The sequence below is a fragment of the Ramlibacter sp. P4_H7 genome (genome assembly GCF_056400765.1).
On record NZ_JBFUKP010000005.1, the window covers coordinates 273,224 to 326,515 of the forward strand.

Sequence of the window (53,292 nt, forward strand, 5' to 3'; positions counted from 1 at the left end):
TCGCTGCGCCGCGGGTTGGCATCGAAGCGCGGATCGGTCGCCAGTTCCGGCTGGCGCAGCACCTTGTCGCAGAAGGCCTTCCACTCGCGCTCGTTCTGCAGGCCCAGCATCACGGTCTTGCCGTCACCCGCCTGGAACGGGCCGTACGGGTAGATGGTGGCGTGCGAGGCGCCGTTGCGCCGCGGCGGCGTCTGCCCCCCGTAGGCGTAGTACATGGGAAACCCCATCCACTCGCCCAGCGCCTCCAGCATGGACACGTCGATGCGCGATCCCTTGCCCGTGCGATCGCGCTGCAGCAGCGCGGCCAGCACGCTGCTGTACGCGTACATGCCCGCGGCGATGTCGGCGATCGAATTTCCGGCCTTGCACGGTTGCTCCGGCGTGCCGGTGACCGAGAGGAAGCCGGCCTCGCTCTGGATCAGCAGGTCGTAGGCCTTCTTGTCGCGGTAGGGGCCGTCGTCGCCGTAGCCCGAGATGTCGCAGACGATCAGACGCGGGTTGCGCGCGCTCAGCGCATCGAAACCCAGGCCCATGCGCGCGGCCGCCCCCGGCGCGAGGTTCTGCACCAGCACGTCGGCCTTGGCGACCAGGTCCTTCAGCGCGGCCAGGGCCTGCGGCTGCTTCAGGTCCAGCGCCAGGCTCTCCTTGGAACGGTTGGTCCAGACGAAGTGCGACGCCAGCCCCTGCGTACGCGTGTCGTAGCCGCGCGCGAAGTCTCCGCTGCCCGGCCGCTCGACCTTGATCACGCGGGCGCCAAGGTCCGCCAGTTGCCGCGTGCAGAACGGGGCGGCGATCGCGTGCTCCAGCGACACCACCGTGATGCCATCCAGCGGGCGGCCCATCAGAAGCTCCTCGGCAGGCCCAGCAGGTGCTCGGCCACGTAGGAGTAGATCAGGTTGGTGGAGATCGGCGCCACCTGGTACAGGCGCGTCTCGCGGAACTTGCGCTCCACGTCGTATTCGTGCGCGAAGCCGAAGCCGCCGTGCGTCTGCAGGCAGGTGTTCGCGGCTTCCCACGACGCCTTGGCCGCGAGGTACTTGGCCATGTTGGCTTCGCCGCCGCAGGGCTTGCCGGCATCGAACAGCCCGCAGGCCTTGAAGCGCATCAGGTTCGCCGCCTCGGTCTCGATGTAGGCGTCGGCGATCGGGAACTGCACGCCCTGGTTCTGCCCGATCGGCCGGTTGAACACGACGCGCTCGCTGGCGTACTTTCGCGCCTTGTCGACGAACCAGTAGGCGTCGCCCAGGCACTCCGCCGCGATCAGCGTGCGTTCGGCGTTCAGGCCGTCCAGGATGTACTTGAAGCCCTGGCCCTCGGTGCCGATCAGGTTCTCGGCCGGGATCTCCAGGTTGTCGAAGAACACCTCGTTGGTCTCGTGGTTCACCATGTTCATGATGGGCCGCACGGTCATGCCGTGGCCGATGGCCTGGTGCAGGTCGACGATGAAGATGCTCATGCCCTCGCTCTTCTTCTTCACCTCGGCCAGCGGCGTGGTGCGCGCCAGCAGGATCATCAGGTCCGAGTGCTGGATGCGCGAGATCCAGACCTTCTGGCCGTTGACCACGTAGCGGTCGCCCTTGCGCACCGCCGTCGTCTTCAGCTGCGTCGTGTCGGTCCCGGTAGTGGGCTCGGTCACCGCCATCGTCTGCAGGCGCAGCTTGCCGCTGGCGATGCGCGGAAGGTACAGCTGCTTCTGCTCGGCCGAGCCGTGGCGCAGCAGCGTGCCCATGTTGTACATCTGGCCGTGCACGGCGCCCGAGTTGCCGCCGGAGAAGTTGATCTCCTCCATCACGACCGAGGCCTCCGCCAGGCCGAGGCCGGAGCCGCCGTACTCGGCCGGGATCATGGCCGCGAGCCAGCCGGCTTCCGTCAGCGCGTTCACGAAGGCCTCCGGATAGCCGCGCGCTTCGTCCACTTGCTGCCAGTAGGCGGAGTCGTAGCGGCCGCACAGGTCGCGCATCGCCTCGCGGATTTCCTGGAAGGCGTCGGGGGTGGGGATCTGTGTCTTCATCGCGGGTCTCTCAGTGGGCGGCGGCGGGGTGCTGCATGGGCAGCGATCGTGCAGCAGCCGGTCCGTGCGCACAATGCGCTTGTTCGAAAGCGAGCCTTCGGAAAATCCGAAGGGTGGTGTAATCACGCTCATGGACTTCGACCTGCTGGACCTGCGCCTGTTCCACGCGGTCGCGCAGCACGCCAACATCACCCGCGCCGCGCAGTCCCAGCACCTGTCGCTGCCGGCGGCCAGCGCGCGCGTGAAGGCACTGGAGACCCATGCGGGCGTACCGCTGCTGTACCGCGAGGCGCGCGGGGTGCGGCTCACGCCGGCCGGCGAGGCTTTCCTGCACCACGCCCGCGCGCTGCTGCGCCAGACCGAGCAGCTGCGCGGCGACCTGCAGGAGTACACCCGGGGCCTGCGCGGCCACGTCCGCATCCACGCGAACACCACGGCCGTGTCGGACATCCTGCCGGAGGTTCTGCCCGGCTTCCTCAAGGCCAACCCCAAGGTGAACGTGGAGTTGCAGGAAATGCAGAACCCGGAGATCGCACTGGGCGTGCTGGATGGCCATGCCGACCTGGGCATCGTCTCCGCGCGCGTCGACACGCCGGGCCTGCGCGCCATCCACTTCAGCACGGACCGGCTGGTGCTGGTGGTCCCGCGCCAGCACCGGCTGGCGCGCCGCAAGACGATCGCCTTCGCCGACACGCTGGACGAGCCGCACGTGGGCACCCATCCCGGCAGCACGCTGCGCGACCATCTCGCCAAGGTGACGGCCGGCCTGGGCCGGCCCTTGCGGCTGCGCGTGGAGTTGTCCAGCTTCGATGCGGTGTGCCGCATGGTGGCCGCCGGGGTCGGCATCGGCGTGGTGCCGGAGATGAGCGCGCGGCGCAACCTGGCGGGGTCGCAGATGGTGCAGGTGGAACTGACCGACGCCTGGCGCGTGCGCGAACGCTACGTGCTCGTGCGCGAGGGCGAGGCGCTGCCCGCCTACGCCCAGGCGCTGATCGACGCGCTGCTGGCGTTCTACGCGAACGAACGCAAGCCGGCGGGCCGTCCCGCGCGCTTGCCCAAGGGAAGCCTCACTTCTTCGGCGACATGATCCCCATCATGAGGTCGGTGTTGAGCTTGGCGATCTGCTGAACCAGCGCCCACTGGCTCGTCATGAGCTGGCTGAACTGGGGATTGGTCGGATTGGCCTGCCCAGACAGTGCCAGTTGCGCGGTCGCCTGGGCGATCTTCTGCTGCTCGGCGACGATCTGCTTGATCGCTTCGTTGTACTGTTCCAGGGTCATGGTGGATGCTCCGGTGGCGCGGAAGGCCCGCCCCGCATCTTAGGCACTTGCCCGGCGCCCGCGAAGCGACCTTCGTCAGCCCGGCAGCGGCTTTGGGGCCCCGCGCAGCTTGGACCGCGACGCCGCCGGCTGGCGGCAGGACGGCCGCGATGCGACCAAGGTCCAATGCCCGCCGCAACCAGGTGCCGCTATCGTCGCTGCGTCGCGTCGTATCCGGCGAAGAAAAGGCGTAGTGAGAGCCCACCATGCCAGGCCCGCAACCTGCTCCCGTCATCGCTCCGTTGCAGTACGTCGGCCGCCAGCCAACCCCGGCGACCGACGGCAGTCGCGCACCGTGGAAGACGCTGTGCTCCACCTGCCATCTCAGGGACTTCTGCCTGCCCAGCGGCCTTAAGGGCGAGGACGTGGAGCGGCTGGATGACCTGCATTTCGCGCGCCGGAGCATCCGGATGGGACAGGTGCTGTACCGACAGGGCGAGCATTTCCAGTTCATCTATGCCGTGCGCGGCGGCACCTTCAAGTCGAACATGACGCTCAAGGACGGGCGCGAGCAGGTCACCGGCTTCCAGATGGCGGGAGAACTGCTGGGGCTCGACGGCCTGGCCTCCGGCCAGCACGCCAGCAGCGCCATCGCCCTGGAAGACGCGGAGATCTGCGCCATCCCCTACGACCACCTGAGCGAACTGGCGCAGCAAAGCCACGACCTGCAGCAGGCCATCTCCCGCATCATGAGCCGCGAGATCGTGCGCGAACACAGCCTGATGATGCTGCTGGGCAGCATGAACGCCGAGGAGCGCCTGGCCGCCTTCCTCTTGAACATCTCCCAGCGCATGAAGGCCCGCGGCTACTCGGCCAGCGAATTCCACCTGCGCATGTCGCGTGCCGAGATCGGCAGCTATCTCGGGATGAAGGTCGAGACCGTCAGCCGCACCTTCTCCGCCTTCGTCCACCAGCACATGCTGGACGTGGACAAGCGACACGTGCGCATCACCGATCTCGCCGCGTTGCAGCAGGCCTTCGACAAGCGCGTCCAGTAGCGAAAGCGGGTCCGCCGCGCATCAGGGACGGCGCGGGCCCAGGGGCTCCATGCCGCCGTTGCGGATCGCCGCCGCCGCGCGCTCCGAGGCCAGGAAAGCGATCAGTCGCTGCGCCGCGTCGCGCTGCGTCGTCGTGGCGGTCACGGCCGCGGCGAACACCTGGTTCAGCTGGATCTCCTGCGCCAGCACGCCCACCAGTTCGATGCCAGGGGCGTGGACGATCTCGCTCACGGGCATCACGGCGATGTCCGCCTCGCCCGAAGCGACCATGGCGGCGGCGCCGGTGCCGCGCGGCGTGGCCTTCACGTTCACCTTGTCCGCGATGCCGAGCCGGGGAAACACGTCCTTGGCCAGGAAGATGCCGCTGGTGCTGCTGGGCACGGCGATGGCGCGGGCGCCCAGGGCGACCAGCTTGAACGCTTCAACCGTGCTGACGTCCGGCTTGGCAGCGCCTGTCCGCACCGCCACGCCCAGGGGCGTGCGCGCGAGGTCGACGTCCGTCCCGGCGGCGATGCGGTTGGCGGCGATGAGCTCCGCGAGGCCTTCCCGGGACAGGATGACCACGTCCGCCGGTACGCCACGCGCCAGCTGGGCCGCGATGGTCTGCGGGCCCGTCCCCTGCGACGAGCCGGAGCCGGTCGTGACCTGAAGGCCCGTGGTGCGCTGGAACTCCGGCAGCAACTGCTCGTAGGGGCCGGAGAAGCCGCCGGAGATCAGCACCTGGACCTGGCCCGATGCGGCCAGCGGCCCCAACAGCAAAGCGGCCAGGAGGGCGCAGGCGCGCACCGCGCTCCACTTGCGAACCGATACCATGTGCATGGATGCCTCCTTGCCGCCAATGGCAGGCGGCCTGCGGACCCGGGGCGGCCAGAGCCCCGATCCAGCGCGAAACTTACCGCAAAACCCGCGACAAAGGCCGGCGCTTGCGGACTGCCGCCGGGCACGCAAGGCGGATCAGGTTCATAATGGGCCTGCGCGCGCGAGTGCGCGCGCGCATCTGCGGTGATCTGTCAGTCTCGCCTTTTCGAATGAGTGCCATGAGTTTGTGATTGCATTCGGGCTCCATCGCGTTTTCCTGTTTTTTCAATGGAGTCCCTCATGGGCAACAAACTTTACGTGGGCAACCTGCCCTACTCGTTCGGCGACAGCGACATGCAACAGGCCTTCGGCCAGTACGGCACCGTCAGCAGCGCCAAGGTCATGATGGACCGTGACAGCGGCCGTTCCAAGGGTTTCGGTTTCGTCGAAATGAGCTCGGAATCCGAGGCCAAGGCCGCGATCGAGGGCATGAACGGCCATCAGTTCGACGGCCGTGCCCTGGTGGTGAACGAAGCGCGCCCGATGGAGCCGCGCTCCGGCGGCGGACCCCGCCGCTCCTATTGAGCCCCCATCGTCCGGACACCGGCGCGGCATCCGCTGCGCCGGCACCGCATGCCCGTTTGAACTCTGAAGGGAGAGCCCCATGGCCAAGGAAGAACTGATCGAGATGCGCGGCCGCGTCGAGGAAATCCTGCCGGATTCGCGCTGCCGCGTCGTGCTGCAGAACGGGCATGAACTGGTGGCCTACACCGGCGGCAAGATGAAGAAGCACCGCATCCGCATCATCGCCGGCGACGACGTGACCCTGGAGCTGTCCCCTTACGACCTGACCAAGGGCCGCATCATGTTCCGGCACCTGCCCGAGCGCAGGCCGCCCACCGGCCGCCCGCCGCAGCGTCGCTGAATCCCAGGCGGCCCGGCGTCCGCCTGGGCCGCCGCCGGGGGCGGACAATCCGGTTTCGACTTTCCACGAGGCACTCCGTTTTGGCACGATCCCCCGACTGGCCCGACAAGGTCGTCGCGCTGCTGCGCGCCGGCAACCCGGCCGCCGCCATCGCCCAGATCAAGGTAGCGCCCAGCGCCCGCGAGCTGCAGGCCCTGCAGAAGGCGCTCGTCACGCAGAAGCTGGCGGGCCGCTGGAGCGACGTCGACCTGGCGATCCGCGACAGCATCGAGGCGCTTTCCGCGCCGCGCCTGCACCGCTCGCCATGACCGCACCGGATTTCGCATCGCTGGGCCTCTCGGCCTCGCTGGCGCAGGCTTGCACGCAGGCCGGCTTCGGCACGCCCACGCGGATCCAGCTGGACGCCATTCCCGCCGTGCTGCGCGGGACAGACCTGCTGGCCCTGGCACCGACCGGCTCGGGCAAGACCGCCGCTTTCGCGCTGCCCCTGCTGCAGCGGCTGGCCGCGGCGAGACAGGGCTATCGCCGCAGCGTTCGCGTGCTCGTGCTGGTGCCGACGCGCGAACTGGCGGCGCAGGTGGGCGGGGTGTTCAGCGACCTGTCGCGGTTCGCGCCCGCGCCGCCGCGGGTTGCGGTGCTGTTCGGCGGTGTCTCGGTCAATCCGCAGATGATGGCCCTGCGCGGCGGCGCCGACGTGGTCGTCGCGACCCCGGGCCGCCTGCTGGACCTGCTGCAACGCAATGCGCTCGACATCGCGCGCGTCGAGACGCTGGTGCTCGACGAAGCCGACCGCCTGCTGGACCTCGGCTTCGCGGCCGAACTCGAACAGGTGCTGGCGGCGCTGCCTGCGCGCCGGCAGACCCTGCTGTTCTCCGCCACCTTTGCCGAGGGCGTGCAGGCGCTGGCCGCCGGCTTGCTGCGCGACGCCGTGCGCATCGAGGCGGCAGTGCCTGCGTCTGAGGCGCCCGCCATCGTCCAGCGGGTGATCGAAGTCGATGCCGGCCGGCGCACCGAGTTGCTGCGCCACCTGGTCAGGCAGGGCGGGTGGCGGCGCGTCCTCGTGTTCGTGGCCACGCGCTACGCGACCGAGCACCTGGCGCGCAAGCTGTCCGACGCGGGCATTCCGGCGGCGCCGTTGCACGGCGAGATGAGCCAGGGGCTGCGCACCGAGACGCTGGAAGCCTTCAAGGCGGGACGCACCGATGTCCTCGTGACCACCGACCTCGCCTCACGCGGGATCGACATTCCGGCGCTGGACGTCGTGGTCAACTACGACCTTCCGCGCTCGGCGACCCATTATGTGCACCGCATCGGCCGCACCGGCCGTGCCGGCGAGAGCGGCCTGGCGGTGAGCTTCGTGAGCGGCGCCACCGCAGCGCACTTTCGCCTGATCGAATCGCGCCAGCATCTCGAAGTGGCGCGCGAACAGGTGCCGGGCTTCGTTCCGGTGGAGGCCGCGCCGCCCCCGGTGGCTGCCCCCGGAACCGGCGGCATCAAGGGCAAGCGTCCCAGCAAGAAGGACAAGCTGCGCGCGGCCGCGGCGGCCGCCGCGCGGGGCCGCCAGGGCCGCTGAGACCCGGAACGCGGCGCGGGCACTCAGCGCCGTCGAGCGCGCAGCCGCATCCATCGCTCGACACCCCGGACCATCGCCCATGCGAGCAGCAGGCCCGCGGCATCGGCCAGGACGTCCTCGGCATCGGCGGTTCGCGTGGCGGTGAAGGATTGCAGCAACTCGATGGTCCAGCCGTAGGCCAGCAAGGCGGGCAGCGACGTTCGCACGTGGGCGGGCCAGGCCAGCGCGGCGAGCAGCGCCAGGGTGGCGAACGCGACGACGTGGTGGACCTTGTCCAGGCCGTCCGGCGCCACCGGTTCACGCTGGGGAACGAGCGCGAGGACCAGAACGGCCAGGGCACAGCACCAGAAACCGGCGCGCCACAGTTGCGCACTGCGAGCGTTCACCACGAGCGAACAGCTGGCGATCAGCCGTTCGACACCACTTGCACCATCACTTCGCCGTCCTTGGCCCACAGGTAGTAGGACTTGCGGGCCGGGATGGTCCAGGTGTGCCCCCGCGTCATCGGCATCGTGGTCTTCTCGTTGAAGCTGTCTCCAAAACCGATGTGCAGGGTGCCCGACACCACCGTGACGATGCGGTGGCTGGCGTCCTGGGCCGGCGGTTGCCGGAACCCTGCGGGGAGTCTGGTGCGTTGGATGTACATGGCAGAGAACCCACTCTGCCTCAAGTGCATGACGCTTGTGTGTAAATGTAGAGCCACGCGAATGTGAACGCGGCTCCGTCCTACAAGGCGCATTGGAACGCGCGAAGGAAGCGTCAGGTTCCAGCCACACGCCGGACCCAGCCGAGAAATTCGCTGGTGCGCACCTTGTTGAACACCACGTCGGCGCCGAGCTTCAGGCAGTGCTTCTCGACCGCATCGCTCACGAAACTGCTGAGCACCGCCACGCAGCCGTCCGCGTGCGTCTCCCTGGCGCGGCTGACGACGTCAAAGCCAGAGCCGCCCGACAGCACGAGGTCGACGACCGCGACGTCCCAGTGCGCGGGGTGCGCATCCAGCCACGCCTTGGCCTCGCCTTCGCTTGCCGCAGTGCCGACGACGCGGAAGCTCCCCGCCGATTCGAACACATCGATGAGCAGGGTTCGCATGTCGTGCAGATCGTCGACGACGAACACCCTGAGGTTCACGAATGGCTCCTGCAACGTGGGAAGGGCGGAGCGCGTGCGGTCTTCGCGCACGGCCTCGCTGCCCATGGGGGCCATTGTGGGGATGCGGAATTCCTGCCGCCACAGGTGGATTGCCCAATCCGGTGTCAGCAAGAGCCCGCCGACGCAGACGAATGGGCTTACTCGCGCATCACTCCGAAGCCGGCTTGTGCTCCTTGGGGTCGGACTCCAGTTCCTTGCGCCCCTCGCGCGCCAGCCGCACGGTCTCTTCCAAAACCTGGTCTTCCGATGCCGCGGGAATGGGCTCGTCTTCGCGGGCGGTCTCGTCGTTGTCCGCCTGGCCCGGCTTGATGTCGTTCGGCATGGAGTCTCCTTTTGCTTGAGCAACGATTGTTGGGCGGAGCCGGCCGAGCCAAGTGGGAGTTGGCCCCCGGCGCGCGTAGGCTGCGGACTACGCCGCATCACGCGCTTCATTCCGCTGCGCTGCGACGTCCCTTCACGACCGAGACCATGCCGAATCCGTTGGCCGTCGTGATCTCCAGCTCGTTGCCGCTGAACCGGATCAGCGAGTGGACCCACGCAGCCTCCTCGGGCCAGCGCTGCTCCACCAGCAGCGTGTTCGGATCGCGCCAGGTCGCGCGGGTGAATAGCGGCCGTCCTTCGTCGTTTCCTTCGGCGAAGCGTCCCTCCAGGCCCACGGGCGCCACCAGTTCGCGCGCACCGGTGAGCGTGCGGTAGCGCGGTGGATGGGCCGTGAAGTCGAAGCTGAACTCGCGCACGCCGGCGATGTTGTCGTCCAGCCGGAAGCTGCCTTGCATCAGGGACGGCTTCACGGGATCGCCCGGCAGCACGGCGAAGCCGTCGGCAGCCGCCTCGGTGCGGGCGCGCAGACGCGCCTGCATGTCGGCGTTCTCCGGAAGCGGCACGCTGGAGCTGGCCGCCCGCTGCACCAGCTGGATGAATTCCTCCAGCGCATAGTTGCCACGGCCGGTGGTGGCCACCACCAGGTCCAGGTCGGGCATCACCATCACGAGCTGCCGGTTGAAGCCCGACATCATGTAGGTGCGGCGCGCGGGCAGGCTCCACCAGAAGTCCGCATAGCGGAAGCCCGGCAGGTTCATGTCCGTCTTGGGATCGAACACCCGGTCCACCCAGTCCCGCGGCACCAGCTGCCGGCCATTCCAGGCGCCGTGCTGCAGGTACAGCTGGCCGATGCGCGCCATGTCGCGCGTGTGCATGTACAGGCCGAAGCCGCCGATGGCCACGCCCTGCGGGTCCTTGAGCCAGCGGGTGTCGCGGATGCCGAGCGGTTCGAACAGGACCTTGCGCGCATAGGCGTCCGTGGACATCCCGGTGCGGCGGGCGAGCACCATCGACAGCAGGTGGGCGTTGCCGCTGTTGTAGTCGAAGGCCGATCCCGGTGGGCGCACGACCTGGCGGGCGAGGATGAACTCCTGCCAGTTCGGGCTGCGCTGCAGCGCCAGCAGCGTTTGCGGAACCCCGGTGAGCGGCTCGTTCCAGTCGAGGCCGGAGGTCATGTCGAGCAGGTGCTGCACCGTCACGGCATTCCAGCGCGGATCGCCGATGGCGGCGACGGCGGGCAGCAGCCTGGCCAGCGGCATGCTGGTCGCCGGCAGCTCGCGCCGCGCGATCGCGATGCCCGTGACGGTCCCCAGCACCGCCTTGGTGGCCGAATTGATGCGGTGCTTCATGGACGCCCGGTAAGGGCCGTAGTACACCTCCGCGACGATGCGGCCGTTGCGCACGACCAGCAGGCTGTCCATCATCTTTTCGGCGCCGTATTCCACGATCGCCGCCAGCACCACGGACTCCATGCCCTGCGACTCGGGCGTCGCGGTCGGCCAGTCCTGCGCCCGCGCGCCCGCGCAGCAGGCAAGGGTCCACAGCAGGATGGCAGCGAGGCGCTTCACGATCATCTCCTTGGGAGCAGCCCCATCGTAGCCGCGGACGTGGCCGCGTGCAGCAGGCGGCGGGGACTCCTTCGCCGCGCTCGGCACTGGCGAGCGGGCGCGGCATCGTGTCCAATGCCCTCCATCGTCGTTGCCGGACTGCCCCGATGAAACTCAGGAAGATCGCGCTCGGCTTGCTCGCTGTCGTGGTGGTGGGCGGCGGCGTCGGCTGGTTCAGCCTGGACAAGGAAACGCGCGGCCTGCTGGCGACACTGCCGACGAACCGCGACCTCCTGTTCTGGAGCCAGCCGCAGCGGGATGCCGCCTTCCGCGCGCTCGATCGCCTGCCCGTGCTGGCAAAGTCACGCCTCGTGCAGGCGGGCGGCACGCCGCGGCCCTTGCCGGCCGGCGCGCCGCTGAAGCTGCCGCTGGACCTGGACGCGTACCTGGCGGGGCAGCGCAGCGCGGGCCTGGTGGTGGTGCACGACGGCAAGCTGCGCGTCGAGCGCTACGGCCTGGACTTCGACGCCGGCGGGCGCTGGACCAGCTTCTCGGTGGCCAAGTCGATGACGTCCACCCTGGTCGGAGCGGCCATCCGGGACGGCCACATCCGCAGCATGGACGACAAGGTCAGCGACTACATCCCGCAGATGAAAGGCTCGGCATACGACGCGGTGAGCATCCGCCAGCTGCTGACGATGACCTCGGGCGTGCGCTGGAACGAGGATTACGCCGATCCGAACTCGGACGTGGCGCGCTTCAACAACCACAAGCCGGAGGATGGCGTCGATGCGCTGGTGAGCTACCTGCGCCGCCTGCCGCGCGACGTTCCGCCCGGCACGCGCTGGCACTACAGCACCGGCGAGACCAACCTGGTGGGCATCCTCCTCGGCCAAGCGGTGAAGAAGCCCTTGTCGGCCTACCTGTCCGAGAAGATCTGGGCGCCCGCCGGGATGGAGCAGCCGGCCACCTGGCTCCTGAGCAAGACCGGACAGGAAATCAGCGGCTGCTGCATCCAGGCCGCCACGCGCGACTTCGCCCGGTTCGGCGTCTTCATCCTCGAGGGTGCGCGCATCCAGGGCCAGGGCATCGTGCCCGAGGGCTGGCTGGCGGAAGCGACGAGCACGCGCACGGACATCGGCCAGCCCGGGCGCGGCTATGGCTACCAGTGGTGGACCTATGCCGACGGCAGCTTCGCCGCCCGCGGCATCTTCGGGCAAGGCCTGTTCATCGACCCGAAGCGCAGGATCGTGATCGCATCGAACGCGAACTGGGCCGGCGGCGCGCGGGACCGCACGGCCAGCGATGCACGCGAGGCCTTCTACCGCGCGGTGCAGAAGGCGATCGATGACGAAGGGGCCGCGCCGCCGGCGAGCGACGCGCCGCGCTGACGCGGCGGCACCCCGGCTGCGCGCGCTCAGTAGGAGATCGGCGTGCTGAATTGCGGCAGCCGGTGCCAGTCCCAGTAGGTTTGCGCGAACTGCTGCGTCACCGCACCCGGCCTGCCGTCGCCGATCGCCTGGCCGTTCACGCGCGCCACGGGCAGCACGCCGCCGCCCGATGTCGTGAGGAAGGCTTCCTCGGCCGCGAGCAGTTCGGTGAGCGGCAACGCGCGTTCCTCCACAGGCTGGCGCAGCGAAGCCGCGATCTCCAGGACCGTGCGCCGCGTGATGCCGTGCAGCACGCCTTCCGACGGCGTGACGAGCACGCCTTGCACGCGGGCGAAGACGTTGAAGCCCGGTCCTTCGACGACGTTGTCGCGGGCATCCCGCAGCAGCACCGTGTCGGCGCCGGCGTCCAGCGCACCCAGCAGCCCCATGGTGAGGTCGTTCCAGTGGTAGTTCTTGGCGGTGGGGTCGACGCTGGCCGGTGGAATGCGCTGCACCTCGCTGACGACCACGTGCAGGCCGCGCCGGCGCTGCTCCTCGTTGGCCAGCCAGACATAGGGCACGGCGAAGGCATGGAACTGGTTGACGGCCTGGCGCGGATCGCGCGATCCCCAGGGCGGCTGCCCGCGCGTGACGATCATCTCCACGTACGCATTGCGCAGCCCGGAGCGGCGCACGCATTCCGACAGGATCCGGGCGACTTCCTCGCGGCTGCGGCCGGGGTCGAGGCGAAAGCGCCCGCAGCTGGCGAAGAAGCGCTCCAGGTGCGCATCGAGCCGGAAGAACGCGCCCTCCCAGGCCGTGACGACGTCGTAGGTGGCGTCCGAGCGCAGGAAACCCCAGTCGCTCAGCGGGATGCCCGCCTGTGCGATGGGAACGTAGTCGCCGCGCTGGTAGGCGCAGCCCTGGGAGAAGTCCTGGGTCATGGTCCTGCCTGAGAGGGCGCCCCAGCCCGGGCGATCGCCGACTGGCCGGAGCTAGGGTGTTGCAACCGCGGAGACGCCCAGTGTAGGCACGGCAGGTGGCTTGGCGTCCGCGAGTCCGAGCGATCGCGCCAGTTCGTCCAGCAGCCCGGCCACTTCGCCGGCGTTGGCCGCCACGCCATACACGTAATTGTCGGGCCGCACCAATGCCGCGCTGCATTCATGACGTTCGAACCAGGCCGCCGCGAGTCCATCGGCTTCGGCGAGCTCGCCCAGTTGCACGACGCACAGCCCCGACACGTCCTGCTGGTCGCTGGCCGCCGGCGTTCCGGCCGCCAGGACCAGCCGCCAGCCATTGCCGGTGACGCCATCCAGCCGCTTTCGCAGTCCGTCCACCTGCACCCAAGGCTGCGGGAACAGCGTGCCGCGCGCATCGTGCGGCGTCGCCGATAGCAGGCCGTCCTGCAGGCGCGGCAGGATGTCCTGGCGCGGAGTGTCCTTCACGACGCCGCCGCAGGCGGCCAGCAGCTGTGCATCGCGCGCGCGTGCCTTGTCCGGATCGCGCTCGCAGATGACGGCGCCGACGCCCTTGATGCGGCTTGTGAGCTCCGTCACATGCAATCTGCGCTCGGTGCCGTAGCTGTCGAGAAGGGCTTCGCCCGCCGCGCCGCCGACCTCGCCGCGCAACACGGCGCCGAGCTTCCAGACGAGATTGGCCACATCCCGGATGCCCTGGCACATGCCCTGTCCGAGGAAGGGCGGCTGCATGTGCGCGGCGTCCCCGGCGAGGAACACACGCCCCTTGCGCCACTGGCTCGCGACCAGCGCATGGAAGCGGTAGCTGGCCTGCCGCCACAGCTCGCCGTCCGCCGGCGTCAGCCAGCGCGAGAGCAGCTTCCAGGTGGCGTCGGCCTGCGCGACCTGCTTCGGGTCTTCCCCGGCCTTCAGCGAGATTTCCCAGCGCCGGTGGTTCTTCGGTCCGATCACCAGCGTGCAAGGGCGCTCCGGCTCGCAATACTGCACGCTCACCCGCGGCAGCTTGGCCAGCCCCTGCTCGTTCACCAGCACATCCACAACCAGCCACGGCTCGTCGAAGCCCAGGTCTTCCAGCGGCATCTCCAGCTGTGTGCGGACCGTGCTGGAGCCGCCGTCGCAGGCCAGCGCGTACTTCGCGCGGACCTGCCTGTCGCTGCCGTCGGCCCGTTGGACCTGCAGCGTGACGCCCTCGGCGTCCTGCGCAATGCGCCGCATCTCAACGCCCAGCTCGACCACCACGTGACCCATCCGGGCCACGCGCTCGCGCAGTGCCTGCTCCACGGGCGGCTGCGTGAACACCATCGACGGCGTGTGGCCCTGCGGGTAAGGCGGATCGACCATGGTCATGCGGCGGATCAGCTGGCCGTCGACTCCAAAGTATTCGGAGGGTGTGAACGGCTCGCAGAACGGCTGGATCGCATCGGCCACGCCCAGCTGCTGGAACACCCGCATGATCTCGTGGTCCAGCGCGATCGCCCGCGGGATCTGGAAGACCTCCGGCAGGCGGTCGCACACGTAGACGCTCAGGCCCTGCTGCCCGAGCAGTCCCGCCGCCACGGCGCCGGCCGGCCCGTAGCCGACGATCGCGACGTCGTAGGTCGGCTCGCTCATCGCGCTTCGTCGACGATGGGGTTGGCCAGCGTGCCGATCCGTTCGATGTCGATCTCGATCGTGTCGCCGGCCTTCATCCAGACGGGCGGATTGCGCGCCTGGCCCACGCCGGCCGGCGTGCCCATCACGAGGACGTCGCCGGGCTCCAGCGTCAGCACGTCCGCCAGCAGCGCGATCGTTTCGGCCACGCTGAAGATCATGTCGCTGGTGTTCGCGTCCTGCATCACCTGCCCGTTCAGGCGTGCCTGGATGCGCAGGCCGGCGGCGCCGGGCGGCAGTTCGTCCGCCGTCACCAGCACGGGGCCGAAGCCGCCGGTGGCGTCGAAGTTCTTGCCGATGGTCCATTGCGGCGTGCGCTTCTGGTAGTCGCGCACGCTCATGTCGTTGAAGCAGCCGTAGCCGAACACGTACTGCAATGCGTCCTGCTGCTTCGTGTGGCGCGGCACCTTGCGGCCGATCACGACGGCCAGTTCGGCCTCGTAGTCGAACTTCGTCGAAACGCTGGGCGCCAGGCCGGGCTGGCCGTGCGCCACCAGCGAGGAGGCCGCGCGGAAGAAGAACCAGGGGTAGTCCGGCTTCTCGCGGCCGCCCTCCTTGGCATGGTCGTAGTAGTTGAGTCCCAGGCAGACGATCTTGCCGGGCTCCGGCACCAGTGGCGCGAGCGTGGCGTGCGCCAGCGGCTGCCGCGTCGCCTGGTCGCCGACTGCGCTGCGCGCGGCGGCCGACACATCGATGCCCGCCTTGAGTGCGGCGCGCAGGTCGCTGGGCACCCGCGGCTGCGCATCGTTCAGGTCGATCAGGTCGTTGCCGTCGACGACGGCGAGGCGGGGCGCGCCGTTGCGCAGGTAGGTGGTGAATTGCATGGGTTTCTTTCGGAAATCGGGAGGGTCAGGAAGGAACGAACAGCACGCGCCGCTGCGCCTCCTTCAGTTGCGGTCCGGGCGGCGGCGAGATGCCCCACTGGTCGACGCGGCCGGGCGGCCACTTCCAGTCCTGCGGGCCGCGCGGCTGGTAGCGCTCGTCCACCTGCTGCACTTCGGCCGTGTACTCGATGACGACGCCGAAGGGATCGATGAAGTAGTTGAAGAGGTTGTTGCCCGGCCCGTGGCGGCCGGGGCCCCACTGGATCGGGAAGCCCGCATCCTTCATGCGGCCGCCGCCGCGCATGACGGATTCGAAGTCTGGCATCAGGAAGGCGATGTGGTTCAGCGCATCGTTGTCGGCGATGCCCACCGCCAGCGTGTGGTGGTCGCTGTTGCAGTTCATGAATGCGATCGCGACGGTGCGGTCCGCCAGCGTGAAGCCCAGCGCCTCGCCGAGGAAGCGCTGCGTGGCATCGACGTCGTGGCTGTTCAGCACGACGTGCGTGAGGCGCTCCGGACGATCCTTCTCGGGCAGCGTTCCCCCGTGGCGGACGTCGCCGTGCACGACCTCGAAGATGCGGCCGTGCGGGTCGCGGAACTTCAGGCCGATGCCGCCGGCGGGCCCGGCCATGGGCCCCACGGGCGCGAGGATGCTGCCGCCGGCGCGCGGCACCGCCTCGGCGACGGACTGCAAGGCTTGCGTGCTGCGTGCGCGCAGCGTGACCTGCCGGATCTGCGGCACCTCGCCGCCCGGGTGCAGCGCCAGCAGGTGATGGTCGCTGCCGCTGCCACGCAGGTAGACGGCGTCGCCCTCGCGCTGCGCGACCTGCAGGTTCCAGACCTGCGTGTAGAACGATTCGGCGCGCGCGAGGTCGGGCACGTTCAGTGCCACGCTGCGCAGCGCTGCGATGGTGGGGGAACTCATGAGGGGGCTGGGCTTCGCAAGCCGAGGAAGCGCTCCGCATTGCCCTGGAGCAGCTGCCCCACGGTGGCCGCGTCGAAGCCGGCCGCCTCGATGCGTTCCACCGGCGTGCGGTCGTGGAAGTTGAAGGGATGGTCGGTTCCGATCAGCAGCTGCGAGCTGCCGAAGGTCTCGACCAGGTGGCGCAGCATGGGGCGGTCGAACACCAGCGTGTCGTAGTAAAGGCGGCGCGCCTGCGCCACCGGCGCCTCCTGCACGGCCTCCTGCAGCGCGGGGAAGACCTTCCAGCCCTCCTGCAAGCGCGGCAGCAGCGACGCGAGCGTGCCGCCCCCGTGGCTGAAGGCGATGCGCAGGTTCGGGCGGCGCGGCAGCAGGTTGCTGGTGATCACCGACGCCGCGGCGAGCCCCACGTCACCCGGATAGGCCAGCACCTGCTGCAGCGGCGCGGGCCCCACGAGGCGATCCATGCCGGCCGGGCGCAGCGCATGCACGAACACTGCGGCCCCGAGCGCCTCGCAGGCTTCAAAGAACGGGTCGAACCGTGGCGCACCGACCGGCACGCCGTTGATGTTGCTGCCGATCTCGACGCCGGGAAAGCCCAGGGTCTTCACCACATACTCGAGCTCGCGCAGGGCCAGGTCGAGATCCTGCAGGGGAACGGCACCCAGGCCTGCGATGCGTCCCTGGCCCTCCCCGACCATGACAGCGATCTGGTCGTTGGTATAGCGCAGCAGCTGCTGCGCGGCGCCGGGCTCCATCCAGTAGGACAGCAGCTCCGGCATGGGCGAAACCACCTGCAGGGCGAGGCCCATGGCGTCGAAGTCGGCGATGCGCCTGGTCGCATCCCAGCAGCGGTCGGACACGGTGCGATAGACCTTGCCCGCGATCATCACGTTGCGGTGGCAGGCGTGCGCCGGCGCCATCGATGGCCACTCGGCCGGCACCGCCGAGCCCAGGTAACGCGGAAAGTTCTCGGGCACCACGTGCGCATGCACGTCGGTGCCGCAGCCACAACTCGCCATGCCTATTCCGGCTGGATGCCGACGGTCTTGACCACCTTGCCCCAGCGCTCGCGCTCGCCGCGCAGGAAGGTGTCGAATTCCGCCACGCTCATTCGCGGCTCGGCCAGCGAGCCCAGCACCAGCAGGCGCTGCGCGACCTCGGGCTGCGCCAGCACCGCCTCCAGGTCGCGGTTCACGCGCGCGACGATGTCCGGCGGAGTGCCCGCAGGCGCGAACAGGCCGTTCCAGCCGGTGAACTCGAAGCCCGGGAAGCTCTCGGCGATGGTGGGAACGCCCGCGAGCTGCGGCTGGCGCTGCGCGGTACTGACCGCCAGCGCGCGGACCTGGCCGCCCTGCAGGTAGGCACTCAGCGCCGCATCCGGCAGGCAGACCAGCTGCACGCGACCGCCGATCACGTCCTGCAGCGCATCCGGCGCCTTGGTGTAGGGCACGTGGTTGAACTTGACGCCCGCCATCACCGCGACGCTGTCGGCGAGCATGCCGGAGAAGGTCTTGGGCCCTTCGGTGGCGATGGCGATGGTGCCGGGCTGCGCCTTCGCCTTCGCGAACACCTCCGCCAGGTCCTTCGCGGGGAAGTTCGCCGCCGCGGCGATCACGAAGGGGCTGCGACCCACCAGGCGCACTGCCGTGAAGTCCTTCGCCGGGTCGTAGGGCAGCGCCTTGAACGTGTAGACGTTGGTGACCATGGCCGCCGTGGTGGCGTAGTAGAACGTGTAGCCGTCCGCCGCCGAACGGGCCGCCGCCTGGGCGCCGATCACGTTCTGGCCGCCCGGCTTGTTGTCGATCACCACCGGCTGGTTCCAGGTCCTGGACAGCTGGTCCGCAAGGTAGCGGGCGAGGATGTCGGGGCCCGAGCCGGCCGGCTGCGACAGGATCCATTTCACCGGCCGCTGGGGCCAGCTGCCGCCTTGCGCGAAGGCGCTGCCGGCCAGCGGCAGCCATGCGGCTGCCCTGACGAAATCTCTGCGTTTCATGGTTTGTCTCCGGTTCTGTACCAGGCTTTGCCCTGCGTCAATGCACGCGTCCGCATCGGATGCTAGGGACCGGCAGGCTATCTGGCGAGGCAATTCGGTGGATACATAAAATCCACCACATGGATATTCGATCGGTCGACCTCAATCTCCTGGTGATCTTCGACGCCATGGCCCGGCTGCGCAGCGTGAGCCGCACGGCGGAGGCGGTCGGGCTCAGCCAGCCCGCGACCAGTGCCGCGCTCGCTCGGCTGCGCACGCTGTTCGGCGACCCGCTATTCGTGCGCACCAGCGCCCAGATGGAACCCACCCCGCGGGCGCTGGAGCTCGCACCGGCGGTGCGGCGCGTGGTGCAGGCGATCGAGTCGGAGATCCTGCTGGAGGCGGGCTTCGATCCCGCCCGGGCGGACCGCAGCTTCACCATCCTCACGCCGGACATCGGCGAAGTGGCCTTCCTGCCCGGCGTGCTGACCCGCCTGCGGCAGGAGGCCCCGCACGTGCGCCTGCAGACGCTGGCCCGCCCGCGCAAGGCGGCGGCGGAGGCGCTGGAGACCGGCGAGGCGGACCTCGCCGTCGGCTTCTTCCCGGACCTGCAGAAGACCGGCTACTTCCAGCAGGCGCTGTTCAAAACCTCGTACGCGTGCATCGCCTGCGCCCGCAATGGCGCGGTGGGGGCTCGCATGACACTCAAGCAGTACCTCGCGGCCCGCCACATCCTGGTCCGGCCGGACGGCCGCGAGCACACGCTGGACCGCTTCCTGCAGGACAAGGGGTGGCAGCGCCACGTGACGCTGGAGCTGTCGCATTTCATGAGCCTGCTGGCCCTGTTGCCGGGCAGCGACCTCGTTGCCACGGTGCCGAGCGACATCGCCACCGTCGTCGGGCGGCACGTTCCGCTCAAGCGCATCGAGCTTCCGTTCCGCATGCCGCAGGTGCAGGTGCAGCAGTTCTGGCATCGCCGCCTGCAGAACGATCCGGCCAACCGGTGGCTGCGCGGCGTGTTCTACGAGGTGAACAGGCGCGACGCCCACGCTGGCATGCCCGGCTGACGGCGTCCGCCGGCGTCAGGCGCTGGCCAGGCCGGCCGCCGCGATGCCGGCGATGCAGATCGCCTCGTCCTCGTCCCCCGTGCCGCCGCTCGCACCGACCGCGCCCAGCACGCTGCCGCCGGCGTCCTGGATCAGGACGGCGCCCGTCTGCGGCAGCAGCTTGCCTTCGGCAGTCGCCGCCAGCGTGATGAGAAAGTTCGGGTTGTCCTTGGCGCGTTCGGCGAGCTTGCGGCTGGACACGCCCATGCCGACGGCACCCCAGGCCTTGGCGCGGGCGATGTCGAAGCGGAACATGCTGGCGCCGTCCTCGCTGATGAAGGCCTTGAGGTGGCCGGCCGCGTCGAGCACGGCGATCGCCATGGGCTTGTAGCCCGACTTCCGGGAGTGCGCCAGGGCGCCGGCGATCACGGCCTGGGCCTGGTCGAGGCGAAGGGCGGTCATGTCCTGCTCTTTCTCGGGTGGGTGAGGGGTCGAACGTATTGTGCGGGGCGAAAGGGCCGAACGGCCTGGGCGGCCGCGGCAGGTCAGGCTCCGGTCAGGCGCCCTCCCCCATCGTGGAACGGTTTGCGGACCCGCGCCCACCGGCGTAACCTGTCTCATCCCATCAGGAGGCGTTCCATGACCCCCAACACCTTGCCCGTCCTGCCGCGAATCGGCGCAGTTCGCCTGTGCCAACCCGCCCAGGGCCAGCCGAGCGTGTCGCTGGATTCGTCCGCGCTCCTCGTGATGACCGACCTCAAGCGCGTCGCCGCCGCGGTGACCTCGCCGCAGGACACGATGGAGCAGGCACATGCCTTCATGATCCAGCGCGGCGTGCGCATGCTGCTGGTGATCGGCGATCAGGAGACCATGGCGGGCATCCTGACGACCAACGACGTGCTGGGCGAAAAGCCCGTCGCCGTCGCGCAGGAGCGGCGCATCCGCCACGGCGACATCCTCGTGGCCGACGTGATGACGCCCGCCGACCGCCTGGAAGCCTTCGACATGCACGTCGTGCAGTCAGCGCGCGTGGGCCAGGTGGTGGCGAGCCTGCAGCAGGCGGGCCGCCACCATGCGCTGGTCGTGCAGACCGCCAACGACGGCATGCGCGAAGTGCGCGGCATCTTCTCGCTGTCGCAGATCGCGCGGCAGCTGGGCGTGCCGCTGCAGCTGCCCACCGAGGCGAGGTCGTTCGCGGAGATCGAAGCGGCGTTGTCGTAGCGGCCGCGCGGCGCAACTCCTCTCACCTGCGGCGCCTGCGCGCAGGCGACACCGGATCGGGACCAAGCCATTGTCCTTTGCCGGCCCCTGCCCTAGAGTGCGGCGATGACCACCACGACGCTGCAAGTGCGCAAGGACCGCCTCACCGAGGCCAGGCTCGTCGAAAGCGAGGCCGCCGCCCTGGCACCCGGCCAGGTGCGGGTGCGCGTCGACGCATTCGCCCTCACCGCCAACAACGTCACCTACGGCGCCTTCGGTGCGGCCATGCACTACTGGGAGTTCTATCCGACGCACGAGGAAGGCTGGGGCATCGTCCCGGTCTGGGGCTTCGGCACGGTGGTGCAGTCGCTGCATCCCGGCGTGGCCGTGGGCGAACGCCTGTATGGCTACTGGCCGATGGCGAGCAGCGCGATCCTGCAGCCGGACAGGCTCGGCGAACGCAGCTTCGTCGATGCGGCGCCGCACCGGGGCGCGCTGCACGGCGTCTACAACCGCTACCTGCGCGCCAGTCGCGACCCGTTCTACACGCCGGACACCGAGGACCTGCAGGCGCTGCTGCGCCCGCTGTACCAGACGTCCTGGCTGATCGATGACTTCCTGGCCGACAACGACTTCTTCGGTGCGCGCACGGTGCTGCTGTCCAGCGCTTCGAGCAAGACCGCGTGGGCCACGGCGCTGCTGCTGCAGCAACGCGCAGGCATCACGACGATCGGCTTCACGGCCCCGGCCAACCTGGCCTTCTGCGAAAGCCTGGGCTGCTACGGCCGGGTCCTTCCTTACGCGGACGTGGCCACGCTAGCCGCGACGACGCCCTGTGTCTACGTGGACTTCGCCGGCGACGCGCGCTTTCGCGCGCAGGTGCACGAGCACTTCAAGGAGTTGCGCTACAGCTGCTCGGTGGGCGGCACGCACGTCGGCGAGCTCGGGGGCGCAAACGGCCTGCCGGGACCGCGCCCGATCCTTTTCTTCGCACCGGCGCAGGCGCAGAAGCGGCAGGCCGACTGGGGAACCGCCGCGTTCGGGGAGAAAGTGCTCGCCGGCTGGCGGGACTGCCTGGCGCGGCTGCAGGAGGCCAAGCGCCCCTGGCTGCGCGTGCAACGCCACGATGGCGCACCGGCGGCCCTACGGGCCTGGCAGCGCATGGCGGCCGGCGACGTCGATCCCTCGGCCGGGCACATCGTGACGCTGCGCTGAGGCGCTGCGCCCGGGCGGGCTGCTAGATGCGCACGCCCAGCAGGCCGGCGATGGCCGTCAGGTGCGATTCCTTCAATTCCTGCGGCTTCACCTCGTCCTCGGCGGCGGTGGCGTTTTCGTGGTTCTGCAAGGCGGCGCGCATGTCCTCCTGGCTGGACCAGACCATCACTTCCTGCTTGGGGCACATGTGCCGCATCGTGTGGTACCAGTAGTAGCCATCCGCGCCACCGAACAGCTTGTCGATGCCGGCGAGGTCGTTGGATTTGATGCGGTGCTTCTGCAGGACCTCGTCGAGCACTTGGTGGGACAGGATGAAGGTCATGGCGGTGCAGTGCGGCGGAGCGCGCAGAGGGGGCTGGGGCAGGGCCGCGATTGTACGACCGGCGCGCATCCGGGCCGAGGCAGGGCCGCGCCCTGCCCGCGGGGACGCGCGGCGCTTCCGGGCGTCAGTTCGCAGCGGCCGCGCTGCCGGTGCCTGCCGCGCCGAGCTGCGCCAGCGCGGTGCGGCTGCCCAGGCTGGCGGCGCGCTGCAGCCAGCGCTGCGCCAGGCTGGTGTCCTGGGGCACCGTCGCACCCTGCAGGTAGGCAACCCCCAGGAAGTAGTTCATCTCCATGCGGCCGAAGCGGATCCCCTCTTCGGTCGACTTGCCGGAGCGCTTGATGATCGCGGGGATGTCGCCCTTGTCATTGGCGAAGGCCTGCATCTCCTGGATGGTCCGGGCCAGGAAGCGGTCGCGCGACTGGGTCGCCTTTGCCTTGTTCGGCAGGATGGCCACCAGTTCGTCGGCCAGGATCGGCAGCACCTCGAAGGGCGTCATGCCACCACGGGCGCGCGGCGAGTACCAGGCGCGCAGGATCGCCTTGTCCAGGGGCGTCAGGCCCTCGACCTGGGTGGCGAAGTAGCTCAGCACGGTCAGGCCTTCCGGATGGCCGCGCACGCCCATCACGTGCATGACTTCGTGGTAGGCGCAGCGCCACTCTTCGCTGTCGCGCATCTGCATGGTGACCGACTCGAGCTTGTCCTCGGTACGAAAGTTCAGGCGCGTTTCGCAGGGCTGGCGGTCGGCCAGCGCATCGTTGGCCGTGATCTCGATGCTGACGTTGGCCTGCTGGGCCGCGTCGGGCTGGTCGCTCACGTCGACCACCTTCACCCCGGCCTCGGCAGCGGCGGAGCGCAGCGCGGCCAGCGTGTGGTCCCTGTGGGCGGCGAGGTTCACGCCGAACACGCGCACCTTGAGGTCCTGCTCCCAACGGACGAGGCGCGTGGGGGTCCCGGTCTGGTGCCAGAGCACTTCCCACATCGTGCCCATGCCCTGGTCGAAGGCATCGGCACGGGCAACGCAGGGACTGAACACTGCGGCCGCCATGAGCGCGGTGACAAGGGACTTCCACATCTGAGCCAGCTCTCCTTCAGGGGGTGAAACGGGTAGGACCCCTCCTACTCGAACGGGGTAGGAGCCCTCCTACCGCCGTGAGTTCATCGTCCGACAAACTCCGTGGCCGGATCCACGAATATTCCTCAACTCGGAAGCGCCACGGTCGAGCTTTACCTGGCGGTCCGGTGCCTCGCGCCTCCGACCCGGCGGCGCACAATGGCCGCGCCGTCATGGCCCGAACCGGAGGAACACATGCCCTCGCCCCAAGACACGCCCGCCCGCCGGCAGGCCTTCCGCCAACTGCACGCGGAGGGCTGTTTCGTCATCCCCAATCCCTGGGACCCGGGCAGCGCCTGCTACCTGGCCAAGCTCGGCTTCAAGGCCCTGGCCACGACCAGTTCGGGAGCGGCCTGGCGCCACGCCATGGCCGACGGCCAGATGTCCCTGGACGAAGTCCTGGTCCACCTGCGCGAGATGGTGGCCGCCACGGACCTGCCGGTGAATGCGGACTTCGAGGGCGGCTATGCGGCCGACGCCGCAGGCGTCGCCCGCCACGTGCGCCTGGCCGTCGATACCGGCGTCGCGGGTCTTTCCATCGAGGACTCCACCGGCGACCCGGACCAGCCCCTGCGCGACATCGCGCCGGCCGTCGAACGGATGCGGGCCGCCCGCGCCGCCATCGATGCGGCCGGTGGCGACACCTTGCTGGTGGGCCGCGCCGAGAACTTCATCGTCGGCCGGCCGGACCTGGAGGATGCGATCCGCCGGCTGCAGGCCTACGCCGAGGCCGGGGCCGACTGCCTCTATGCGCCGGGCATCAAGACCCGCGCGCAGATCGCCGCCGTGGTCGCGGCGGTGGCACCCAAGCCCGTGAACCTGCTGGTGGGCGCCACCACGGAGCTGACCCTGGCCGACATCGCGGCGCTGGGCGTGCGGCGCGTCAGCGTGGGCGGCGCGCTGGCGCGCACGGCCTGGGGCGGCTTCATGCGGGCGGCGCAGGCGATTGCAACCGAAGGCAAGTTCGATGGCTTTGCCGGCGCCGCCAGTGGCGCGGAACTGAACGCCCTGTTCCGCGGGGATTGAGACGCCTCACCGGCCTGGCCTGCGACTCCGGATGGTGGGGCGGCGTGTGCCGGGTTTTCCCGGCCCGCGGCGGCCTGGAGGCCCTGCGCGCATACACCCGGATGCAGACGTTGCGGGCGCGTGCATCACGGATGCAAAGTGGAGCCACGGAACGGGCACGTCTCCCCCTACCATCAAGGCGTGCTGCAATCTCTCCAGACTTCCCTGGCCCGCCTGGTGGCGGGCTGTACCGCGCTGCTGTCGGACTCACCCCGTACCACCGAACAGAGCTCCTTGCCGGCGGACGCCGGAGACTCGGTCTCTGCGCGGATCTCCCTGCTCAGCGTGGTCAAGCAACGCGGCGGGCGCCAGTACATGGCGGTGGAAGAAATCTCCGGAGATCAAGCGCTTTGCGCCTGGATCGAAGGCGGCCTGCGCCGGACCGCGTCGTTCCCGGTGCGCTCCCTGGAGGTCGTCCCCGTGCTCGGACGGGACGACCACCTCTGGCGGGAGGCGTTCCGGGCGGCCTCGCACCGCAAGGTCGGCTAGGCACCGGCCCGCGGCGAGTTCGGCCCGCCGGGCGCCGGCCTGGCCGCGCCGGCGCCCTCACGCTGCTAGCAGCCCGCCGTGCACTTGGCCGCGGCGTCGAACTCCATGGTCTTGCCGGACAGCGGAATGTGCACCGGCACCTTGACCGCCTTCATGAAGGTCTCGGTCTTGCTGCCCGGGCGCACCTTGCCCCCGACCGTGCCGACCTCGTTGGCGTGCGAGGCGATCACGGCCGCCGGCTTCACCAGGTCGTTGATCACGAAGGCGGCCTCGGCGGGTCCGGTCGTGAAGCCGTCGCCGATGTTCATCACCGCCAGCTTCGCGTGGTAGAGGTCGCGCACCACCCGCTCCTGGTCGGCCGTGATGCCGGTGTCGCCGGACAGGTACACGACCAGGCCGTTGCTGAAGCGCACGACGTAGCCGGTCGCCAGGCCGACGTCGCCCCAGATGCCGGCGTCCTTCATGGCCTTGCCCAGGTCGCCGCCGATGTAGTCCGGATCGAGTCCGTTGCTGTGCATCGCGGTCACGGTGGCGATGCGGATGCCGTTCAGGGTGACGCTGCCGCCGAAGCGGGCCAGGATGGAATCCGCCGGGTTGCCGCCGTTGGCACGCAGCTTGGCCGCGAAGAAGGACGGCATGTCGCTGCCGGTCACGATCTTCGCCTTCTTGGCCAGGGCGATGTTGACGGCGCTGGAGTTCGGCATGGCGGACACGGACATGTCCGGCGCCTCGCAGCTGCCCGAGTTCGGCGCCTTGTTGTGCGCATTGCCGACGTGGTCGCCGTGCATGTGCGTCACCAGGATGATGTCGATCTTGCCCAGGCGCGGGTCGCCGGCGCCCGCGACGGTGCGGCCCGGGTCGAACAGGACGCGCATCCCGTTCGGGTCCTCGAAGACCAGCGCGCGGTCCTGCGGACAGAACTCGCCCTCGATGCCGCCCAGCGGCGTCACCTTCACGGTCTGCCCGAACGCGGGCCAGGCCATCGCCGCGCAAAGGGTCCCCAGGGCCATCATCGACTTCAAGCGTTTCATGGAATTCCTCTTCTTCGTCGTTGGGAAACTGTTGCGGGCGTCGCACCGCAGGGCGGTCACTCCACCTTCACGTTGGCGCTCTTGACCAGGCGCACCCAGAACTTGCCGTCCTCGACCAGGAAGCCGGCGAACTGCTCGGGCGAGGAGGACAGCGACACTTCGGTGCCTTCGCGCGCCAGCGAGGCCTTCACGCCCGGCTGCTGCATCGCGGCGGCGGTCGCTTCGTAGAGCCGGTTGACGATCGCGGGAGGCGTTCCCGCGGGCACGAACACGCCGTACCAGAACTCGAGGTGGTAATCCGGCAGCCCCGCCTCCTTCATGCCGGGGAGCTCGGGCACCAGCGGCGAGCGCTCCCGCGTGCTGACCGCGAGCGCGCGCAGGCGGCCCCCGTTGGCCTGCGGCAGCACCGAGGGCGAGGTGCCGAAGGTGAGCTGCGCGTCACCCGCCATGACCGACTGCACCGCCAGCGCGCCGCCGCGGTAGGGCACGTGCGTCATCTGCGTGCCGGTGATCAGGGTGAACAAGGCGGCGCCCAGGTGCGGCGCAGAGCCGTTGCCCGAGGTGGAGTAGTTCAGCTTGCCCGGGTCCTTCTTCGCCGCGGCGACCAGGTCGGGGACCGAGCGGATGCCGGTGTCGGGGTTCACCGCCAGCACCAGCGGCGAGGTGGTGATCTTGGTGATGGGCTGCAAATCGGCCGGCTTGTAGCCCAGCTTGGGATTCAGGGCCGGATTCACCGAAATGCTGCTGGGACTCGCGATCAGCACGGTGTAGCCGTCCGGCGCGGATTTCGCCACCAGTTCCGCCGCGATGCTGGAGCCATTGCCCGGCTTGTTGTCGATCACCACGGGCTGGCCGAGCGCCTTGCTGTAGGCATCGTTCATGGCGCGCGCCACCTGGTCCGCCGCGCCGCCCGGGGCGAAGCCGATGACCAGGCGGATCGGCTTGCTGGGATACGCGGCCTGCGCCTGCACGTTGGACACGGCCGCCACGGCGAACAGGGCCAGCGCCAGCCTCTCCGACCACTTCTTCATGCGGTTGTCTCCTTGTTCTGGTCCGGCTCAGGCCGGTTCCGGCATGCGCAGCACGATCTTGCCCACGTGCCCGCCCGTTTCCATCAGCGTTTTCGCTTCCACCAGTTGCGCGAAGGCGCAGACGCGATCGATCTGCGGGCGGATGCGCCCCGCGGCCAGGTGCGGCATCACTTCGGCCATAAAGCGCGGCACCGCCGCGGCGCGCTGGGCCTTGGTGCGCAGCTTGTTGGAGACGCCGAACAGCGTCAGCCGCTTGGCATGCAGCGCGCCGAGATCGAGGTCGGCGTTCAGCACGCCGTCCACGTAGCCGACGGTGGCCAGGCGGCCTTCGAAGGCCATCACCCGGATGTCCTCCGCGAAGACCGAGCCGCCGACCGTGTTCACCACCAGGTCGGCGCCATGGTCGCGGGTCGCCCGCATCACCGCGGGGCCGAAGTCGGCCGCGCGCGTGCACACGGGCACGTCGAGGCCCAGCGACTTGAGCCGGGCGAGCTTGTCCTGCGAGCCCGAGGTGCCGATCACCCGCGCGCCCAGCACCTTGCCCAGTTGCAGGCAGGCCACGCCAACGCCGGAAGACACCCCGTTGACCAAGAGCCATTCACCCGCCTGCAGCCTTCCCTGCAGCACGAGCATGTCGAACGTGACCAGGAAGGTGAGCGGGATCGCGGCACCCTCTTCCCACGCCAGCGAAGCCGGCATGGGGATGGCCTCGGCGACCTCCATCACGGCGAATTCGGAGAAGCCACCGGTGCAGCGACCCATGACCCGGTCGCCCGGGCGGAACCCCTCCACACCGGCGCCCAGCGCCGCCACCTCGCCGGCGCACTCGCCGCCGATGGCCTTCCAACTGCCGGCCTTGCCATGCAGGCCGTGGCCCAGCACGAACTCCCCGCGGTTCAGCGAGGCCGCGCGCATGCGCACGAGCAACTGGCCGGGGCCCGGTTCGGGCACCGCGGCGTCGCGCAGTTCGAGCGCGGTGCCCGTGTCCGTCATCTGCATCCACCAGGACTTCATGGTTCGGTCCTTTCCTTCACTTCTGGAGTTGGCGCAGCACGGCCTGCACGAAGCTGGCCGTGCTGCCGGTGCCGCGGATGTCGCCGGTGCGGGCGGCGGGATCGGCCAGTGCCGCCGTGACCGCACGCGACATCGAGGCCGCCATGCGCACGGCGCCCTCGTTGGCGCGGCTGTGGCCCAGCCACTCGAACAGCATGCGCGTGGACTCCACCATCGCGTAGGGATTGGCGATGCCGCGGCCGGCGATGTCGGGAGCCGAACCGTGCGTGGCCTGCGCCATCGCGACGTCGCCCTCGCCGATGCACAGGCCCGGCGCCATCCCCAGGCCGCCCACCAGCCCGGCGGCCTCGTCCGACAGGATGTCGCCGAACATGTTGGTGGTGACCACCACGTCGAAGTTCTGCGGATCGCGCACCAGGCGCATCGCGAAGGTGTCGACGATCACGTCGTCGACCCGCACGTCCGGGTACTCCGCGGCCAGCTTGCGGCACTCCTCCACGAACATGCCGCATCCCAGCTTGAACACCGTGTCCTTGTGCACGTAGGTCAGGTGCTTGCGGCGCTGGCGCGCCAGCTCGAAGGCGGCCCTGGCCACGCGCCGGCTGCCGGTGCGGGTGATGACGCGCACGGACAGCGTCACTTCATCGGTGGGCCGGAATTCGCCCGAGCCCGCGACCATGTTGCGGTCCGGCTGGAAGCCTTCGTTGTTCTCCCGCACGATCACCAGGTCCACGCCCTCGTGCAGGCAGCCGATGTCCGGGTAGGAGCGCGTGGGCCGCACGTTGGCGAACAGGTTGAACTGTTTGCGCAGGATGGGGTGCGGATTGATCGCGTTGGGCCCCTTGGGATAGGCACGGTGGCCGATCGGTCCCAGGATCCAGCCGTCCAGGGTCTTGAGGGTTTCCAGCGTTTCGGGCGGCAGTGTGTGGCCGTGCGTCTGCAATGCGCGGGCGCCGATGGGAAGCGGCATCCAGTCGATCGCCACGCCGTGCAGTTCGGCGGCGGCGCGGCTGATCTGCACGGATGCGGGAACGATCTCGAGGCCGATGTCGTCGCCGTCGAGGATGCCGATGCGAAGGGAGGTGGGAGTCATGGACGCGGACTACTCGTCGAGGTGGATGTTGCGGGCCTTGGCCAGGGCGGTCCAGCGGGCGACCTCGCTGCGGATGTACTGGCCGAACTGCTCCGGCGTCATGGGCCAGGGCTCGACCGCTTCGCTGGCCAGCTTTTCGGCGAGGTCAGGCGCCCTGAGCACCGCGACCTGTGTTTCATTGAGGCGGCGGACGACGTCGGCCGGCAGTCCCGCCGGGCCCACCGAGCCATACCACTGCATGGCATCGAAGCCCTTGAAACCGACCTCCTCCATGGTGGGCACGTCCTTCAGCTGCGGGCTGCGCTCCTTGCCGGTGACGGCCAGCGCGCGCATGCGGCCCGAACGCAGGTGCGGCAGCGCCGCGGCGAGCCCGGGGAACATGGCCTGGGTCTGCCCGCCGAGCAGGTCGTTGATGGCGGGGGCGATGCCGCGGTAGGGGATGTGCAGCATGAAGGCGCCCGTCTCCTGCTTGAACAGCTCCATCGTCAGGTGCGTGAGCGATCCGGCGCCGGCCGAACCGTAGTTCACCTTCCCCGGATTTCGCTTCACGTAGTCGACGAACTCCTTCACGTTGCGCGCAGGCACGTTGGCGTTCACCGCCAGCACGTTGGGCGTGGCGCCGATCATGCCGATGGGCGTGAAGTCCTTGAGCGCGTCGTAGCCCACCTTGCGCGTCGCGGGCGTGGTGCCGTGGGTTGCAACGTAGCCCTGCATCAGGGTGTAGCCGTCCGGCACGGCGCGTGCGGTCGTCATGCTGGCCACGACGCCGCCACCGCCGCTCTGGTTGTCGACGACGAAGGCCTGGCCCAGCAGCTTGCCCCAGCGTTCCGTCACCACGCGGGCAATCATGTCGTTGCCGCCGCCGGCGGCCACCGGGACGATGTAGCGGATGGGTTTCGCGGGATAGGCCTGCGCGATCGCGATGCGGGGCAGCACGAGAGCGGCCGATGCGGCCTGCAAGAGGTGCCGGCGTTTCATGGATGTCTCCTTGGCGTCGATCTTGACGAAGAGCGTCCCTGCTGTAAATTGCATCTTTCGGAAGCTTTGTTGCAGTCCTTGCATGAATCGAGACGCCGCTCCGTGAGCCCCCAGAAGCCTTCGCTGGCCGACCTGCGCGCCTTCGTGACCGTGGGCGAGCTGCAGAGCTTCGCCGCGGCCGCCAGGGTGCTGCACCTGTCGCAGCCGGCGCTCTCCCGCCGCATCTCGCACCTGGAAGAGCTGCTGGGCGTGCGCCTGTTCGACCGCACCACCCGCAGCGTGGAATTGACGCTGCTCGGGCGGCGCTTCCTCGGGCAGGTGCGCAGCGTGGTCGACAACCTGGACCGCTCGGTGTCGAGCCTGCACGACCTGGCGCACCTGGAAGCCGGCGACGTCACCGTCGGCTGCGTGTTTTCCGCCGTGCACCACTTCCTGCCCGGCGTGATCCGCGCGTTTCGCGAGCAGCATCCGCACGTGCTCGTGCGGCTGATCGAGGAAGGCGCGCAGGAGGTGCTGGCCAGCGTGAAGTCCGGCGAGGCGGATTTCGCCCTCAACTACACCGGCATGCAGGACCCCGAGGTGGAGTTCACCAACCTGCTGAAGGAACCTTTCGTGCTCGCCTGCCCGGCGGACCATCCGCTGGCCAGGCGACGCTCCGTGCGCTGGGCCGAACTGGCCGAGCATCCCTACGCCCTGGTCACGCAGGCCAACCGCAACCGGATGCTGATCGACCAGGCGCTGGCCGACCAGGGCCTGCAGCTGCGTCCCGTGTGCGAGGTGCGGCACGTCTCCACGCTGGTGGGCCTGGTGGAGAACGGGCTGGCCCTCGCGGTGGTGCCGCAACTGGCCTTGCCCCGGCAGACGGCGGCCGTGGTGGGGATCCCGCTCACGCACCCTGCCATCACCCGCACCATCGGGATGATCCGGCGCGTCGGCCGCAGCCTGTCGCCGGCGGCGACGGCGTTCGCGCGCATGCTGACGCAGGCGAGCCGGGACACCGCGCGACCCGGCCGGCGCAGCTAGCGCACCGCCGACGCGCGCCGATCGCGCCCGGCACGCCGGTAGGACCTTGGTCCAATTCGCCGGAGCCGCCGGTCTCGCGAGACTCCTCGTGGACACCCGTGCCTTCCACGGGCGGAGGAATCCATGCGCAAGAAGGTGCTGGCGGCGGCAACTGCACTCGCCCTGTGCGGCGGCGTCCAGGCGGAGACCACCGAGGAACTGAAGGGCCTGCTGGACCAGGCGATGCGCACGATCCAGGACCTGCAATCGCGCGTGCGCGCGCTGGAGGCGCAGAACGCGCAGAAGGCGCAGGCACCGGCGCCCGCGGCCACCGCGCCCGCCGCGGCAGCCGCTCCCGCACCTGCTCCCGCAACCGAGTCCGCCGGGGCGCCCGTGGTCGCACCGAATGTCGCCGCCGAAGCCGGCACGCCCGCGGCGGACAAGGCACAGGTCGCGTTGTACGGCCAGGTGATGGTGGACGCGATCTACGACGCCAAGCGCATGCACCCGAGCTGGCAGGCGACGCTGCGTCCCTCCCAGATTCCGGTCACCTGTCCCGGCGACCCCGGGTGCGGCAAGGACGGCTCGTATGCGATGAGCGTTCGCCAGTCCAGCCTCGGGATGCGCGCGACGATCCCGACCTCGCTCGGACTGGTCAAGACCGACCTGGCCTTCGACCTGTTCGGCACCGACGGCAGCACCAGCATCCACTGGCTGCGCGCCTGGGCCGAACTGGGCAAGTGGGGCGTCGGCCAGACCGACTCCAACTTCATGAACCTCGACGCCTTTCCCAACACCATCGATTACTGGGGGCCGCCCGGGATGGTGTTCCTGCGCAATCCGCAGCTGCGGTACACGCAGGAGGCCGGCCCCGGCGCCTCCTGGGCCGTGTCGCTGGAGGCGCCCAATTCCGTGATCGACACCGGCAAGCTGTCGCAGGTCGATCCGGCGCTTGGCGCTGGCGTGACGGCGCGCAACCGGCTGCCGGACCTGGTGGGTTCTTATCGCGTCGAGCGCGACTGGGGGCACGTGAAGGCGGCCGCCATCGTGCGCGAAGTGGGGTTCCAGACCTCGACCACCGCCAGCGGCAATCCGTCGAACACGAAGACCGGCTACGGACTCAACCTGAGCGGCGTGCTGAAGATCGCCGGACGCGGTTCAGTGAGCTGGGGCGTCGCCGGCGGCAAGGCCATCGCCAGCTACATGAACGACGGCGGCACCGACCTCGCGCCGGATGCGCGCGCCCGCGCCCAGGCCGTGGACTCGCTCGGCTACTTCGTCTATTACGGGCATGCCTGGGACGCCAAACTGAACAGCTCCGTCGGCTACAGCCAGCACCGGCAGGACAACACCGGCGGCCAGGCGGGGAACGCGCTGCACGCGGGCAGCTACGCCTCCGCCAATCTGCTGTATTCGCTGACGACGAACGTGCTGCTCGGGGGCGAGTACGTCTGGGGCCGGCGCGAAAACAAGGACGGAACGGCGTCCAGCGACAGCCGCATCCAGTTCTCGACCAAGGTCAGTTTCTAGCGCGCGGCGGCGCGCTGCAACGCTAGGGTTTCGGGCCGTTCACCACCGCCTTGAGCGCGGCGCCGGGCACGAACTTGACGGTCGTGCTCGCCGCGATGGTGATGGCGGCGCCGGTCTGCGGATTGCGGCCGGAACGCTCCGCGCGCTCGGACTTCTTGAAGCTGCCGAAGCCGGGGATGGTCACCTCGCCGCCTTTCGCGAGCTCATCGGAGACCAGCTTGATGAAGGCCTCCAGCGTCCTCGCCGCAGCGGCCTGGGAAGTGTCGGTGGCGACCGCGAGTGCCTGCACGAGCTCGGACTTGTTCATCTGGATTTCCTTGTGACCCGAAGGGCGCCGAGTTTAGTGCAGCTCCTGCCCGACATTGGGCCGAACCCGCAGGTTTCACCGCCGCTTCGCGGATTTGTCGAATTTGCGCCAGTAGCCGAACTCGGTTTCCTGCACCTCGATGTCGAGCTCATCGACACGGTTGCGGAGCCGATCCTGCACGTCCCTGACCGCCTGGTTGTAGACCACGGGGCCGATCTCTTCCAGGAAAAATCCCAGGAGCCCGCCCGCCGCGACGTTGCCGATCGGCTCTTCCATGTGTTCGCTGAAGTAGCGCTGGATGGAAGCGATGGCCTGTTGGCGCGCGTCTTTCGGCATCTCGATCATGCCGTCATTCTGCATGCGCGGGGTGGGGGCGACAGCGCGAAGCCGCCGGACGCGCGAGCGCTTCTACTCAAGCTGGGGGTTGCGGCCGCCTGGACGGGCGACCTTGCCGCAGCGCGGCCTTGCGGATCAGTTGTCCGAAGTCGACAGGGCGTCGGCGGTGCGGTACGGCTCGCGCAGCACGCCGTTGGCGCCCGGCTCGGCACGGATGCTCAGCACCTGGGGCCCAGGCACCACGTCCCCGAAGATCGAGGCGTAGGCGGAGTCCGCGGCATCGCGCCCGGACGTCAGCCGCACGAACCCCATCGGGATCGCTGTTCCGGAAGGGTCGAAGAGGTACCAGCGGCCGCTGAGGTAGGTCTCGACGTAGGCGTGGAAGTCGGTGGGACCCAGCGCCGGGTCGGCACCGTAGTCGATGCCGGTAGTGAAGCGCGCGGGAATGTTCACGGCGCGGCACAACGCGATCATCAGGTGCGCGCAGTCGCGGCAGACGCCGCGGCGCTGGGCCAGCGTGTCCACGGCACCGGTCGTTCCCGTGGAACTGCCGGATTCGAAAGTCACGTGGCGCTGCACCCAGTCGCAGATCGCCTGCACGCGGGAGTAACCCTGCCACAGCGTGCCGAACTGCGCCATCGCGAAGGCGTTGAGCTTGTCCGATTCGCAATAGCGGCTGGGATAGAGGTACGGAAGCACCGGCCCCGGCAGGTTGGGGATCCAGATTTCTTCCAGGCCCTGGGGATGCTGGCGGTGATGCTGCACGTCGACGAGCGCCGCATAGCGCACCACCAGCTCGCCGGCATTCGCCCGCAAGCGCAGGAAGCGGCCGGACGACAGCGGATCGCAGTATTCGTTGACGGCCACGTTCTGCGTGATCGCGAGCGATTCCCACAGCACCTGCTGGCGCGGCGTGCGCGCCGCCTGCACGTTCAGGATGAAGTCGGCGCCGGCCGTGCGGACCTGGTAGGCCAGTTCCACTTCGTAGCGGAGTCGCACGGGAGCGTCCATGGTCTTACACGGCCAGGGCGGAGCGTGGCGCCCCGATCCACTGCAGGCCCTCGCCGCGCGCGTAGTCGGCGGCGGCCTGGGGATCCAGGAACAGTCGGGTGATGCGCAGCAGGCGCTCGGTGCGGCTGGCGCCTGCGCCCGAGCGGATGGACACCGAGCAGGCGAACCAGCCGTTCTGCAGCGCCTGCGTCAGCGGGGAAATGAGGTACTTGCCCACTTGCAGCGGGAGATGTCCGGCGTGCGGCATCGGGCCCTTGGTGCTGGTCATGGTGTCAGTCCTCGTCCCTGCGGGCATTCAAGCCAGCGTGACGATATTGGAAGCCTGGGGGCCCTTGGGGCCCTGGGTCACGCTGAACTCCACGCGGGCGTTTTCGGCCAGCGTCTTGAAGCCGCCCGTGCCCTGGATTTCGCGGAAATGCGCGAACAGGTCCTTGCCGCCGTCGTCCGGAGCGATGAAGCCGTAGCCCTTGCTCTCGTTGAACCATTTCACGATGCCGGTTTGCGTCGTTTGCATGTCGATCTCTTTTCTGTCTGGAAATTGCCGCGCAGCAACGTGCCGCGTGGTGCACGACGCCAGAGAGAGCATCAATGGGGGAATTCGACAACGACGCGCCGGAGGCCGGCGGCAGGAGAGGAAGAGACCTCGGGATGAGCGGTCTGTAGAACGTCTAGCGAGGCCATGATAGCAGCTTTGCCACTTTCGCGCTCCTGAACGGCGCCCTTGGCCGCATCGGCGGCAGCGACGGGGCAGCATTTCACGGCGCGGCGTTCGCAGGGGGGATACCCCGTCTGCTCTTGACGACGGAAGTTGTACATTGCCCCGGGGGAAAGCGCGCGCGCCACGCGGCGCGCGCAGAACAAGACGGATGCACCACGTGCACCGGACAACGCAGGGACGTCGCAATGGGATCCATCATCGGTTGGGTACGTGCCACACGGGGTTGGGTGCGATCGCCTTTTGGCGACCTGCCCCGCTTGCGCGCCGACGACGCGATGGCCCACCAGACCTGGCTGATCCTCGCCGGCGGCATGGCCCTCCTGCTCTCGCGCGCCTCCAGCGCCGAACTCAAGGAACGCTTTGCGGCGACGCGCCAGGTGTATGCGATCGCCCGGGCCCGGCTGGAGAAGCGCCGGCTGCCCAAGCCCGATGCCGAGCTGCTGCGCGATGCGCTGCGCGAGATCGCCAACCTGGCCGATCCGATGACCAAGGAAGCCGGCCGCGAATGCCTGGCTCGGGTGGTCGAGCGCGGAGCGCGCAAGGGGGGCGCCCCATCGACGGTGTCCAGCAACCCGCCAGCATCCATGCAGTCGGCCGCCGCGTCGCTCACGACCGGCCAGGCACCGCTCGCGCCGGCCGCGGGCGCCGCGGGAGAGCCGGCGGAACCGGAGCACGCCGAAACGCGACTCGACCTGGACCTGCTGTTCGAGCGATCGAACAAGCTGCGCGGCACGGTGGCCACCGCACGTTCGACGACCTTCGGAAACGACAATTGAGGCCGGCGCCGCGCGCGCCGCTTCTTCGCCTCGATCAGGCCCGCGTGGGCAGCAGCACCCGGGACAGCGCCGGGATCAGCACCACGGCACCCACCATGTTCCACACGAACATGAACGCGAGCAGGATCCCCATGTCGGCCTGGAACTTGATGGGCGAGAACGCCCAGGTCCCCACGCCCACCGCCAGCGTCACGCCGACCAGCACGACGACCTTGCCGGTGAACTGCAGCGCGCGGCGGTAGGCCAGCGCGAGCGGAACGCCCTGGCGCTGCTGCGCGAGTTGCACCGACAGCAGGTACAGCGCGTAGTCGATGCCGATGCCCACGCCCAGCGCGATCACCGGCAGCGTCGCCACCTTCACGCCGATGCCCAGCGCGACCATCAGGGCCTCGCACAGCACCGAGGTGATCACCAGGGGCACCACCGCGACGACCACGGCACGCCAGCTGCGGAACGTGATGAAGGACAGCAGGATGACCGCGGCGTAGACCAGCACCAGCATCTGCATCCAGGCCTTGCGCACCACGATGTTGGTGGCGGCTTCGATGCCGGCGCTGCCGGCGGCCAGCAGGAACTGCCGGTCCTTGGCGTCGTGCGCCTGGGCGAACTGCGACGCCGTGGCGACCACGCGGTCGAGGGTTTCGGCGCGGTGGTCCGACAGGTAGGCGATCACCGGCATCACCGAGCAGTCGGTGTTGAACAGGTCCGGGTTGTTGACGCTGGCCTGCTGCGCGCCATAGTTCAGCACGTCCTGGTTGCGGGCGATGGTCAGCCACTTGGGGCTGCCTTCGTTGCTGCCGGCGGTGATCTGGCGGACCGCGTTGGTGAGCGCCGTGGTGGTCTGGACGCCGGGCACCTGCTGCAGCGACCAGGCGAGGCGGTCGGCTTCCACCAGGGTCTCGTACTTCAGGCAGCCCTCGCGCGGCGTCTTCACGATCACGGCGAAGGTGTCGCTCGACAGGCTGTAGTGCGCCGTGGTGTAGGCGTTGTCGCGGTTGTAGCGCGAATCCGCGCGCAGTTCCGGCGCGCCCGGATCCAGGTCACCGATCTTCAGGTGGGTGCTGGCGACGTAGCCGAGCACCGTCAGCACTGCCGCCGCGGACAGCGCGATGGTGGACCAGCGCGGTTCGACGAAGCGCTCCAGCAGCGCGAACACGCGGCCGAAGCCGGCGGTCCGTCCTTCTTCGCTGTCCGCGTGCAGGCTGCGGGCGGCGGCGCCGGCGCTCACGCCGACATACGACAGCAGCACCGGCAGCAGGATCAGGTTGGTGAAGATCAGCACCGCGACGCCCAGGCTGGCGGCCAGCGCCAGCTCGCGGATCACCGGGATGTCGATCACCATCAGCACGCCGAAACCGACGGCGTCGGCCAGCAGCGCCGTCAGGCCCGCCAGGAACAGGCGGCGGAAGGTGTAGCGCGCGGCCACCAGCTTGTGCGCGCCGCGGCCGATGTCCTGCACGATGCCGTTCATCTTCTGCGCGCCGTGGCTCACGCCGATGGCGAACACCAGGAAGGGCACCAGGATCGAGTAGGGATCGAGCTCGAAGCCGAGCGCCGCCACCAAGCCCAGCTGCCACACGACGGCGGCGAGCGAGCAGGCCACCACCAGCACGGTGCTGCGCACGCAGCGCGTGTAGCCGTAGATGATGGCCGCGGCGATCGCCGCCGCGAGCGCGAAGTACAGCGCGACCTGGAGCATGCCGGCGATCAGGTCGCCCACCAGCTTGGCGAAGCCGGTGACGTGCAGGCGGACCGGCGCCTTGTCGCCTTCCGCTTCGTAGCGGGCGCGGATCTTCTCGATCGACTCGGACAGCGCGCGGTAGTCCAGGCGCTGGCCGCCGCCGGCGTCCTGGTCCAGCAGCGGCAGCACGATCATGCTGGAGCGGAAGTCGTCGCCCACCAGGTTGCCGACCAGGCCCGAGCGTGCGATGTTGGTGCGCAGCTGCTCGATGGCGCGCGGCGAGCCGTCGTAGTTGTCGGGCATCACCGGGCCGCCCTGGAAGCCCTCTTCCGTCACCTCGGTCCAGCGCACGCCGGGCGCCCACAGCGACTTCACCCACGCGCGGTCGACGCCGGGGGTGAGGAAAAGCTCGTCGTGGATCTTCTTGAGCGCGTCGAGGTAGCGCGGCTCGAACACGTTGCCGGAGGGGCTTTCCACCACCACCCGCAGCGAGTTGCCGAGTCCACGCAGTTCCAGCCGGTTGTCCAGGTAGTTCTGGATGTAGGGATGGCTGCGCGGGATCATCTTGTCGAAGCTCGCGTTCAGCGTCAGGCGCCACGCGGCCGCGGCGGCAAGCACCAGCGTGAGCAGCAGGCAGATGGCCAGCACCGCAGCGCGGTGGTTGAAGACCATGCGCTCCAGGCGCGAGCCCGAGGCGGTGTCGAAAGTCTCCTGCGACGCGAGGGTGTTCGCGTCCGCAGTCAGGGCGGCGGCATGCATGGGGGTCTCCGCAATGCGGTGTCAGGGCAGCGTCTGCGCCTGCACACCGCGGGGGCCGGCCACGAGGACGCGGCCGGGTGCGACGCCCAGCACCGCAGCCGCGGGAAAGGGTCGCTCGATCTTCAGGGGCGCGAACGTCGCGCCGTCATCGCGGCTTGCCAGCAGGTGGCCGGCCTGGCTTGCGAGCAGGATGCGGCCATCCGCGCCGGTCGTGCTGGCGGTCATTCCCACCTGCAGGCCCGTCGCGATCGCGTTCCAGTTCGCACCGCCGTCGGTGCTGCGCAGCACGTTGCCGCGCAGGCCGTGCACGACCACCGCGCGGGCCGTGCCGGTCACGCCGAACAGCGTGCCCTTGTAGGGCAGCGTGAGCGCATTGAAGCGCGCCGCGCCGCGGTCCAGCTTCAGCAGCAGGCCCTGCTCGCCCGCGACATAGACGTCGTCGCCGATGCCGCGCACGGCGTACAGGTGCATGTTCTTCGGGTTGTCGCTCGCTTGCTGCAGCGAGGTCCAGGTCCGGCCGCCGTCCGTGGTCTGCAGCAGCAGGCCGAATGCGCCGACGGCGTAGCCGGTGCGCTCGTCCTGGAACCACACGTCGAGCAGCGGCGTGTCGGCGGCATCGGGCCGGCCGTCGCGTTGGCGTTGCCAGTTGCGGCCGCCATCGGCGCTGTGCAGCACCACACCGTCGTGGCCCACCGCCCAGCCGAGTTGCGGCGTGGGAAAGTGCACCGCGACCAGGTCGGAGCTGACCGGGACCTGGGCCTGCTTCCAGGTCTGGCCCTGGTCTTCGGACACCAGGATATGGCCACGCTGGCCCACGGCGACCACCCGATCGCCGGCGCGGGCCAGGCCATTGAGCAGGCCGCGCGCCGCGAGGGGGCTGGTGATCGCCGGAGCGTCCAGCACGTCCAGCCAGCCCTGGGTGGCCCCGGTCGCGGCCATGCCCGCCAGCGCGGTGCCGGCGGCCAGGCCCAGGAGGATGCGGCGCGTGATCATCATGGCGATTCCTGCGGCGTCGCTGCGCTCAGCGGATGCCGGCGCCGGCCAGGGCGTCGGCGGTCCACTCACGCTCGGACAGCGGCTTGGTGTGGCGCAGGCCACCCGTTTCGGCGATGAAGCCGGTGAGCGAGTAAACGCGCGAGACCAGGTCGTAGTGGCCGAACATGTCGGTGTACGGCGCGGGCAGGTCGTAGCTGGGCGCCATGTAGGCGAAGCCGGCACGCCACAGCTGGCCGCGGGCGTCGTACTCGTCGCTCGCCAGCGCCGCCCAGGAGTCTTCGTCCAGGTAGAAGGTGCGCTTGCTGTACACGTGGCGCTTGCCTTCCTTCAGGGTCGCTTCCACCACCCACACGCGGTGCAGTTCCCAGCGCACCAGGTCCGGGTTCAGGTGGTTGGGCTTGAGCAGGTCGTCCTGCTTGGCCTGGTACACCGCCGCGTAGGCGTTGTAGGGGACGAACATCTCCTTCTTGCCGACCAGCTTGAAGTCGTAGCGGTCCATCGAACCGTTGAAGATGAACGTGTCGTCGAAGGTGGTGGCGCCGGCGGTGCCGGGGTTGGGCGTGTCGTGCGCCAGGTCCGGCGCGACCTTCACGCGGCGCTGGCCGGGCAGGTAGGCCCAGGCACGCCGGTCCTTGGCGCCGATGTCCAGCGGGTCCACCAGCATCAGCGCCTCGCCGGCGCGGCGCGCGGGCGCCGTGTAGCTGAGCTTGATGCGCCAGAAGGTGTCGGCGGAAGTGCGCGCGTTGTCCCAGAAGGGGAACTCCTGCACGCTGTTGCCTTCGGTGGCCAGCGTGACGCGGCCGGTGGTGTCCACGTTCAGGTTGCGGTACTTGGCTTCGTAGGACTGGCCGTTGAAGCGCACCAGGTGGTTCCACATCGCCTCGTAGCCGGTCTTGGGGATCGGGAACGGGAAGCCGGCGTGGGCGCCCTCGATCGAGCGGCCTTCGTTGAGCGTCTTGGGCTTGGTCGCGTTCTTCGCCGTGTTGTCGGTGACGAACTTCGGGAAGGCCACGCTGCGCTGCGTCGGGTACACGTCCACGCGGTACGTGGGGTACTTCTGCAGCAGCGCCTTGGTGCCCTCGGTCAGGTTGCCCGCGTACTGCGCCATGTTCTTGGCGTCGACGGTCAGGCGCGGCTTCTCGCCGGCGAACGGATTGGGACGGATGCCGTCGCCGGCCTTGAAGGCGGCGGGCGCCGTGGTCAGCCCGCCGGTGTAGGCGGGGATGGTGCCCTCCTTGTTGGCGGACTTCTCGGCGCCGATAGCGGTGAGCGTGGTGCCGAGCGTCTTGGCCTCGTCGGCCGTGATGGCCTGCGCGGAGAACGCGGCGGTGGCCGCGAGGAGCGCGGCGGCGATGCGGGTGGGGTGCATGGTTCTTCCTTAGAAGGTGGTGCGGAAGGTGAGGCTCACGAAGCCCCGGTCCTTCAGGAACGTGGTGAGGCCGTTGGTCGACGTGACCTGGGTGGCATTCGCCTTGTAGCGGCCCACGTAGTCGATGTACTTCAGGTCGATGCGGTACTTCTGGAACACGTCGGCGGACAAGCCGACGCTGTAGTTGCCCAGGCCTTCGTTGCCGCCGAAGACCGTGGCCGCGTTGCCGCTCAGGCCGATCGCATAGGCGACGGGCATGGAGAGGTCCACGCTCGGGAACACCTGGTACCAGGTGGGCGTGAATGCGAGGCTGGTGCCGACGTAGTTCTTCGTCGTGCAGCCATCCCATTTGTCCTTGCCGTTGCAGGGCGCGAAGCCGACGGCGTTGAACAGGTTGCCGCCGCTGCGCACCTTGGTCCACTGCGACCACTGCAGTTCGGCCGCCCACACGGCGGCGTCGAAGACGGCCGTCTTCGGCAGCACGCCGGTGGCGTTGACCAGGGCGTGCAGCGTGTCGCCGCGCGGGCCCTTGGTCTCCCCCTGGGCCGGCAGGCCCGGGGCCACGCCCAGCACCTGCGCGTTCAGCGGCGTGTTGTGGCGCATGGAGAACTCGGAGCCGACGCTCACGCCGGCGATGTTCTTGGTGAAGCTCAGGCCGTACAGGTCGATGTTGTCGGCGTAGACGAGGTTGTACGTCGTCGTTCCCGCGCCGCCGCGGGTGATCAGCGTCTGCGGCAGCTTGTCCGCGTAGCGGCGGTAGTACAGGCCGACCGATCCGCCGTCCAGCGCCTTCGGGCTCCAGCGCGTGGACAGGCCCAGCTCGCCGTGCTGCGACGGCTCGGATGGGTCGCCGCGGCGGGCGAAGCCCACGGCAGGGGAGATGAACTGGCGGTCCGGCCCGTTGAACACGAAGTCCACCGGTCCCAGGTAGGTGCCGCCTTCCGGATAGCGCGCCGACTCCCACTCCAGCAGGTACTGCGCGGCGACCGAGACGGTGTCGCTCAGCTGGGCCTGCCCGGAAATCTGGTTCAGCGGCCGGAACAGTTCCTTGGCCTCGGTGCCCGGGGTGGCGAAGCCCTTCTGCAGGTCCAGGGGATTCTGCGAGTAGGCGATGGAGTGCATGTGGCCGCCCAGGAACAGCGACTCGCCCCAGTACAGCGTGTGGCGCCCGGCCTTGGCCTGGACCGGCACGGCGCCGAGGTCGAAGCCGCCGAACACGAAGGCGTCCATGATCTCGCCGGACGGGCCGTGGTACAGGCGCTTGACCAGCGGGCTGTAGTTGTTGCCGACGTAGCTGGGGATCTGCGACAGCGGTGCATTCGGGTTGCTGCGGCTCTTGTCGCCGTAGGCGTTGTCGTACCAGCCGGCGCCGCTCACGCGGAAGCCGTACTTCTTCTGGAAGACCAGGTCGAACTCGGACAGGATGTCCAGGCGGTTGGCGACGGTCTGGCCCTTGTCGAAGCTGTAGTCGCCCTCGTCGGACAGCGCCGAGTTGCCGATCTTGGGATCCCGCTGCTCGACCCGCACGCCCAGGTTGTAGCGGATCGTGTTGTCCCAGCGCACGGCGAGGTCCGGATTGCCGGTGTCGAACTCGAAGGCCTGGGCACCGGCGCTGGCGAACAGCGTGGCGGCGGCAAGGGCGGTCGGCAGGACACGCAGGGAACGGGACGCCGGCATGCGGCGGTACGGAAAGGTCACGGTTTCTCCTCGGGAGTTTTGGTGGGAACGGCGCGCACGCACCGTCAGCATCGCGAGGTGGATTCTTGGCAGGAGAGGCCTTCCGAGCCCCCCTCTCGTATGGGGGGAGGGGGGCTCCGGGCCGACCCGGATGGCGGTCCGGGAATTGGGCCTAGGGCGACCCGCTGGCGCCCTGCTGCTGGCGCAGCCAGCGGGCAATCGCGGCGATCGCGCGGGCCTGCTCGGCGGCGTCCAGCTCCCGCCCCTGCGGAATGCCGTGCCACTTGGCCAGGCAGCCGCGGCAGCAGGTCGCGGTGGCGTGCTGGGCGATGAAGACGGGGTGCCCGCGCATGGGCGTCTGGCGGCCGTCGTTGCGCGGCTGCGCGGGCGCCAGCCGCGCGGCGATGAAGTCCGCCGCGTGTTCCAGCACCACCGGCAGGCCCTTGTCGCGCAGGTAGGCCTGTTCGCGCGGGCCGAGCCGGAAGCGCTGGCGGAACGGCGAGCGGACGAGCGCCGCGAAGACGGAGTCGAGGTCCCTCATGGCTGCAGGGACAAGCCTAACTGGCCCGGACCAGGCACCGCAAGCGCGGCGGTGTCCCCCTGCCCTTGACCCACCTCAACCCGTACCGCGCCTTGGCGCCTAGAGTGAAAGCGGGCCTGCAAATACACCAGGAGAACACCATGGCCGCCACCGACACCACCCTGATCGTCCTGATCCGCGAGCAATGGCAGCTCCTCACCGACGAGGACGTGCAGCATGGGCTGAAGCATCGCGACAACTTCCTCGAGCGACTGCGGCACCGGCACAACCTGGGCCTGGACGAAGCCCAGGCCCAGCTGCATGCCTTCGAGCAGAAGAACCCGGAACTGCTGTTCGAAAAGTCCTGAGCGTGCGCCGCCGACGCCGGCGCTGCGCCCGCTAACGCGCCTGTCCAGACGCCGTCGGCGGCAGCCACAGTTCCAGCACCCGGCGCGTTCCGACCAGGCCGCGCGCCAGCGGCCGCACCGTGAGCTCGCCATGCGAGATGCGCAGCTCTCCGGCGCAGGCCTGCTCGTCGTCCGTGTGGTAGATCAGCGTGGGCCCGGGCACCGGGCGCGGCGGCGTGCGTCCGTCGCGCAGCGCCGTGGCCACCACGTCCTCGGTCGCAGGTACGCGAGCCCCGATGCCACGCAGCTCCTCGGTCCAGCGCTGTGCCTCGGGCCGCTGTTCCTCGCTGTAGATCTGCACGTAGACGCGCTTGTCGTCGCAGGCGGACGCCGTCCGCGGCTCCTGGGGGGCCGGCGCGCGGGCCCGTGAGAGGGCCAGCCGCTCCGGCACCGGCAAGGGGGGGATGGCCTCGGCGGCTGCCGGGCCCGATGCGGCGGCCTCCGGTGGGGGCAGCGCCGGTGCCGCGGAGCGCGCAGGTGCCAGGGCGCGGGTCGGCCGGGATGCGGATGCCGAGACGGTGGCCGGTGTCACCGATGCGGGCGCGGGTGCCTGCGCCGTCGCCGACGGTTCCGGCGCGGGCGGATACGCATCCAGCGTGGGGACGCTCGCCGTCGCGTACGCATCCGTGTCTGCACCCTGGCGCGGCAGCCGCTGCTGCGCCCACAGCGGATCGGTGTAGGCCACCGCCCAGTACACCGGCCGCCCCAGGCGCTCGCCGCCGGCAAGACAGTTGCGCACCTTGGCATCGGCCAGCACGGCGCAGGCCGGCGTCACCATGGGCGCGCCCGCCTCGTCGCGGCGCAACGTGCAGCGCTCGCGCACGTCGCTGTAGATCGCGGTGATCTGCGGCGTGATCGACACCTCGGGAGCGCCCTCGCGGCAGTAGGTGTTGGCCAGCGCCGCGAGCCGCGCCGTGAGCTCCGGCAGCGTCCCCTTCTCGCCCACCACCAGGCGCTCGTGCAGCAGCGACGCGTGGTTGATCTCGGTCCAGTACGCGTTGCGCCGGGCCTGCGCGCTGTCGGAGAACTTGTCCCACACCTGGGTGCCGGTGGTCAGCACCGCCGCCAGCGCGCCCAGGCTCAGGCCGGACTTGGCCAGGCTCACGGCGCGGGGGTAGCGCACCGTGAACGGCAGGTCCTTGTCCTTGTCCTTGTCCTTGGGCGTCGGCGCCGCCGCGCCGGGCACCGGAGCGGCGGACTGCGCAATGCGCCGCATCAGCCAGTCGTCCTCGCGCGCCAGGCCGTCCAGCACCCGCCGCTCCAGTTGCAGGCCCAGTTCGCGGCCGAGGCGGAAGTAACTTTCCCACTGCGACTCGCTGAAGAACTGGTCGGTGGTGGGCTCCTGCGGGAAGGTCGGGTTGTCGCGCTTGTAGTTGATCAGGTCGATCGGCAGGCCGCCGAAGATGTTGGGCTTGACGTACACCAGCCAGCTGCGGCCGCCGTCGGCATAACGAACCCGCGCGAGCGCCATGCACGCGCTGCTGGCGGCGTCGCGCAGCTGGTCGAGCGAGCCGAAGAAGGCGAGCGAGGATTCGCCCGCGCTGTCGACGTCCACGAACTCGATCTCCGCCTGCAGGTCGATGCGCACCTTGCGCACCAGGTTCTCCAGGTCCTCGAAGGCATAGGCCGGATCGGCGCCGGCGTCGGCCACCACCACGAGCTTGGTGCGTTCGCGCAGCAGCGCGTAAGCCGCCGTGTTCTCGAAGTGGCCGCCGTCGCTCAAGTACCAGAAGCGGTCCTCGGTGCCGCCGAAGCGCGCCAGCGCCTCGCCGAACAGCAGCCGGTACTTGGTGGGCGACAGCAGCGCCTGCAGACCGCTGGCCGGCGGCGCCATCTCCCACCAGTAGCCCAGGCGCACCCCCGCCATGAACAGCAGCATCGCGAGGCCCGAGGAGGTCTGGCCGCCGAGGCCCGGCGCCACCGCCGCGCCGGAGATCGCCATCCAGGCCGGCAGCTGCGACTCGGCGAACGAGCTGTCGTGCCGCCAGGGCTCCTGGCCGATGCGGTAGTGGCCGGCTGACGTGATGGACAGGTACTGCCCCTTGCGGTCCTGGTTGAACAGGCCGCCGAGCGGATCGTGCGTCTGGTTGACGGTGACGTTGAGGATGTGCACCGGCCCGCCGTGCGCCTGCGGCTGGTAGTCGCGCATCAGAACCGTGTCGGCCGGATCCACCTCGTACACCGAGCGGCGGTTCGCCACGTCGACCAGCGCCTCGGCGTCGGCGGGACCCAGCGGATCGGCAGCGCGGGCGCCGTGGCCGCGCGTGTGCACGCGGAAGCGCTCCGGATTGGCCGCGCCCAGGTAGCTGCGCGTCAGGCGCGCGCGGTAGAAGTTGTGCAGCGAGGAGAGATTGGGGAAATCGGCCTTGTTGCAGGTGAAGGCCATGTACAGCAGCGGCAGCGCGACGAAGGGCAGCACCAGCAGCATGGCCTCGCTGAACTGCAGTTCGTCCAGCGGCGGCGGCGCGAACAGGTTGATCACCGCGACGCGGTACACCAGCGCCACCCAGAACACCGCCAGCAGCCCGAACAGGATCCATCCCGCGTACTCGACCAGCTCGGACAGCAGGCGCCCGCTGACCGCGGTCGACGCTTCGTGCGTGGGAAGCTGCACGGCGAGCGTGCGGGCCGTGGCGAAGCCGATCGCCAGCAGCACCGGCAGCACGTAGGTGTAGTGCTGGCGCTCGAAGGCGACGAACCAGGCGGCGCGGTCCAGCACCCCGAGCAGCAGCAGCAGCAGCGCGACGCTCACGCAGTTGGCGAGCCAGGCGGTGAGCCGGTTGCGCTGCTCCGCGGAGGCGCCGGTGTCGACGGTGCTGGTGAGCACGCCGTGCGCGTAGCGGCCGAGCCGGCGCAGCGCCGACCCGCCCGTCCCCGCGCGCGCGGCCCGGAGTTCGGCCGCGTCCTTCTTCTCCTGCCGGCGCGGCGGCCGCGCCAGCCTCGCGATCAGCGGACCCGGCGCCGCCAGCAGCATCAGGGCCGCGAGCCCCGCGCAGAACGCGCGCAGCGCGCCGTCGTGGTGCGAGCCCCAGAGCGATCCGTCCAGCGCCGCCGCGCCCGCGGCAAGGCCCAGGGTGGCCAGCATCAGCGAGAGCAGCACCTCCGACAGCACCCAGCGCCGGCCGCGCTGCGAAGGGATGGTCCAGTACGCGGCGGCCAGCGGGATCGATGCCAGCACCGGCAGCACCATGGCCACCCACAGCGTGGAGAGCCAGGGCTGGAACAGCGGCCCGACCGCGGGCAGCATGTCGGGATGCGCCGCGAACCAGCGATAGAGCAGTTGCCAGGCGAACAGGTTGAACAGGCCCACGATCCCGCCCAGCACCATCAGCGTCAGGCCCAGCTCCAGGTGCACGGCGAACATGTTGCGGCCGTAGGTCGCCGCCGAGATCACCAGGTCGCGCGCGCCGCGCGGCGTCAGGTAGCGGCTGGTCGCGCGCAGCCACCAGACGAACCAGGTGCCGCCCGGATCACCCAGGCCTTTCTGCACCTGCGCGGAGGTCGCGCCGCGTGCGTTGAACAGCTTGCCGAGCGCGGCGCCGGTGTAGCCGCCGCCGGAGACAGTGGACAGCAGGTCGAAACGCTGGAACAGGCCCTTCTTGGCGAGTCCGCTGGCCAGGCCGAGGCAGAAGGTGGCGCTGCGGATGCCGCCGCCGGAAAAGGCCAGGCCCCAGCGGGGATCGTCCTGGTCGGGCGGCGGTACGTTGTCGGGTCCCTGCGCAGCGGGGTCGGCCGAAGCCGCCAGCATCTCCCGCCGCTGCCACACCCACGGGCCGAGGGGCGAACCGGTCACCGCCGGATCTCCCGCCTTGCTCTGTTCCATGAGCCCCCCTGCACCCGGCGTTTTCGGCCGGGGTCGGGCGCAGTCTAGTCCTGCCGCGGCGCCGGCGCGATCGGCCGGTCGGGGGGTAAGCGAAATGCTTGGTGCGCGGCAGAGAAACGGGCCCGCGCAGACTCCTAGGAGTCGGCGTCGGCCCAGCGCGTGTGGAACTTGCCGGGGCGATCGAGCCGCTGGTAGGTGTGCGCGCCGAAGTAGTCGCGCTGCGCCTGCAGCAGGTTGGCCGGCAGTCGGCGCGAGCGGTAGCTGTCGTAGTAGGCCAGCGCGCTCATGAACGCGGGCACCGCCACGCCGTGCTGCGCCGCCGTCGCCACCACTTCGCGCAGCGCCTGCTGGCCATCGGCCATCACGGCGGCGAAGTGTTCGTCCACCAGCAGGTTGGCCAGCTGGCCGTTGCGCGCATAGGCCCGCCGGATGTCCTCCAGCAGGCGCGCGCGGATGATGCAGCCGGCGCGCCAGAGGCCCGCGATGGTGCCCAGCGTCAGCGCCCAGCCGTACTCCTTGTCGGCGGCGGCCAGCAGCTGGAAGCCCTGTGCATAGGCGCAGATCTTGGCGGCCAGCAGCGCGCGGCGGATCTTCTCGACGAACACGGCGCGCTCGCCGGTGAAGGGCAGCCGGGGGCCGTTGAGCACGGCGGCGGCGGCGGCGCGCTCGCCGCGCACGGCGCTCACCGTGCGCGCGAACACCGCGTCGGCGATGGTCGGCGCGGTGACGCCCAGGTCCAGCGCCACCTGGCTGGCCCACTTGCCGGTGCCCTTCTGTTCCGCGGTGTCGGTGATCAGGTCCACCAGCGGGCGGCCGGTCTCCCGATCGATGCGCTGCAGGATCTCCGAAGTGATGCCGACCAGGTAGCTCGACAGTTCGCCACGGTTCCATTCGGCAAAGACGTCGCCCATGGAATGCGCCTGCATGCCTAGCAGTTCGCCCATCAGGTGGTAGGCCTCGCAGATGGTCTGCATGTCGGCGTACTCGATGCCGTTGTGGACCATCTTGACGAAATGGCCGGCCGCGCCCGGGCCCACCCAGTCGCAGCAGGGCTGGCCGTCGTCGGCGCGCGCGGCGATCGCCTGCAGGATGGGCTTGATCACCGGCCAGGCCTGCACGTCGCCGCCCGGCATGATCGCCGGCCCGCGCAGCGCGCCCTCTTCCCCGCCGCTGACGCCCGCGCCCACGAACAGGATGCCGGTGCCCGCGAGCTCGGTGATGCGGCGCTGGGTGTCGGTGAAGCGGGTGTTGCCGCCGTCGATCACGACGTCGCCCGCCGCCAGCAGTGGCCGCAGCCCGGCCAGCACCTCGTCGACGGCGTCGCCCGCCGGCACCATCATCAGCAGCACGCGCGGCTGCGTGAGGCTGGCCACCAGCTGTTGCAGCGAGCGCGGCGCCACCGCGCCGGTGCGCTTGGCAAAACTGTCGCGCTTGGGATCTTCCAGGTCGAAGCCGCTGACCGCGAAGCCGTTGCGGTGGAGGTTGAGCGCGAGGTTTTCGCCCATCACGCCGAGGCCGATGATGCCAATGTCGGAAGACTGCTTGGGTTCCATGCACTGGATTTTCCCCCAGTCCGGCTTCCGGAGCCCTGTCAGGGGAAATGCGGTGCACTGTCAGGCCGGTGAAGGCGAGGCGGCGCAGCATCCCTGCGTTGCCCCGGCGTCGCCGGAGGACGGAAATGACCGAGTCCACCAGTTCCTGCCAATTCCAGCTCTGCTTCGAGTCGCTGACCGACAGCAGCCGCAGGTTCTGCTTTCCCTGCGATGCCGGCGGCCGCGTCAACCTGGACGGCATGACCGAGCGGGCACGCAACAACTACTTCTATGCCCGCGCCATGATCGGGCGGGAACTCGCGCAGCCGGCCGTGGAGGCGTGGCACTGAGCGGCGCCGCCCCTCAGGACAGCGCCGGCTCCAGCCCCGCGGCCTTGCGCACCTCGATGCGGATCTCCTCGGTGAGGCGCGCCTTCAGTTCGGCGAACGGCGGCGTGGTCTTCATCGCGTAGTGGCGCGGATGCGGCAGCGGCACCGGCAGGTCGCACTTGATGCGGCCGGGCCGCGCGCTCATCACCACCACGCGGTTGCCCATGAAGATCGACTCGTCGATATCGTGCGTGACGAACAACACCGTCTTGCGTTCCTCTTCCCAGATGCCCAGCAGCAGTTCCTGCATCAGCTCGCGCGTCTGGTGGTCCAGGGCGCCGAAAGGCTCGTCCATCAGCAGGATGCGCGGGTTGTTGGCCAGTGCGCGCGCCAGCGCGGTGCGCTGCTGCATGCCGCCGGACAGCTGCTTGGGGAAGTGATTCTCGAAATCCTTCAGCCCCACCTTGGCCAGGAAATGGCGCGCGGTCTCCAACTGCTGCGCCGGCGGCATGCGCTTTTCGCGCAGGCCGAAGCACACGTTCTGCAGCACCGTGAGCCAGGGAAACAGCGTGTAGCTCTGGAACACCATGCCGCGGTCGGCGCCGGGGCCGCGCACCGGTTGGCCATCGAGCGTGATGACGCCGCCGCTGGGCGTGTCCAGACCCGCCACCATCCGCAGCAGCGTGCTCTTGCCGCAGCCCGAGGGGCCGAGGATGGTGATGAAGTCGTTCTCCTGCACCAGCAGGTCGGTGGCTTCCAGCGCCACCGTCGCGCCGCCGCGGCTGGTGAAGCTCTTGGCGACGCCGCTCACCTGCAGGATGCTCATTTTCAGATCCGGGCCCATGGGAACAGCTTCCGGTTGAATGCCTTGAAGGCGAAGTCGGTCACGAGCCCGATCAGGCCGATGACGATGATGCCGAAGATGATCTGGTCGGTCGCCAGCAGCGCCTGGCTGTCGGTGATCATGTGGCCGATGCCGCTGGAGGCGCCGATCAGCTCGGCGACGATCACGTAGGTCCAGGCCCAGCCCAGCACCATGCGCAGCGTCTCGGCGATCTCCGGCGCGCTGGAGGGCAGCAGCACCCGCTTGACCACGCCCGCATCCATCGCGCCCAGCGTGTACGCCGCCTCCACCAGGTCGCGCCGCGTGTTGCCCACACTCACCGCGATCATCAGCACCAGCTGGAAGAACGAGCCGATGAAGATCACGGCCAGCTTCTGCGCCTCGCCGATGCCGGCCCACAGGATCAGCAGCGGGATGAAGGCGGACGCCGGCAGGTAGCGCGCGAAGCTCACGAAGGGCTCGAAGAAGGCCTCGACCGGCTTGTACGCACCCATCAGCACGCCCAGCGGCACCGCGAGCGCCGCGGCGATCACGAAGCCGCCCAGCACGCGCCACACCGTCATGCCGATGTCGCCCAGGAAGCCGTGCTGCACCAGCAGGGTCCAGCCGGACTTCACCATCGTCAGCGGATCGGCCAGGAAGGTCTTGGGCACGACGCCGCCGAAGGTGACGGCCGCCCACACCAGGAAGAACAGCACGAAGAAGGAGATGCCCAGCACCACGCGGGTGCCCGGGTCCACCGGCGCCAGCGGTTTCATCACTTCAGGAAGCGGGTGTCGGCCAGCTTGGCCAGGTCGGGGATCTGCTTGATGATCCCGGTCTCCAGCAGCAGGTCGGCCGCTTCCTTGCTGAAGGCGGCGTGCTCACCGGAGAAGAACTTCTGGTTGGACTCGCGGTCCTGCCAGCGCAGGTACTTCGCGCTCGCCTCGAACTGCTCGCCGCTCTGCTTGACGTCCGCGCCCATGATCTCGAAGCTCTTCTTCGGATCGCGCTTGATCATGTCCACCGCCTCGAAGTAGCTGTCGGCCAGCGCCTTGGCGGCCTTCGGGTTCTCGGACAGGAACTTGGGCGTGCAGCCGAAGGTGTCCATCACCATCGGGTAGTCCAGGGTGGTGGCGATGATCTTGCCGGCCTCGGGCTTGGCGCGCACGGCGGACAGGTAGGGTTCGTAGGTCATCGCGGCGTCGAGGTCGGCGGTGCCCGCGATCATCGCGTTGGCGGCGGCCTGCGGCTCCAGGTTGACGACCTTCACGTCCTTGGGCGACAGGCCGTTCTTCTTGAGCATCCAGGCGAGCGTGAAGTAGGGCGCGGTGCCCGGTGCGCTGGCAGCGACCGTCTTGCCCTTGAGGTCGCTGATCTTCGCGACGTTGCCCTTGACCACCATGCCGTCGGCGCCATAGGACTTGTCCAGCTGGAAGATCTGCGTGGTCGCGACGCCGTTGGCGTTCCACACGATCCAGGTCTCCACCGTCGTCGCCGCGCACTGCACGTCGCCGGAGGCGATGGCCAGGTGGCGGTCCTTCTGCGGGATCTTGCGCAGCGTGACGTCCAGCCCGTTCTTCTTGAAGATGCCGGCCTCCTTGGCCAGCGTCAGCGGCGCGAAGCCGGTCCAGCCGGACAGGCCGATCGCGACCTTGGTGTCCTGCGCCTGCGATGCGGCGGCGGCCAGGGCCAGCAGCGTGAGGGTCAACAGCTTCTTCATGGGATGCGCTCCGTGGTGGTGGATTGGGGGGACGCTATGCAGGGCTCATGCCAGGCGCAGGGCCTGCAATTCGGGGATGTGCTGCTCGGTGGCGTGGCCGATGTCGCCGGCCGCCACCATGTGGTGCATCGCTTCGATGTCGTGCGCCAGGCTGCGGTCGGCCATCATCGCGGGCGAGACGCTGCGCACCAGGCGCAGAACGCCTTCCAGTGCCGGGGCACTGGTGAGGGGCCGCAGGAACTCGATGCCCTGCGCGGCCGCCAGCAGTTCGATGCCGACGATGTGCGCGGTGTTCGCCAGCATGGGCTGCAGGCGGCGCGCGGCGAAAGTCGCCATGCTCACGTGGTCCTCCTGGTTGGCGGAGGTCGGCAGGCTGTCGACGCTGGCCGGATGCGCCATCGACTTGTTCTCCGACGCAAGCGCCGCCGCCGTGACGTGCACGATCATGAAGCCGGAGTTGAGCCCGGCATCGGGCGTGAGGAAGGGCGGCAGCCGCGACACCACGGTGTCGACCAGCATGGCCACGCGCCGCTCGGAGATCGCGCCGATCTCGGCGATGGCCACCGCGAGCGCATCGGCCACCAGCGCCACCGGCTCCGCGTGGAAGTTGCCGCCGGACACCATGGCCTCGTCGCTGCCCGCGAACACCAGCGGGTTGTCGGTGACCGCGTTGGCCTCTCGCACCAGCACCTGGGTGGCGTAGCGCATCTGGTCCAGGCAGGCGCCCATCACCTGCGGCTGGCAGCGCAGGCAGTAGGGGTCCTGCACGCGGTCGTCCTGTTCCAGGTGCGAGCGGCGGATCTCGCTGCCCACCATCAGCGCGCGGTAGGCCGCGGCGCAATCGATCTGGCCAGGCTGGCCGCGCACCGCATGGATGCGCGGGTCGAAGGGCGCATCGCTGCCGCGCGCGGCGTCGAGCGTGAGCGCGCCGGTGATCACGGCCGCCTCGAACAGCTTGTCGGTGGCGAGCAGTGCGTCCAGCGCGAGTGCCGTGGAGACCTGCGTGCCGTTGATCAGGGCCAGGCCTTCCTTGGCGCCCAGCTGCAGCGGCTGCAAGCCCGCGCGCTCCAGCGCCTGGCCGCCCGGCATGCGCACGCCGTCGAAGAAGGCCTCGCCTTCGCCGATCAGCGGCAGGCTCAGGTGGGACAAGGGCGCGAGGTCGCCGGAAGCGCCGACCGACCCTTGCGCCGGAATGACCGGAATCACGTCGCGGTTGTGCAACGCGAGCAGGCCGTCCACCACCTCCTCCCGCACGCCGGAGTAGCCGCGCGCCAGGCTGGCGGCTTTCAGCAGCAGCACCAGCCGCACCACGCGCGGCGAGAGCGGCTCGCCGACGCCGACGGCGTGCGAGCGCAGCAGCTTCAACTGCAGCAGCGCGAGGTCCTCGCGCGCGATGCGCTTCATCGCGAGCTTGCCGAAGCCGGTGTTCACGCCGTAGACGGGCGCGTCGCCGGCGGTGGCGCGGCGCACCATGTCCGCACTGGCGCGGATCGCTTCGCGGCAGCGCGGATCGAGCGCGACCTGCACCTCGGGCGTGTCCGCCAGCCGGCGCAACTGGGCGAGGTCGAACTCGCCGGGAACGATGATTTCTGGTGTCGTCATGCGATTGAATTGCTGGGGTTCGCGATGCTCATCACCGGCCTAGGAGACTGCCGTAAGCCGGGGGAGAGCCGTAGGCTGGTGGTGAACGAAGTGAACCCCAGCATGTGCCTCATCCCAGCATCGGCAGATCGAGCCCCTGCTCCCGCGCGCAGTCCTGCGCGATCGCGTAGCCCGCATCCGCATGCCGCATCACGCCGGTCGCGGGATCGTTCCACAGCACGCGCTCGATCTTCTCCGCCGCTTCCGCCGTCCCGTCGCAGACGATCACCACGCCCGCGTGTTGCGAGTAGCCCATGCCGACGCCGCCGCCGTGGTGGATGCTCACCCAGCTGGCGCCGCTGGCGGTGTTGAGCAGCGCGTTGAGCAGCGGCCAGTCGCTCACCGCGTCGCTGTCGTCCTGCATCGCCTCGGTCT

57 protein-coding genes (2 of these 57 only partly in view) are annotated in these 53,292 nt (G+C 69.6%); 17 read left to right on the forward strand and 40 right to left on the reverse strand.

Annotated features, from left to right (window positions below):
- Both AC1DSA_RS09945 and AC1DSA_RS09950 read right to left on the reverse strand, forming a co-directional pair.
- Window positions 1–842, reverse strand: partial view of a CaiB/BaiF CoA transferase family protein gene (locus AC1DSA_RS09945; protein WP_477888559.1) — the 5' portion only. 340 nt of this gene lie to the left of the window's left edge; only the first 842 of its 1,182 coding nucleotides appear in the window; its start codon is at window positions 840–842; its stop codon lies beyond the left edge, outside the window.
- The gene (locus tag AC1DSA_RS09950) at window positions 842–2,011 is read right to left on the reverse strand and encodes an acyl-CoA dehydrogenase family protein (protein WP_477888560.1); all 1,170 of its coding nucleotides are present in this window, start codon (window positions 2,009–2,011) and stop codon (window positions 842–844) included. Before AC1DSA_RS09950 ends, AC1DSA_RS09945 begins: the two co-directional genes overlap by 1 nt.
- A 130-nt stretch (window positions 2,012–2,141) precedes the next feature.
- On the opposite strand from AC1DSA_RS09950, the gene AC1DSA_RS09955 reads away from it, so the two are divergent.
- Window positions 2,142–3,098, forward strand: a complete 957-nt coding sequence (locus AC1DSA_RS09955; RefSeq protein WP_477888561.1) for a LysR family transcriptional regulator — start codon at window positions 2,142–2,144, stop codon at window positions 3,096–3,098.
- On the opposite strand, the gene AC1DSA_RS09960 is transcribed toward AC1DSA_RS09955, so the two are convergent.
- Window positions 3,079–3,291: a hypothetical protein gene (locus AC1DSA_RS09960; protein WP_477888563.1), complete on the reverse strand. Its 213-nt coding sequence runs from the start codon at window positions 3,289–3,291 to the stop codon at window positions 3,079–3,081. The two genes, AC1DSA_RS09955 and AC1DSA_RS09960, sit on opposite strands and share 20 nt — an antisense overlap.
- A gap of 245 nt (window positions 3,292–3,536) precedes the next feature.
- Here AC1DSA_RS09960 and AC1DSA_RS09965 point away from each other — a divergent pair, with 245 nt between their 5' ends.
- Entirely contained in the window at window positions 3,537–4,328 is a 792-nt protein-coding gene (locus AC1DSA_RS09965; protein ID WP_477888565.1) for a helix-turn-helix domain-containing protein, read from the forward strand.
- Between the two features lie 21 nt (window positions 4,329–4,349).
- On the opposite strand, the gene AC1DSA_RS09970 is transcribed toward AC1DSA_RS09965, so the two are convergent.
- Window positions 4,350–5,147, reverse strand: a complete 798-nt coding sequence (locus AC1DSA_RS09970; protein ID WP_477888567.1) for a substrate-binding domain-containing protein — start codon at window positions 5,145–5,147, stop codon at window positions 4,350–4,352.
- Window positions 5,148–5,426: 279 nt separating this feature from the next.
- Between AC1DSA_RS09970 and AC1DSA_RS09975 the strand changes: the two genes are divergently transcribed.
- The 4 genes from AC1DSA_RS09975 (at window position 5,427) to AC1DSA_RS09990 (ending at window position 7,624) form a co-directional block, all read left to right on the forward strand.
- Entirely contained in the window at window positions 5,427–5,711 is a 285-nt protein-coding gene (locus AC1DSA_RS09975) for an RNA recognition motif domain-containing protein (RefSeq protein WP_477888569.1), read from the forward strand.
- Window positions 5,712–5,790: 79 nt separating this feature from the next.
- Entirely contained in the window at window positions 5,791–6,051 is a 261-nt protein-coding gene (infA, locus tag AC1DSA_RS09980) for a translation initiation factor IF-1 (RefSeq protein ID WP_477888571.1), read from the forward strand.
- Window positions 6,052–6,131: 80 nt separating this feature from the next.
- A complete protein-coding gene (locus AC1DSA_RS09985; protein ID WP_477888573.1) occupies window positions 6,132–6,359 on the forward strand; it encodes a hypothetical protein in 228 nt (75 codons plus the stop codon).
- Window positions 6,356–7,624 (forward strand): DEAD/DEAH box helicase, encoded by a 1,269-nt coding sequence (locus AC1DSA_RS09990; protein WP_477888575.1) that lies wholly within the window; start codon window positions 6,356–6,358, stop codon window positions 7,622–7,624. The genes AC1DSA_RS09985 and AC1DSA_RS09990 overlap by 4 nt, the downstream gene beginning before the upstream one ends.
- Window positions 7,625–7,647: 23 nt before the next feature.
- Here the strand turns inward: AC1DSA_RS09990 and AC1DSA_RS09995 are convergent, their stop codons facing one another.
- From AC1DSA_RS09995 to AC1DSA_RS10015, 5 genes are all read right to left on the reverse strand, one after another.
- Window positions 7,648–8,010: a VanZ family protein gene (locus AC1DSA_RS09995; protein WP_477888577.1), complete on the reverse strand. Its 363-nt coding sequence runs from the start codon at window positions 8,008–8,010 to the stop codon at window positions 7,648–7,650.
- A gap of 20 nt (window positions 8,011–8,030) precedes the next feature.
- Entirely contained in the window at window positions 8,031–8,270 is a 240-nt protein-coding gene (locus AC1DSA_RS10000) for a cupin domain-containing protein (protein WP_477888579.1), read from the reverse strand.
- A gap of 113 nt (window positions 8,271–8,383) precedes the next feature.
- Window positions 8,384–8,821, reverse strand: coding sequence for a response regulator transcription factor (locus tag AC1DSA_RS10005; protein WP_477888581.1), 438 nt, complete (start codon window positions 8,819–8,821; stop codon window positions 8,384–8,386).
- 103 nt (window positions 8,822–8,924) lie between these two features.
- Window positions 8,925–9,098 carry a hypothetical protein gene (locus AC1DSA_RS10010; RefSeq protein ID WP_477888583.1) on the reverse strand — a complete coding sequence of 58 codons (174 nt, stop codon included), beginning with the start codon at window positions 9,096–9,098 and terminating at the stop codon, window positions 8,925–8,927.
- Window positions 9,099–9,204: 106 nt separating this feature from the next.
- Window positions 9,205–10,665, reverse strand: coding sequence for a serine hydrolase domain-containing protein (locus AC1DSA_RS10015; RefSeq protein WP_477888585.1), 1,461 nt, complete (start codon window positions 10,663–10,665; stop codon window positions 9,205–9,207).
- Window positions 10,666–10,811: 146 nt separating this feature from the next.
- Between AC1DSA_RS10015 and AC1DSA_RS10020 the strand changes: the two genes are divergently transcribed.
- Complete coding sequence (locus AC1DSA_RS10020; protein WP_477888587.1) at window positions 10,812–12,035, forward strand: serine hydrolase domain-containing protein; 1,224 nt, start codon at window positions 10,812–10,814, stop codon at window positions 12,033–12,035.
- A 26-nt stretch (window positions 12,036–12,061) separates the two neighbouring features.
- Here AC1DSA_RS10020 and AC1DSA_RS10025 read toward each other — a convergent pair whose 3' ends face one another.
- Genes AC1DSA_RS10025 through AC1DSA_RS10050 form a run of 6 tightly spaced genes read right to left on the reverse strand, consistent with a single transcriptional unit; the run spans window position 12,062 to window position 18,383 of the window.
- Complete coding sequence (locus tag AC1DSA_RS10025; RefSeq protein ID WP_477888588.1) at window positions 12,062–12,958, reverse strand: aminotransferase class IV; 897 nt, start codon at window positions 12,956–12,958, stop codon at window positions 12,062–12,064.
- Between the two features lie 51 nt (window positions 12,959–13,009).
- Window positions 13,010–14,602, reverse strand: a complete 1,593-nt coding sequence (locus tag AC1DSA_RS10030; RefSeq protein ID WP_477888590.1) for a bifunctional 3-(3-hydroxy-phenyl)propionate/3-hydroxycinnamic acid hydroxylase — start codon at window positions 14,600–14,602, stop codon at window positions 13,010–13,012.
- Complete coding sequence (locus tag AC1DSA_RS10035; RefSeq protein ID WP_477888592.1) at window positions 14,599–15,465, reverse strand: fumarylacetoacetate hydrolase family protein; 867 nt, start codon at window positions 15,463–15,465, stop codon at window positions 14,599–14,601. Before AC1DSA_RS10035 ends, AC1DSA_RS10030 begins: the two co-directional genes overlap by 4 nt.
- Before the next feature lie 25 nt (window positions 15,466–15,490).
- Window positions 15,491–16,390: a VOC family protein gene (locus AC1DSA_RS10040; protein WP_477888594.1), complete on the reverse strand. Its 900-nt coding sequence runs from the start codon at window positions 16,388–16,390 to the stop codon at window positions 15,491–15,493.
- Window positions 16,387–17,409: an amidohydrolase family protein gene (locus AC1DSA_RS10045; protein WP_477888596.1), complete on the reverse strand. Its 1,023-nt coding sequence runs from the start codon at window positions 17,407–17,409 to the stop codon at window positions 16,387–16,389. Before AC1DSA_RS10045 ends, AC1DSA_RS10040 begins: the two co-directional genes overlap by 4 nt.
- A gap of 2 nt (window positions 17,410–17,411) precedes the next feature.
- Window positions 17,412–18,383 carry a Bug family tripartite tricarboxylate transporter substrate binding protein gene (locus AC1DSA_RS10050; RefSeq protein WP_477888598.1) on the reverse strand — a complete coding sequence of 324 codons (972 nt, stop codon included), beginning with the start codon at window positions 18,381–18,383 and terminating at the stop codon, window positions 17,412–17,414.
- A 119-nt stretch (window positions 18,384–18,502) separates the two neighbouring features.
- On the opposite strand from AC1DSA_RS10050, the gene AC1DSA_RS10055 reads away from it, so the two are divergent.
- On the forward strand, window positions 18,503–19,429 hold the full coding sequence (locus AC1DSA_RS10055) for a LysR family transcriptional regulator (RefSeq protein ID WP_477888600.1): 927 nt from the start codon (window positions 18,503–18,505) through the stop codon (window positions 19,427–19,429).
- 15 nt (window positions 19,430–19,444) lie between these two features.
- On the opposite strand, the gene AC1DSA_RS10060 is transcribed toward AC1DSA_RS10055, so the two are convergent.
- On the reverse strand, window positions 19,445–19,870 hold the full coding sequence (locus AC1DSA_RS10060) for a GlcG/HbpS family heme-binding protein (RefSeq protein ID WP_477888602.1): 426 nt from the start codon (window positions 19,868–19,870) through the stop codon (window positions 19,445–19,447).
- 177 nt (window positions 19,871–20,047) lie between these two features.
- Here AC1DSA_RS10060 and AC1DSA_RS10065 point away from each other — a divergent pair, with 177 nt between their 5' ends.
- A complete protein-coding gene (locus AC1DSA_RS10065) occupies window positions 20,048–20,629 on the forward strand; it encodes a CBS domain-containing protein (RefSeq protein ID WP_477888604.1) in 582 nt (193 codons plus the stop codon).
- A 105-nt stretch (window positions 20,630–20,734) separates the two neighbouring features.
- Window positions 20,735–21,823, forward strand: coding sequence for a DUF2855 family protein (locus tag AC1DSA_RS10070; RefSeq protein ID WP_477888606.1), 1,089 nt, complete (start codon window positions 20,735–20,737; stop codon window positions 21,821–21,823).
- 22 nt (window positions 21,824–21,845) lie between these two features.
- Here AC1DSA_RS10070 and AC1DSA_RS10075 read toward each other — a convergent pair whose 3' ends face one another.
- Both AC1DSA_RS10075 and AC1DSA_RS10080 read right to left on the reverse strand, forming a co-directional pair.
- Window positions 21,846–22,145: a hypothetical protein gene (locus tag AC1DSA_RS10075; RefSeq protein WP_477888608.1), complete on the reverse strand. Its 300-nt coding sequence runs from the start codon at window positions 22,143–22,145 to the stop codon at window positions 21,846–21,848.
- Between the two features lie 124 nt (window positions 22,146–22,269).
- A complete protein-coding gene (locus tag AC1DSA_RS10080) occupies window positions 22,270–23,217 on the reverse strand; it encodes a hypothetical protein (RefSeq protein WP_477888610.1) in 948 nt (315 codons plus the stop codon).
- 234 nt (window positions 23,218–23,451) lie between these two features.
- On the opposite strand from AC1DSA_RS10080, the gene AC1DSA_RS10085 reads away from it, so the two are divergent.
- Window positions 23,452–24,282, forward strand: a complete 831-nt coding sequence (locus tag AC1DSA_RS10085; RefSeq protein WP_477888612.1) for an isocitrate lyase/PEP mutase family protein — start codon at window positions 23,452–23,454, stop codon at window positions 24,280–24,282.
- Between the two features lie 180 nt (window positions 24,283–24,462).
- Window positions 24,463–24,810: a hypothetical protein gene (locus AC1DSA_RS10090; RefSeq protein WP_477888614.1), complete on the forward strand. Its 348-nt coding sequence runs from the start codon at window positions 24,463–24,465 to the stop codon at window positions 24,808–24,810.
- A 65-nt stretch (window positions 24,811–24,875) separates the two neighbouring features.
- Here the strand turns inward: AC1DSA_RS10090 and AC1DSA_RS10095 are convergent, their stop codons facing one another.
- Genes AC1DSA_RS10095 through AC1DSA_RS10115 form a run of 5 tightly spaced genes read right to left on the reverse strand, consistent with a single transcriptional unit; the run spans window position 24,876 to window position 29,957 of the window.
- Window positions 24,876–25,841, reverse strand: a complete 966-nt coding sequence (locus AC1DSA_RS10095; RefSeq protein ID WP_477888616.1) for an MBL fold metallo-hydrolase — start codon at window positions 25,839–25,841, stop codon at window positions 24,876–24,878.
- A 56-nt stretch (window positions 25,842–25,897) separates the two neighbouring features.
- Window positions 25,898–26,872 (reverse strand): Bug family tripartite tricarboxylate transporter substrate binding protein, encoded by a 975-nt coding sequence (locus AC1DSA_RS10100; protein ID WP_477888618.1) that lies wholly within the window; start codon window positions 26,870–26,872, stop codon window positions 25,898–25,900.
- 27 nt (window positions 26,873–26,899) lie between these two features.
- The gene (locus AC1DSA_RS10105) at window positions 26,900–27,886 is read right to left on the reverse strand and encodes a quinone oxidoreductase family protein (RefSeq protein ID WP_477888620.1); all 987 of its coding nucleotides are present in this window, start codon (window positions 27,884–27,886) and stop codon (window positions 26,900–26,902) included.
- A 16-nt stretch (window positions 27,887–27,902) separates the two neighbouring features.
- Window positions 27,903–28,979, reverse strand: a complete 1,077-nt coding sequence (locus tag AC1DSA_RS10110) for an isocitrate/isopropylmalate dehydrogenase family protein (protein WP_477888622.1) — start codon at window positions 28,977–28,979, stop codon at window positions 27,903–27,905.
- A gap of 9 nt (window positions 28,980–28,988) precedes the next feature.
- On the reverse strand, window positions 28,989–29,957 hold the full coding sequence (locus AC1DSA_RS10115; protein WP_477888623.1) for a Bug family tripartite tricarboxylate transporter substrate binding protein: 969 nt from the start codon (window positions 29,955–29,957) through the stop codon (window positions 28,989–28,991).
- A gap of 102 nt (window positions 29,958–30,059) precedes the next feature.
- Here AC1DSA_RS10115 and AC1DSA_RS10120 point away from each other — a divergent pair, with 102 nt between their 5' ends.
- On the forward strand, window positions 30,060–30,980 hold the full coding sequence (locus AC1DSA_RS10120) for a LysR family transcriptional regulator (protein ID WP_477888625.1): 921 nt from the start codon (window positions 30,060–30,062) through the stop codon (window positions 30,978–30,980).
- A gap of 123 nt (window positions 30,981–31,103) precedes the next feature.
- Window positions 31,104–32,489, forward strand: a complete 1,386-nt coding sequence (locus tag AC1DSA_RS10125; RefSeq protein ID WP_477888627.1) for a DcaP family trimeric outer membrane transporter — start codon at window positions 31,104–31,106, stop codon at window positions 32,487–32,489.
- A 22-nt stretch (window positions 32,490–32,511) separates the two neighbouring features.
- On the opposite strand, the gene AC1DSA_RS10130 is transcribed toward AC1DSA_RS10125, so the two are convergent.
- The 5 genes from AC1DSA_RS10130 to AC1DSA_RS10150 form a co-directional block, all read right to left on the reverse strand.
- Window positions 32,512–32,796 carry an HU family DNA-binding protein gene (locus AC1DSA_RS10130; protein WP_477888629.1) on the reverse strand — a complete coding sequence of 95 codons (285 nt, stop codon included), beginning with the start codon at window positions 32,794–32,796 and terminating at the stop codon, window positions 32,512–32,514.
- A gap of 75 nt (window positions 32,797–32,871) precedes the next feature.
- On the reverse strand, window positions 32,872–33,141 hold the full coding sequence (locus AC1DSA_RS10135; protein WP_477888631.1) for a DUF2164 domain-containing protein: 270 nt from the start codon (window positions 33,139–33,141) through the stop codon (window positions 32,872–32,874).
- Window positions 33,142–33,267: 126 nt separating this feature from the next.
- A complete protein-coding gene (locus AC1DSA_RS10140) occupies window positions 33,268–34,131 on the reverse strand; it encodes a transglutaminase-like domain-containing protein (RefSeq protein WP_477888633.1) in 864 nt (287 codons plus the stop codon).
- Window positions 34,132–34,147: 16 nt separating this feature from the next.
- A complete protein-coding gene (locus AC1DSA_RS10145; protein ID WP_477888635.1) occupies window positions 34,148–34,411 on the reverse strand; it encodes a hypothetical protein in 264 nt (87 codons plus the stop codon).
- A 27-nt stretch (window positions 34,412–34,438) separates the two neighbouring features.
- On the reverse strand, window positions 34,439–34,657 hold the full coding sequence (locus tag AC1DSA_RS10150; protein WP_477888637.1) for a cold-shock protein: 219 nt from the start codon (window positions 34,655–34,657) through the stop codon (window positions 34,439–34,441).
- 431 nt (window positions 34,658–35,088) lie between these two features.
- Here AC1DSA_RS10150 and AC1DSA_RS10155 point away from each other — a divergent pair, with 431 nt between their 5' ends.
- Window positions 35,089–35,637, forward strand: coding sequence for a hypothetical protein (locus AC1DSA_RS10155; RefSeq protein WP_477888639.1), 549 nt, complete (start codon window positions 35,089–35,091; stop codon window positions 35,635–35,637).
- 34 nt (window positions 35,638–35,671) lie between these two features.
- Here the strand turns inward: AC1DSA_RS10155 and AC1DSA_RS10160 are convergent, their stop codons facing one another.
- The 5 genes from AC1DSA_RS10160 to AC1DSA_RS10180 all read right to left on the reverse strand — a co-directional run bounded on the left by AC1DSA_RS10160 (window position 35,672) and on the right by AC1DSA_RS10180 (window position 42,660).
- Complete coding sequence (locus tag AC1DSA_RS10160) at window positions 35,672–38,077, reverse strand: efflux RND transporter permease subunit (RefSeq protein ID WP_477888641.1); 2,406 nt, start codon at window positions 38,075–38,077, stop codon at window positions 35,672–35,674.
- Window positions 38,078–38,098: 21 nt separating this feature from the next.
- Entirely contained in the window at window positions 38,099–39,073 is a 975-nt protein-coding gene (locus AC1DSA_RS10165; protein ID WP_477888643.1) for a WD40/YVTN/BNR-like repeat-containing protein, read from the reverse strand.
- A gap of 25 nt (window positions 39,074–39,098) precedes the next feature.
- A complete protein-coding gene (locus AC1DSA_RS10170; protein ID WP_477888645.1) occupies window positions 39,099–40,442 on the reverse strand; it encodes a DUF1329 domain-containing protein in 1,344 nt (447 codons plus the stop codon).
- Window positions 40,443–40,451: 9 nt separating this feature from the next.
- Window positions 40,452–42,140, reverse strand: a complete 1,689-nt coding sequence (locus AC1DSA_RS10175) for a DUF1302 domain-containing protein (RefSeq protein WP_477888647.1) — start codon at window positions 42,138–42,140, stop codon at window positions 40,452–40,454.
- A 151-nt stretch (window positions 42,141–42,291) separates the two neighbouring features.
- Complete coding sequence (locus AC1DSA_RS10180) at window positions 42,292–42,660, reverse strand: DUF4186 domain-containing protein (RefSeq protein WP_477888649.1); 369 nt, start codon at window positions 42,658–42,660, stop codon at window positions 42,292–42,294.
- Between the two features lie 140 nt (window positions 42,661–42,800).
- On the opposite strand from AC1DSA_RS10180, the gene AC1DSA_RS10185 reads away from it, so the two are divergent.
- Window positions 42,801–43,007, forward strand: coding sequence for a CsbD family protein (locus AC1DSA_RS10185; RefSeq protein WP_477888651.1), 207 nt, complete (start codon window positions 42,801–42,803; stop codon window positions 43,005–43,007).
- A 31-nt stretch (window positions 43,008–43,038) separates the two neighbouring features.
- Here AC1DSA_RS10185 and AC1DSA_RS10190 read toward each other — a convergent pair whose 3' ends face one another.
- Both AC1DSA_RS10190 and gndA read right to left on the reverse strand, forming a co-directional pair.
- Window positions 43,039–46,869, reverse strand: coding sequence for a hypothetical protein (locus tag AC1DSA_RS10190; RefSeq protein WP_477888653.1), 3,831 nt, complete (start codon window positions 46,867–46,869; stop codon window positions 43,039–43,041).
- A gap of 134 nt (window positions 46,870–47,003) precedes the next feature.
- Window positions 47,004–48,422: an NADP-dependent phosphogluconate dehydrogenase gene (gene gndA, locus AC1DSA_RS10195; protein WP_477888655.1), complete on the reverse strand. Its 1,419-nt coding sequence runs from the start codon at window positions 48,420–48,422 to the stop codon at window positions 47,004–47,006.
- 125 nt (window positions 48,423–48,547) lie between these two features.
- On the opposite strand from gndA, the gene AC1DSA_RS10200 reads away from it, so the two are divergent.
- Entirely contained in the window at window positions 48,548–48,751 is a 204-nt protein-coding gene (locus AC1DSA_RS10200; RefSeq protein WP_477888657.1) for a hypothetical protein, read from the forward strand.
- 13 nt (window positions 48,752–48,764) lie between these two features.
- Here AC1DSA_RS10200 and AC1DSA_RS10205 read toward each other — a convergent pair whose 3' ends face one another.
- The 5 genes from AC1DSA_RS10205 to hutU all read right to left on the reverse strand — a co-directional run.
- On the reverse strand, window positions 48,765–49,556 hold the full coding sequence (locus AC1DSA_RS10205) for an ABC transporter ATP-binding protein (protein ID WP_477888659.1): 792 nt from the start codon (window positions 49,554–49,556) through the stop codon (window positions 48,765–48,767).
- Between the two features lie 2 nt (window positions 49,557–49,558).
- Complete coding sequence (locus AC1DSA_RS10210; RefSeq protein WP_477888661.1) at window positions 49,559–50,332, reverse strand: ABC transporter permease; 774 nt, start codon at window positions 50,330–50,332, stop codon at window positions 49,559–49,561.
- Entirely contained in the window at window positions 50,332–51,276 is a 945-nt protein-coding gene (locus tag AC1DSA_RS10215) for an ABC transporter substrate-binding protein (protein WP_477888663.1), read from the reverse strand. The genes AC1DSA_RS10210 and AC1DSA_RS10215 overlap by 1 nt, the downstream gene beginning before the upstream one ends.
- Before the next feature lie 45 nt (window positions 51,277–51,321).
- Entirely contained in the window at window positions 51,322–52,878 is a 1,557-nt protein-coding gene (gene hutH, locus AC1DSA_RS10220) for a histidine ammonia-lyase (RefSeq protein WP_477888665.1), read from the reverse strand.
- 109 nt (window positions 52,879–52,987) lie between these two features.
- On the reverse strand, window positions 52,988–53,292 hold the 3' end of the coding sequence (gene hutU / locus AC1DSA_RS10225; protein ID WP_477888667.1) for a urocanate hydratase. 1,399 nt of this gene lie beyond the right edge of the window; 305 of the gene's 1,704 nt are visible here — the last part of the coding sequence; its start codon lies beyond the right edge, outside the window; its stop codon occupies window positions 52,988–52,990.

What these genes read in the sequence shown, in the direction of transcription:
- AC1DSA_RS09965 (WP_477888565.1), top strand. Translation starts at nt 3,537, where the DNA reads ATGCCAGGCCCGCAACCTGCTCCCGTCATCGCTCCGTTGCAGTACGTC.
- AC1DSA_RS10200 (WP_477888657.1), top strand. Translation starts at nt 48,548, where the DNA reads ATGACCGAGTCCACCAGTTCCTGCCAATTCCAGCTCTGCTTCGAGTCG.
- AC1DSA_RS10165 (WP_477888643.1), bottom strand. Translation starts at nt 39,073, where the DNA reads ATGATGATCACGCGCCGCATCCTCCTGGGCCTGGCCGCCGGCACCGCG.
- AC1DSA_RS10050 (WP_477888598.1), bottom strand. Translation starts at nt 18,383, where the DNA reads ATGAAACGCAGAGATTTCGTCAGGGCAGCCGCATGGCTGCCGCTGGCC.
- AC1DSA_RS10080 (WP_477888610.1), bottom strand. Translation starts at nt 23,217, where the DNA reads ATGTGGAAGTCCCTTGTCACCGCGCTCATGGCGGCCGCAGTGTTCAGT.
- AC1DSA_RS09970 (WP_477888567.1), bottom strand. Translation starts at nt 5,147, where the DNA reads ATGCACATGGTATCGGTTCGCAAGTGGAGCGCGGTGCGCGCCTGCGCC.
- AC1DSA_RS10020 (WP_477888587.1), top strand. Translation starts at nt 10,812, where the DNA reads ATGAAACTCAGGAAGATCGCGCTCGGCTTGCTCGCTGTCGTGGTGGTG.
- AC1DSA_RS10115 (WP_477888623.1), bottom strand. Translation starts at nt 29,957, where the DNA reads ATGAAACGCCGGCACCTCTTGCAGGCCGCATCGGCCGCTCTCGTGCTG.
- AC1DSA_RS10040 (WP_477888594.1), bottom strand. Translation starts at nt 16,390, where the DNA reads ATGAGTTCCCCCACCATCGCAGCGCTGCGCAGCGTGGCACTGAACGTG.
- AC1DSA_RS10060 (WP_477888602.1), bottom strand. Translation starts at nt 19,870, where the DNA reads ATGACCGCCCTTCGCCTCGACCAGGCCCAGGCCGTGATCGCCGGCGCC.
- AC1DSA_RS10135 (WP_477888631.1), bottom strand. Translation starts at nt 33,141, where the DNA reads ATGATCGAGATGCCGAAAGACGCGCGCCAACAGGCCATCGCTTCCATC.
- AC1DSA_RS10205 (WP_477888659.1), bottom strand. Translation starts at nt 49,556, where the DNA reads ATGAGCATCCTGCAGGTGAGCGGCGTCGCCAAGAGCTTCACCAGCCGC.
- AC1DSA_RS10105 (WP_477888620.1), bottom strand. Translation starts at nt 27,886, where the DNA reads ATGAAGTCCTGGTGGATGCAGATGACGGACACGGGCACCGCGCTCGAA.
- AC1DSA_RS09975 (WP_477888569.1), top strand. Translation starts at nt 5,427, where the DNA reads ATGGGCAACAAACTTTACGTGGGCAACCTGCCCTACTCGTTCGGCGAC.
- AC1DSA_RS10215 (WP_477888663.1), bottom strand. Translation starts at nt 51,276, where the DNA reads ATGAAGAAGCTGTTGACCCTCACGCTGCTGGCCCTGGCCGCCGCCGCA.
- AC1DSA_RS10150 (WP_477888637.1), bottom strand. Translation starts at nt 34,657, where the DNA reads ATGCAAACGACGCAAACCGGCATCGTGAAATGGTTCAACGAGAGCAAG.
- AC1DSA_RS10075 (WP_477888608.1), bottom strand. Translation starts at nt 22,145, where the DNA reads ATGACCTTCATCCTGTCCCACCAAGTGCTCGACGAGGTCCTGCAGAAG.
- AC1DSA_RS10045 (WP_477888596.1), bottom strand. Translation starts at nt 17,409, where the DNA reads ATGGCGAGTTGTGGCTGCGGCACCGACGTGCATGCGCACGTGGTGCCC.
- AC1DSA_RS10025 (WP_477888588.1), bottom strand. Translation starts at nt 12,958, where the DNA reads ATGACCCAGGACTTCTCCCAGGGCTGCGCCTACCAGCGCGGCGACTAC.
- AC1DSA_RS10210 (WP_477888661.1), bottom strand. Translation starts at nt 50,332, where the DNA reads ATGAAACCGCTGGCGCCGGTGGACCCGGGCACCCGCGTGGTGCTGGGC.
- AC1DSA_RS10170 (WP_477888645.1), bottom strand. Translation starts at nt 40,442, where the DNA reads ATGCACCCCACCCGCATCGCCGCCGCGCTCCTCGCGGCCACCGCCGCG.
- AC1DSA_RS10160 (WP_477888641.1), bottom strand. Translation starts at nt 38,077, where the DNA reads ATGCATGCCGCCGCCCTGACTGCGGACGCGAACACCCTCGCGTCGCAG.
- AC1DSA_RS10000 (WP_477888579.1), bottom strand. Translation starts at nt 8,270, where the DNA reads ATGTACATCCAACGCACCAGACTCCCCGCAGGGTTCCGGCAACCGCCG.
- AC1DSA_RS10125 (WP_477888627.1), top strand. Translation starts at nt 31,104, where the DNA reads ATGCGCAAGAAGGTGCTGGCGGCGGCAACTGCACTCGCCCTGTGCGGC.
- AC1DSA_RS10185 (WP_477888651.1), top strand. Translation starts at nt 42,801, where the DNA reads ATGGCCGCCACCGACACCACCCTGATCGTCCTGATCCGCGAGCAATGG.
- gndA (WP_477888655.1), bottom strand. Translation starts at nt 48,422, where the DNA reads ATGGAACCCAAGCAGTCTTCCGACATTGGCATCATCGGCCTCGGCGTG.
- AC1DSA_RS10145 (WP_477888635.1), bottom strand. Translation starts at nt 34,411, where the DNA reads ATGACCAGCACCAAGGGCCCGATGCCGCACGCCGGACATCTCCCGCTG.
- AC1DSA_RS10085 (WP_477888612.1), top strand. Translation starts at nt 23,452, where the DNA reads ATGCCCTCGCCCCAAGACACGCCCGCCCGCCGGCAGGCCTTCCGCCAA.
- AC1DSA_RS09990 (WP_477888575.1), top strand. Translation starts at nt 6,356, where the DNA reads ATGACCGCACCGGATTTCGCATCGCTGGGCCTCTCGGCCTCGCTGGCG.
- AC1DSA_RS10005 (WP_477888581.1), bottom strand. Translation starts at nt 8,821, where the DNA reads ATGGGCAGCGAGGCCGTGCGCGAAGACCGCACGCGCTCCGCCCTTCCC.
- AC1DSA_RS09950 (WP_477888560.1), bottom strand. Translation starts at nt 2,011, where the DNA reads ATGAAGACACAGATCCCCACCCCCGACGCCTTCCAGGAAATCCGCGAG.
- AC1DSA_RS09960 (WP_477888563.1), bottom strand. Translation starts at nt 3,291, where the DNA reads ATGACCCTGGAACAGTACAACGAAGCGATCAAGCAGATCGTCGCCGAG.
- AC1DSA_RS10130 (WP_477888629.1), bottom strand. Translation starts at nt 32,796, where the DNA reads ATGAACAAGTCCGAGCTCGTGCAGGCACTCGCGGTCGCCACCGACACT.
- AC1DSA_RS10110 (WP_477888622.1), bottom strand. Translation starts at nt 28,979, where the DNA reads ATGACTCCCACCTCCCTTCGCATCGGCATCCTCGACGGCGACGACATC.
- AC1DSA_RS10190 (WP_477888653.1), bottom strand. Translation starts at nt 46,869, where the DNA reads ATGGAACAGAGCAAGGCGGGAGATCCGGCGGTGACCGGTTCGCCCCTC.
- AC1DSA_RS10055 (WP_477888600.1), top strand. Translation starts at nt 18,503, where the DNA reads ATGGATATTCGATCGGTCGACCTCAATCTCCTGGTGATCTTCGACGCC.
- AC1DSA_RS10030 (WP_477888590.1), bottom strand. Translation starts at nt 14,602, where the DNA reads ATGAGCGAGCCGACCTACGACGTCGCGATCGTCGGCTACGGGCCGGCC.
- AC1DSA_RS09955 (WP_477888561.1), top strand. Translation starts at nt 2,142, where the DNA reads ATGGACTTCGACCTGCTGGACCTGCGCCTGTTCCACGCGGTCGCGCAG.
- hutH (WP_477888665.1), bottom strand. Translation starts at nt 52,878, where the DNA reads ATGACGACACCAGAAATCATCGTTCCCGGCGAGTTCGACCTCGCCCAG.
- AC1DSA_RS10010 (WP_477888583.1), bottom strand. Translation starts at nt 9,098, where the DNA reads ATGCCGAACGACATCAAGCCGGGCCAGGCGGACAACGACGAGACCGCC.
- AC1DSA_RS10180 (WP_477888649.1), bottom strand. Translation starts at nt 42,660, where the DNA reads ATGAGGGACCTCGACTCCGTCTTCGCGGCGCTCGTCCGCTCGCCGTTC.
- AC1DSA_RS10065 (WP_477888604.1), top strand. Translation starts at nt 20,048, where the DNA reads ATGACCCCCAACACCTTGCCCGTCCTGCCGCGAATCGGCGCAGTTCGC.
- AC1DSA_RS10070 (WP_477888606.1), top strand. Translation starts at nt 20,735, where the DNA reads ATGACCACCACGACGCTGCAAGTGCGCAAGGACCGCCTCACCGAGGCC.
- AC1DSA_RS10100 (WP_477888618.1), bottom strand. Translation starts at nt 26,872, where the DNA reads ATGAAGAAGTGGTCGGAGAGGCTGGCGCTGGCCCTGTTCGCCGTGGCG.
- AC1DSA_RS10095 (WP_477888616.1), bottom strand. Translation starts at nt 25,841, where the DNA reads ATGAAACGCTTGAAGTCGATGATGGCCCTGGGGACCCTTTGCGCGGCG.
- AC1DSA_RS10035 (WP_477888592.1), bottom strand. Translation starts at nt 15,465, where the DNA reads ATGCAATTCACCACCTACCTGCGCAACGGCGCGCCCCGCCTCGCCGTC.
- infA (WP_477888571.1), top strand. Translation starts at nt 5,791, where the DNA reads ATGGCCAAGGAAGAACTGATCGAGATGCGCGGCCGCGTCGAGGAAATC.